Below are 57671 nucleotides of genomic sequence, written 5' to 3' on the forward strand. Positions count from 1 at the left end.
CATTTTTGCTGACAGCTGCGCGCTGTAGAGGCTGGATCCGAGTAGCCAGACCGGGATCTTCAGCCCCAGCCCCGGCACTGGCTGAACCGGCAGTTGCGCATCCGGGCCAGCATCGAACCAGTTAATCAGTTCAGCCACATCTTCGGGAAAGGTGTCCGCATGCATGCTGGACTGGTGACGGCGCAGCGCCATCATGGTGCGCTGGTCAGAACCGGGCGCGCGACCTAAACCGAGATCGATACGGCCCGGATAGAGAGAGGCCAGGGTGCCAAACTGCTCGGCGATGACCAGCGGCGCATGATTAGGCAACATAATGCCACCGGAGCCCAGCTTCAGTGTCTCGGTGTTCGCCGCCAGATAGCCGATCAGCACCGACGTCGCAGCGCTGGCAATCCCTGTCATGTTGTGATGTTCAGCCAGCCAGTAGCGTTCGAAGCCCAGTTTTTCAGCCTGACGCGCCAGCGCCAGGGAATTATGGAACGCATTCCGTGCGGTCGCACCCTGTGGAATCGGCGCAAGATCCAGCACGGACAGGCGAAGAGGTTTTTTATCAGACATGACTACTCCCGTTGTATGGCGCAGGCGTAAAAACCTGCACCATTTAGTATTACGCATCATTCCTTATATTAAAACTGCTAACCTCAGCAGGAATATAGCCGGTATGTGCTTTTACTCAGGATGCCAGCGTCATACCCGCCAGTTTGCGCCAGTAACCGTTACAATCGCAGCCTTTCGCGACCATAAGCGGAGCCTGACCGTTTTCATTGGCGCGGAAACGGTCGATCTCTGCCAGCGTCGACGTATCCTGCGGCGAGAGTCTCACGCAATCGACCTGGCCACGCATCCCCGCCAGATCGTTACCCAGGTTATAGCAGTAGCCGCTCATGGTCTGAATGCCATTGAGGACGAACACCTGTTGTCCCTCCTGAGAGTTGACGCGGCGACCTGTCGGATAGTTGATACAGCAGGTTTCGCAGTCATCTTTCGCGCGATTTTCCGAGCGGGCGGTGAAACAGCGCGCTGACAGCGCCAGCGGCAGATGACCGTAACCCATCACCTCCACCTCAAACTGTTTGCGGATACCCCGCGTCTCGCACTGCGCCAGCAGCTGTAGCAGCCAGTCACGCGACATCTCCACCGGCATACACCAGCGCGTCATGCCCTCTTTAACCAGCAGCTGCAGCGTGTCGGCATTATAGACATTCAGCGTGGGACCGGCGACAAAGGGCAAATGGCGCTCAGCGGCCATATTGACCGTGCCGATATCATTGGCTTCAATCAGGAACTCGCCGTTTTCTACGTAGCGCTGCAGCTCTTTCAGCTCAGAGGGTGATTGCAGCAGCGCCAGCGTGCTGAGTACAACCTGTTTGCCGCTGGATGCCACGTCACGCGCCAGCGCCATCCAGCGGGCATAGGGCGTAGCGCGGCGTTTACTGCACACCGCTTCGCCGAGATAAATAATATCCGCACTACTGCGGACAGCCTGCTGATAAAAATCGTCCAGCGTATCGGTCGGCCAGTACCAGAGCACCGGTCCAAGAGCATATTGCATCATGACTCCTTATTGCCATTCACGGTGATAAGCACCCAGCGTGGTTTGTGTGCCTTCAGAGAGATCGCCCAGCGTCTGCATCCACTGTGGCGCCACGTCAAACTGCTCCGGCTGCGCCTTGCAGCGATCGATTGCCTGACGCCAGACGCGCGCCACATCAGCGACGTAGGCGGGACTGCGCTGCCGGCCTTCGATTTTCACCGAGGCGATGCCTGCCCGCAGCAGCTCTGGCAGCAGTTCCAGTGTGTTGAGACTGGTCGGTTCCTCCAGGACGTGATAACGCTGATTGTTAACCTCATAGCGTCCTTTGCAGAGCGTCGGGTAACCGGCGCTCTCATCGGGGGCGTAGCGATCAATTAGCACTTCATTCAGGCGTGATTCCATGCCCTGCGGCGTCTGCTGCCAGCGTACAAATTTCGCCGGGGAGCAGGCACCTGCGCTGTTAGGTGATTCGCCGGTCATCCAGGAGGAGAGGTAGCAGCGGCCTTCTGCCATAATGCACAGACTGCCAAAGGCGAACACCTCCAGCGGCACCGGCGTGCTGCGTGCCAGTTGTTTAACCTGATGAATCGACAAGACGCGCGGGAGTACCACCCGCTGCAGATTGAAGTGGCGATGATAAAAGCGAATCGCCTCAAGATTGGTTGCCGATGCCTGTACAGAGAGATGACGTTCAACCTGTGGATAGTGCTTCGCGGCGTACTCCAGCGTAGCGATATCAGCCAGAATCAGGGCATCTGCCCCGTTTTGCGCCGCCACATCAATCGCCCGCTGCCAGCGTCCCATGCCATCGGGATGGGCAAAGGTATTGATTGCCACATGCAGTTTGCGCTGATGCTGATGGAGATAGCGCGCCGCTTCAGCCAGCTTTTTATCAGTGAAGTTCAGGCCCGCAAAGTGACGAGCATTGGTGTCATCTTTCAGTCCCACATAGACCGCATCCGCGCCATTTTCTACGGCGGTGCGCACTGCGGGTAAGTTTCCTGCCGGGCAGAGCAGTTCCATAGGTGTTCCTCTCAACATGCGATGGGCGTCGAGTCTAGGCATCTGGTCTGGTCTGTGTGTTGATTTAAGGCAGTGAAATTTCAGTTCATCTTTCCCGGCAGCGTTTTTTCCCGCTATTGCCGCGTTTTTTATTGATCCCGGATGAGGCGCGCAGAAAAGGATATGGCAATATACGTAAAATTTTCTGAAGGGAGTGACGAAAGTGTTAGAGCGGATACATGCCCATTGTGTGAAGACCGGTCCAAAAATCTTAGGGTTACCTGTAGCGCTCACCCCATTCCCGGTCAAAAAGTTGCTGCTGCAACAACTCTTAAACTGGCAATTTCGCCATGCTTTGGCTGAAGGTGAGTTAGACTTTCTGAATGGTCGCCTGCTGGGTATCGAGATTGCCGATCTTAATCTGCAATGGATAACCACGCTGCAGGATGGCCGACTGGCGGTATTGCAACAGTCCGAAGCGGATGTCTGGTTTCGGAGCAATGCCAATGATCTGTTGCTGGTGGCAGCACGTAAAGCAGACCCCGATATGCTGTTCTTTCAACGCCGTCTGGTGATTGAAGGTGACACAGAACTGGGACTTGAGGTGAAGAACGTAATGGATGCTATTGAACCCGAGGCTATGCCCACTGCGTTACGCACGGCTATTGAGCAGATGGCGGCATTTGTCGACGCCGGCATGAAACAGGACGCGAAGGCCGCACAGCCGCGCGCAGGTGCCGCATGTTGATCCGTAGCGAAATTGGTGTTGATGCCGCAGGCATCGACGTACTGCTCAGACGCTGCTTCAGTCACTCCGCCGAGGCGGAACTGACTCAGGCGCTGCGTGAAGATGGCCTGCTGACCTTAGGCGTGGTCGCCACAGATGACGAGGGACAGGTGCTGGGTTATGCCGCATTCAGTCCGGTCAGCGTTCAGGGCGACGATCGCGGCTGGGTGGCGCTGGCACCGCTGGCCGTTGATGAGACGCTGCGCGGTCAGGGCATTGCCAGCAAGCTGATTTATGAGGGGCTGGATACACTTAATGAATTTGGCTACAGCGCGGTTGTCGTGCTGGGCGATCCGGCGCTGTTCAGCCGGTTTGGTTTTGAACCGGCTGCACGTCATGGCCTGCGCAGTCGCTGGCCGGGAACAGAGGCAACGTTCCAGGTCTACCGTCTGGCGGACAATGCCTTTGACGGCGCGGAAGGGCAGATCGACTACGCCGAACCCTTTAATCGCCAGCCGTAATACGTAGCCAGCTCTCCAGGCTGATCGGCTGACCCGCCACCAGCAGTAACTTCTGCTGATGGGTCAGTTGCTTAACCTGATACTCCAGTCTGGAGGCGCTGGCGCGATCGCCCGCCTCACAGTGAAACACCAGGTCCAGCGGGCCTTTGCCGCGCAGCGCGCGGGCGCCGCGTCCGCTCTGGTGCTGAGCAACCCGGCGCACCACATCCGTGGTGATGCCGGTGTACAGGCTCCCTTTCGCCGTCCGGACGATGTAGAGTTGCCACTGCTGACCCATCGTAAACTATTCCCAAAAAAAGGTGCCGGGCAGTGTAGCGCGCTTCACGCTCCGGTGCACCACCAGGAGTTTATCTTGTCCGATCACGCCCATCTGGTTCGCTACCTCAGAAAGCAGCATGTACTTTCTCTCTGCTGTACCGCCGACGATCAACTCTGGTGCGCTAACTGCTACTACGTCTTTGATGAGACACGCATGGCCTTCTGGATTATGACCGAACCCGCTACCCGCCACGGTGAATTAATGGTACAGAATCCGCAGGTTGCAGGTACCGTCAATGGCCAGCCCAGAACTGTGTTGCTCATTAAAGGGGTACAGTATCGTGGCCGGGTCAGACGGCTGGAGGAAGCAACAGAGCAGGTCGCCAGAGCGGCTTACCAGAAACGTTTTCCGGTCTCACGCAAAGTGTCGGCCCCGCTGTGGGAGATTGAGCTGGATGAGGTGAAGATGACGGATAATGCGCTGGGATTCGGCAAGAAAATTGCCTGGCAGCGGGAAAAATAGACACGCCCCTTTCGGCTGAAAAGGGCGCGGCGGAATTACAGCGCTTCGAGGATCCGCAGGGATTCACGGTTAAAGGCCGGTAAATCGTCCGGCGTACGGCTGGTGACCAGCTTATCGCCGTCCACCACCACTTCCTTGTCATGGAAGTCAGCACCGGCATTGATCAGGTCAATGGCAACGGCTTTAACGGTGGTCATCTTGCGACCGCGCACGCTGTTCGCGCTAATCAGCAGCTGTGGACCGTGGCAGATGGCAAAGATCGGTTTGCCGCTGGCGACAAACTCTTTGGTAAAGGCAACAAAACGATCGTCGCCGCGCAGAGCGTCAGGCGAGTGACCGCCTGGCAGCAGCAGGGCATCAAATTCCGCCGGGCTGACATCATCAATGCTGCGATCGATGGTCACTTCCGCTTCGCCTTTCTTGCCTTTAACGACATTACCGGCCTGTTTCTCAATGGTCACGACCTCAAAACCCGCGCCTTTGTAGGCTTCCGCAGGTGAGGTAAATTCTGAGTCTTCAAATTCGTCGGTAATCAAAACCGCAACTTTCTTGCTCATCTTTTTTTCCTCCTTAAAGTTGTGGAGAGCGTGGCGCGCTTTCCGGATCACGCTGTAAGCCTGGTCGCTGAGCGTGAGAACGCAAGCCTGCCCGTTAAGATCAGCTATCTTTTAAGCTGTCAGCAGTGAAATAAGGACGAATCTGAGATGAATCGCGTATTACTGACCGGTGCCACTGGCTTAGTCGGGTCGCATCTGCTGCGCTTACTGATTGAGGATCCCCGCATTGACGAAATCATCGCGCCCACCCGCCGGCCACTGCCTGCGATGCATAAAGTGGTGAATCCGGTAGAAGCCGATCTGACGGATGTGCTCGGGCCGCTGGAAAGTTCGCTGGATACGGTGTTCTGCTGCCTGGGAACGACGCGCAGGCAGGCGGGCAGCAAACAGGCATTCATCCACGTCGATTACACCCTGGTCGTGGACAGCGGATTATGCGGATTACGCCTGGGCGCGAAGCAGATGCTGGTCGTCAGCGCGCACGGTGCCAGCCGTTACTCACCGTTTTTGTACAATCGCGTCAAAGGCGAAATGGAGAATGCGTTGCGCCATCAGGGCTGGCCGCGCCTGACGCTGGTGCGACCTTCACTGCTGCTGGGGGATCGCGCGCAGAAACGTCAGGGCGAAAGCCTGGCGGGACCGCTGTTTTCGCTGCTGCCGGGCAACTGGCGGGCGGTTCACGCACGCGACGTGGCGCGTTGTCTGCATCAGCAGGCGTTCGCGCCGGGTGGTGAAAGCGTCAACATCATTGAGTCGGGCGACATCCCACGTCATTCAGCGTAACTGCCAGACGATCTGATTACGGCTGCCGCGCCATTGCAGCGTGGCATCTTTCTCCTCTTCGACAAAGCGGCCATCGATCAGCACGTCGAGATAGTCCAGCACGGCGCGCTGTGCCGCATTCAGCTCCTGCATCCGGTAGCCGGTCCAGAGCCAGATGTCTTTACCGGGGCATATCTGTCGCACCCGTTTCACCAGACGGCGAATGTGCGGCACGTTATGCGGATGAAGTGGATCGCCACCGCTCAGCGACAAGCCCTGGCGCGGAATGCGTGTGTCCTGCAGATCCGCCAGTAGTTGCTCCTCCATCGCCAGCGTAAAGGGCACGCCGGAATCAATACGCCAGGTGCTCTGGTTGTAGCAGCCGCGACACTGATGTTCGCAACCAGCAACAAACAGCGTGCAGCGGGTGCCGGGTCCATTCACGATATCCACATCGTAGTAACGATGAATATGCATCATCCCAGCGGTCCTTCGGCCAGATGCTTAACGCGACGCTGCACTTCCTGCTGCTTACCGGCGTTGAAAGGTCGTGCATCCGGGCTGCCAAGATAGCCACAGACCCGCCGTGTAACAGAGACGCGCGCCGGATCGTGATTGCCACAGTTCGGACAGGTAAAGCCACGGCTGGTACAGGTGAACTCGCCGTTGAAGCCGCACTCGTAGCACTCATCAATCGGCGTATTGGTACCGTAATAGGGCACGCGGTCGTAGCTGTAATCCCAGACATCTTCCAGCGCTTTGAGATTGTGCTGCACATTCGGGTATTCGCCGTAACAGATGAATCCGCCATTCGCCAGCGGCGGATAGGGCGCTTCAAAGTCGATTTTGTCGTAAGGATTCACCTTCTTCTCAACGTCGAGATGGAAGCTGTTGGTGTAGTAGCCCTTGTCTGTGACGCCCGGCACCAGACCAAACTGCGCGGCATCAAGACGGCAGAAACGGTCACACAGATTCTCACTTGGCGTGCTGTAAAGGCTGAAGCCGTAGCCTGTTTCCGCTTTCCAGCAATCGGTGGCGGCGCGCATGTACGCAATGATCTCTACGCCTTTGGCGCGCAGCGCCGCATCATCGTAAGGATGCTGATGACCGCCGCTGAGCGCATTCAGGGTTTCATGCAGGCCGATATAGCCCAGCGACAGCGACGCACGACCATTACGGAAAATAGGTCCTACCTCATCATCGGCATTCAGCCGGACGCCGCAGGCCCCTTCCATATAGAGGATGGGCGCAACGCGCGCTTTGGTCTTCTCCAGCCGTGCCACACGCGTCATCAGCGCCCGCTTAGCCAGCAGCAGGCGGGCATCGAGCAGCGTCCAGAAACGCGCTTCATCACCGCCCGCTTCCAGTGCGATGCGTGGCAGGTTCAGGCTGATCACCCCGATATTGTTGCGACCCTCATGAATCTGCTCGCCGTTCTCTTCATAAACGCCAAGGAAACTACGGCAGCCCATTGGGGTTTTGAACGAGCCGGTGACTTTCACCACCTGGTCGTAATTGAGAATGTCGGGATACATCCGCTTGCTGGCACACTCCAGCGCCAGCTGCTTGATGTCGTAATTAACATCGCCCGCCCGGCGGTTGACGCCTTCACGAATGCTGAAGACCAGTTTAGGGAACACCGCGGTTTTGCGATTCTTGCCCAGCCCCGCCAGCCGGTTACGCAGAATCGACTGCTGGATCAGCCGTGCCGCCCAGTCAGTCCCCAGACCAAAACCAAAGGTGACAAACGGCGTCTGGCCGTTGGCGGTGTGCAGGGTATTCACCTCATACTCCAGCGACTGAAAGGCGTCATAGCACTCTTTATCTGTGCGCTGGCGCGCATACTGCTCTGCCTGCGGGATTTGCCACTGTTCGGCGATCGCCAGATGCCGGGTATAGCTCTGCTCAACAAACGGGGCCAGTACTTCATCAATGCGGTTAATGGTGGTGCCGCCGTAAATGTGGCTGGCGACCTGGGCGATAATCTGCGCCGTCACAGCAGTGGCGGTGGCGATCGATTTAGGTGGCTCGATCTCAGCATTGCCCATCTTAAAACCGTTGGTCAGCATGCCCTTCAGATCGATCAGCATGCAGTTGAACATCGGGAAGAAGGGTGAATAGTCGAGATCGTGATAGTGGATCTCGCCGCGCTCATGCGCCAGAACGATGTCGCGCGGCAGGATCTGCTGCTGTGCGTAGTGCTTTGCCACGATCCCGGCCAGCAGATCGCGCTGCGTCGGGATCACTTTGCTGTCTTTATTGGCATTTTCGTTCAGCAGCGCCGCGTTGGTCTGATCGACCAGACCGCGAATGGCGTGATGTAACTGGCTCTGACGATCGCGGGCGACATCGCGATCGTGGCGATACTCAATGTAGGCGCGCGCCAGTTGTGGATAAGGACCCGCCATCAGCGTCTCTTCTACCGCACACTGAATCTCGCGGATAGCCACTTCCGGACGATCGGCCAGCCGCAGGGCAACGCGCTCAGCGACCTGCGCGCACCAGGCCGCATCGTCGACATCTGCTGCCCGTGCCGCGGCCACAACAGCCTGCTCAATACGCTGCGCATCAAAGCCTGTCCGGCATCCATCGCGCTTGATTACCACCGTCGCCATTCCTCTCTCCGTTAACTACATATGGGGGTTGGGTGGATTCTATTCTCTACATGTAGTGATTGCTGTGAATTATTGCGCAAGGATTTGACCTGAAGCAAGGAAGACTCAACCCGGCAGAAAATTCCGACGAATGTAAAAAATCGGGTGATGGTTCAGGTTTCCTGCGGGATTCACTGGCGAATCGGCGTGCAGCAACTTTAATCAACGTTCTGCCCTGTCAAACCGTTGACGTTACAAGGATGCCCGCCAATGTGGTTACCCCGTACTCTGCTCCTGCTCGCTGTTTTTAGCCCGATCGTCATAGCCAATCCGCTGCCGCTAATGCCCTGGCCGCAACAGGTGGAGCAGCCCGCCAGTGGCGGTGCGCTTACCCTGACGCCGCAGTTGACGCTGCAAATCTCAGGCGATCATCTGGCGGGGGCCGAAGCACGCTGGCTGGCGCGCATCAGCGATCAGACCGGCTGGCCGCTATTGCCCGCCACGCAGCCGGTAGCTGCACCGACTATCCGCATCATGATTGCAAAGGCAGTCGATCCACTGCCGCTGCCCGACAGTGATGAGCGCTATCAGTTGCAGGTCAATGGCGATGGCGTGCGATTAACCGCACCCAACCGTTTTGGTGCGATGCGCGGCATGGAAACCCTGCTGCAGCTGATACAAAACGGTGAGCAGGGCACGACGATTCCTTACGTCACCATTCACGATCATCCGCGCTTTCCGTGGCGCGGTGTGCTGATCGACACGGCACGCCACTTTATGCCGGTAGAAACGCTTAAGCGTCAGATCGACGGCATCGCCGCCGCACGAATGAACGTCTTTCACTGGCATCTCACCGACGATCAGGGCTGGCGCTTCGCCTCCAGCCACTATCCCCAGCTGCAGCAGAAAGCCAGCGATGGCAACTATTACAGCCAGCAGCAGATGCGGGAAATCGTGAAATATGCCACCGACCGTGGGGTGCGTGTGGTGCCCGAGCTGGATATGCCAGGACATGCCTCCGCGCTGGCGGTGGCGATGCCGGAACTGATCAGCGCAGCGGGTCCCTTTCAGATGGAGCGCGGCTGGGGCGTCTTTAAACCGCTGCTTGATCCCGCTAATGAACAGGTTTATCAGGTGATCGATACGCTGGTGGGAGAGATGGCGGCGATCTTTCCCGATCCCTGGCTGCACATCGGCGGCGATGAAGTCGATCCCACGCAGTGGAAAAACTCACCCGTGATTCAGCAGTTTATGCGCGAGCACGATCTGAAAGACGCGCATGCGCTGCAGGCGTACTTCAATCAGCGGGTGGAGAAGATCCTCGAAGCCCATCAGCGTCAGATGGTGGGCTGGGATGAGATCGCTCATCCCGATCTGCCACGCAGCATTCTGATCCAGTCCTGGCAGGGCCAGGATGCGCTGAGTGCGCTGGCAAAAGAAAATTATCGCGGCATCCTCTCCACCGGTTTCTACCTCGATCAGCCCCAGCCTGCCAGCTATCACTATCGCAACGAGGTCACGCCACGCGGGCTGAACGGTCAGGACCGTCTGCGGCCCGACGACCAGGCGCAGAGCTGGTCATTCACGATGCCACGGCTGAAAGGCAGCCCGGTGAAGGGCAGCTTTACGCTGATTCAGGGCGCGCAGGGCTGGCGCGGTTTTATCGACTTCGACGGCAAAGCCCGGCGGATGATCAGCGACATCAACTGGCTCTCGACGCAACAGGTGCAGTTCACGGTGGATAGCTGGATGGGGCCGTTCCAGCCGGTGGTCACGCTGCAACAGCAGTCTCTCAAAGGCTATGTGCGGGTAGGCAACGTACGTTATCCCGCCAGCGGTCAGCGTCTGATGCAGCCGCCTGCGGGCATCGCACCCGTGCTGCCCACGCCAGAACAGGTACAGCAAAATCTGCTGGGTGGCGAGGCGGCGCTGTGGGCTGAAAACATCAACAGCCAGATCATTGATACTAAACTGTGGCCGCGCGCCTTTGTGGTGGCCGAGCGGTTATGGTCGGCAGAAAACGTCACGAACATGGATTCGATGTATTCACGGCTGGCGGCGATGGATCGCTGGAGCACGGTGTCCGTGGGAACGCTGCAACATGCGCAGACGGAGCAGCAGATGATGCGGCTGGCCAGCGGACACGATATCGCCCCGCTGCGAGTGCTGGCCGAAGTACTGGAACCGGCGCAGTATTACACGCGTCAGCACCTGAAGTTTCAGGCGGGGCATTACAACTATCAGGAGCCATTAAACCGGCTGGCCGATGTGCTGCCCGCAGAGAGTGAGGCAGTGCGCCAGCTGGAGCAACAGGTCGCCGTATTAATCGCCAATCGTAATAATCCGGCTGCCGCCTCCGCAGTGCGCGCGCCGCTGCAGCGCTGGCAGGCCAACACGACTGCGGTGATGCCGATCGTCAACGGCAGCGCGACGCTGAAGCCGCTGGCACACAGCGTGCAGCAGGTTGAGGTGCTGAGCGCCATGGGCCTCGCGCTGGTGAATGCTTACGTCCGTAATCAGGCGTTTGGTGCCAGTGAAGTGGCGGAGATGCAGGCGACACTGGATGCCGCCGCAGAGGTGCAGGATGAAACGGTGATAGCGCTGGTCAGGCCGCTGGAGACGCTGCTGCACGCCTTTCAGTAAGTACTGTGGCCGGCTGAACCGGCCTCCGTTGCGTCAGGCCGGGCCGCTGACCGAATGACGGCGCACCAGCGTCGGGCTGAACATGTGAGTCACTTCCGGCAGCGGCAGATCGTTGGCCAGCGCCAGGGCCAGCTGAGCGGCCTGCTGCGCCATCGTGACAATCGGATAGCGGACCGTCGTAAGGCGTGGTCGCACATAGCGCGACACCAGCACATCATCGAAGCCGATCAGCGACATCTCTTCCGGCACGCGGACGCCGTTATCGCTCAGCACCGCCAGCGCGCCCGCCGCCATCGAGTCGTTGTAGCAGGCGACGGCGGTGAAATTTCTGCCGCGTCCCAGCAGTTCTGTCATCGCCTGCTCACCGCCCACTTCGTCCGGTTCGCCCCAGGTCACCAGCCGATCGCTGCACGGCAGACCGTGCTCTTTCAGCGCATCATAGTAACCCTGCAGGCGATCTTCGGCATCGGAGATGGTGTGGGTCGAGCAGATAAAGGCGATATTCTGATGGCCGAGCTGGATCAGATGACGGGTTGCCAGCCAGGCGCCGTAGCGATCGTCGAGTGCAATACAGCGCTTTTCAAAGCCTTTGATCAGGCGGTTCAGCAGCACCATACCCGGCACCTGCTTCATCAGCACTTCCAGTTCTGCGTCGGGAATTTTCTTGGCGTGCACCACCAGCGCCGCGCAGCGGTGACGCATCAGCTGTTCAATCGCCTGCCGCTCTTTTTGCTCATTATGGTAACCGTTACCAATCAGCAAAAAGTTACCGGTGTCGCCTGCCACCTCATCCACGGCTTTCACCATTGCGCCAAAAAAGGGATCGGAGACGTCACCGACAATCAGGCCGAGCGTTTCGGTCGATTGCTGCGCCAGCGCGCGTGCGTTGGCATTCGGGTGATACTGAAGCTGCTCCATCGCCTGGCCTACGGCCTGTCGGGAGCTGTCGCTGGCTTTGGGAGAATTATTGATTACACGGGAGACTGTGGCGACAGAAACGCCCGCCAGTCGCGCAACATCCTTTATGGTAGCCATGCGTTGACCTGCTTTGGGGAAAACGTTTACACATCGCATCAGTGTTACGGAAAAGGGCGGACACATCAACCCGACAGAATGCCAGCGTCGTCGCAAAAAGGGGCAAAAACGACCGCTGCTGCACATCTTCTGCTGAGACGTTGCCCCATGTTATGCTCAGTTCCCCACCTGGCTACCGTGAAAAAAACAACGATGAAAACCAAAGTGCCACATCTGGCGCACTGGGGCGCGTTTACCGCCGTCACTGAAAACGATCGTCTGATTGGCTGCGAACCTTTCTTCGCTGATGCCGATCCGTCACCGATGATCCACACCATTCCTGAGCTGGTCTACTCAGACAAACGCATTCGCCAGCCGATGGTGCGTCGCTCGTGGCTGAAGTCACGCGAAAAGAGCGACCGCACGCTGCGGGGCCGGGAAGATTTTGTCGCCGTCGACTGGGAAACCGCGCTGGACCTGGTGGCGGAAGAGAATCGCCGCGTCCGCGAACGCTATGGTGCGTCGGGCATTTTCAACGGCTCCTACGGCTGGTCATCGGCCGGTCGCGTCAATCACGCCCGCACGCTGGTGCGTCGTTTCTACTTTCAGGGCGGCGGCGGCGTCGATCAGCAGGGTAACTACAGCTGGGGCGCGGCGCAGTTCTTCCTGCCCTATGTGATCGGCACCTATATGCCGCTGACCGGGCGCGTCACCGAGTGGCCGCAGGTAGTGGAACATGCCGAAATTTTTGTCGCCTTTGGCGGGCTGGCGCTGAAAAACGCCCAGGTCGCCTCAGGTGGCGCAGGGCAGCACAGCCTGAAACCGGCGCTGATGCAGCTGGCGGCCAAAGGCACGCCGGTCATCAACATCAGCCCGATGCGCGATGACTGCCCGGAATTTGTGAACGCCGAGTGGATCCCGATTCGCCCCAATACCGACGTGGCACTGATGCTGGCGCTGGGGCATGAGATCACCCAGCACGGCGCGGTTGACGAGGCGTTTCTCGCCAGCCACTGCACCGGCTGGCCGCAGCTGCGCGCCTATCTGCTGGGCGAAACCGACGGCGTAGCGAAAACCGCTGGCTGGGCCAGCCGTATCACCGGCATCCCGGCTGATCGCATCGTGCAGCTGGCGCAGCAACTGACCGGCAAGCGCAGCTTTATTACCTGCTCCTATTCCGTGCAACGCGCCCATCGCGGCGAGCAGCCTTACTGGATGATGATTGCGCTCTCCTCAATGCTCGGTCAGCCTGGCCTGCCGGGCGCGGGGTTCTCTTTCGGTCATGGTTCAATGAACAGCGTCGGCAATCCCCGTCAGGAGGGGCCTGCCCCGATGATGAGCACCGGCCCCAATCCGTCAGGGTTGTCGATTCCGGTGGCGCGCATCAGCGATATGCTGCTCAATCCCGGCCAGCCATATAGCTTCCAGGGCGAAACGCTGCACTATCCCGATATCCACATGGTGCACTGGGCGGGCGGCAATCCTTTCCACCATCATCAGCAGCTGAACCGGCTGGTAGAGGGCTGGCAACGGCCCGATACGGTGGTGGTGCAGGATATCGTCTGGACGCCAGCGGCGCAGATGGCGGACATCGTGCTGCCTGCGACGACCACGCTGGAGCGTAATGACATCGGCGGCTCCTCACGTGACCGCTTTGTGCTGGCCATGCATCAGGCGATTAAGCCGCAGCATCAGGCGCGCAACGACTTCGATATTTTTGCCGACTTAGCAGAGCGACTCGGCTATCGCGACACCTTTACCGAAGGGCGCAATGAGATGCAGTGGATTGCGCATCTTTATCAGCAGTGTGCGACCGCGCATCAGCGCAAAGGCATCGATTTCCCAGAGTTTGATGAATTCTGGCAGCGCGGCTTTGTGGAAATTCCGGAAGGTGGCAAGCCTTATCAGTTTATGGAGGATTTCCGTGCCGATCCGCAGGCCAATCCAATCAAAACCGCCAGCGGCAAAATCGAGCTGTTCAGTCAGACCATTGCGGACTACCAGCTGGACGACTTCGCCGGTCATCCGGAGTGGCGTGAACCACAGGAGTGGCTTGGTTCCCCAGTCAGCCGCGACTATCCGCTGCACATGATCTCCATTCAGCCTTCCGACCGGTTACACAGCCAGCTGGATGCCACCGACACGGTGCAGGACAATAAAACGGCCGGACATGAAACGCTTTACATGCATCCAGTGGATGCAGCTGCGCGCGGACTGGTGGAGGGCGATGAGATTGAGGTGAGCAACGCACGTGGTGTGATGCTGGCGGGTGTGCAGATCACCGAGGGCGTGACGCAGGGCGTGGTGATTATCGCTACCGGTGCGTGGTTTGACCCTGGCTTTGGCAGGGCGTGGCAGCCTTTTGATCGCGCCGGTAACCCCAACGTGCTGACGCTCGATATTGGTACGTCGTCGCTGACGCAGGGGCCAAACGCCATGAGTTGCCTGGTGGAAATCAAAAAACATCAGGATTGCACAATAGCGTAAGGTTCTCATGGCTGGTTACATTTTGCGGGTAACTGTTGCGTTTAGGCGATGGCAGCCGATCAATTCCCTTTGCTACATTCAGGGTCCCAGAGGTATTGATGGGTGAACATCAATAGATTTTCTTGATTACACCAACCTGCGCAGATGCGCAGGTTTTTTTTTGCCAAAAATCCGTTGCCAATAACGAACTGATACACAGTTTTCCTGTTATACGGCCAGCGCTTTCTTTATAACTGCTGGCACCAGCCCCTTTCTCTTTATTTTGCGCAGCGGAATGCCATGCCCCGGATTAAAAAACTACTGGGAAAAGACCAGATAAAAGCGCCATTCAACCCTTTTCGTTTTCGACTGATCTGTCTGGGTGTCACAACCTGTCTGGTGGTGCTGCTGGCGCGCGTCGCGGACCTGCAGTTCCTGAATCAGCCGATGCTGGAGCACGAAGCGGATCAGCGATCGCTGCGAACCGTCACGCTGCCCACCAGTCGCGGCACCCTGCTGGATCGTAACGGCGAAGCGCTGGCGCTCAGCGTGCCATCGCGCGATGTGATTGCCGATCCACTGCGCGTGCTGGAGAGCAACCCTGATTTTACCAGTGCCAAATGGGCCTATCTTGCGGCCGCGCTCAACACCCGTCCCGAAGAGCTGGCGGCGCAGATCACCGCCAACCCGAAACGTCGTTTCCTCTATCTGGGACGTAAAGTCGAACTGGGCATCGCCAAAGACATTAAAGAGCTGAAGCTGAAAGGCATCAGTGAAGTTTATGACGACAGCCGTTTCTATCCGATGAGCGAAGCCTCTGCGCCGCTGATCGGTATCGTTGGCGCGGATAATGTCGGCCTGAACGGGCTGGAAAAAGGCTTCGATAAAGTCTTGCAGGGCGAGCCGGGCAAAGAGGTCTATCGTCAGGATGCGGCGGGCAATATCATCGCGATGATCAACTACCAGCCGCCGACGCAGCCGCCCACGGTGCAGCTCAGCATCGACAAATATGACCAGTACACGCTCTACAGCAAACTGCGCGACGGCGTACTGATCAACAAAGCGGACTCGGGTGCGGCCGTGCTGGTGAAAATCGACACCGGCGAGATTCTGGCGATGGCCTCCTATCCGTCGTTCAACCCCAACAACTATGAAGGGGCCACCCCGGCGCAGATGCGTAACTCGGCCATCAATGACAGCTACGAACCGGGATCGACCGTTAAGCCGTTAGTCGTAATGGAAGCGCTGGAGCGCCATCTGGTGCGTCCGGACTCGGTGATCGACACCACGCCTTACAGCGTTAACGGCCACCTGATCCGCGACGTCGGCCACTGGCCGCGCCTGACCATGACCGGCATTCTGCAAAAATCGAGCGACATCGGCGTCTCTCATCTGGCGCTGGCGATGCCCGCGGAGGCGCTGGTGAATACCTATCATGCGTTTGGCCTGGGCAAACCGACCGGATTAGGGTTGACCGGCGAAAGCGTCGGCTACTTCCCGCTGCACCGCGCCCGCTGGGCGGATATCGAGCGGGCTACCTTCTCCTTTGGCTATGGTCTGCGCGTCACGCCGCTGCAGATTGCCCGCGAATACGCCACGCTCGGCTCTTATGGCGTTTACCGTCCGCTGTCGATCACCCGCGTCACGCCGCCGGTCATGGGACGCCAGGTCGCCAATCCGGAAACGGTGAAAGAGGTGGTGCATATGCTGGAGAGCGACGTCCTGCCGGGCGGAACCGGACTGAAAGCTGCGGTACCGGGCTACCGTCTGGCAACCAAAACCGGTACGGCGGAAAAGATGGGTACCAGCGGCAAGTATGATGGCGGCTACGTCAACTACACCGCCGGTATTGCGCCCGCCAGTCATCCTGAAGTGGCGCTGGTGGTGATGATCAACCATCCGACGGCGGGCGATCACTTCGGTGGTTCGGTTGCTGCGCCGGTGTTCGGCAATATCATGGGGCCGGTACTGAAACACATGAACGTTGCACCGGATGCCATCTACACTAAACCCACGGCCAGCCCTTCGGATAAATCTTAGTTAAATCAGAGTGTAAGCGAGGCGTGAGGAATATTCACACCTCGTTGCACTTCCCCGAATTCGGTTGCGTTTTCCCGCTGTCTCCGCGCGGTCAATCAGTGCGAGGATAGCAGTCCCAGAGGTATTAATGGGTGTGAAAACAACACTGCTTCGGCAGTGAGACCCTGTTATTACACCGACCCACGCAGATGCGTGGGTTTTTTTTGTCTGCTTGCCTGAGCCTGCCGTTACCGCTGTAAAAACTCCCGCTAAATCAACATCGTTCTTAACGAAACCCTGACAGTTTGCCAATAGAAAGGCGCGTCGCCTTTCACTGATAATGGCCGCCGTGAAGCCTGGCGGTTTTTTGCTCGCTGCCGCTCACTGCCGCATTCCGCACGTTCCGGGATTTCTTTTTCTGCTTATCTGAAGAGTTCGACGATGACTCACCTTTCTCGCCCCGCGCGTTCCTTTGGGCTTAAATGGCTGCTTCTGTTGCTGGTGGCGGCGATTGTCGCGGGCGTTATCTGGCGTCTGCTCTCTTCGGGGCACGGGCCGGGTGACGGAATGCCGCCGGGCAGACCGGGTTTGCCTGGCATGATGGGCGGCAGTGCAACGCTGGTTCACAGCGGGGTTGCCAGCACGGCGGATGTGCCAGTATGGCTTAATGCGCTCGGCACGGTGATCCCCAACGCCAGCGTGACGGTGACCAGCCGCGTTGACGGCCAGCTGGAGCAGGTTTTCTTCACCGAAGGACAGAAGGTCAGTGCCGGTCAACTGCTGGCGCAAATCGATCCGCGCAGCTATCAGGCGACGCTGAACCAGTATCAGGCTGAACTCAGCGAGAACCAGGCGCTGCTGAAAAGTGCCGAGCTGACGCTGGCGCGCTACCGCAAACTGGCGGCGCAGGATGCGCTGGCGCGCCAGGATCTGGACACGCAGATTGCCACCGTCGGGCAGTATCGCGGCGCGGTCGCCGCCGATCAGGCGCAGATCGCCAGTGCAAAGCTGAGCATTGAATATGCCCGGATCACCGCCCCGATCAGTGGGCGCGTCGGTCTGCGTCAGGTCGATCCCGGCAACATGGTGCAGAGCTCCAGCAGCACCGGTCTGGTGACCATCACGCAGATGCAGCCCGCCGCCGTGACCTTTAGCGTGCCACAAAGCGACATCCCCGCGCTGGTCAGCGTGCTGCATCAGGGGCAGAGCCTGCCCGCCACGCTGTTTGATCAGGACAACCAGCATCCGCTCGCCAGCGGCGAAGTGAAGTTCATCAGCAACCAGATCGACACCGCCACCGGCACCGTGGCGCTGAAAGCGGTGTTTGCCAACCAGGATGAGTCGCTGTTTGCTAACCAGTTTGTGAATCTGCGGCTGCAGACCCGGGTGCTGAAAGGCGCGACGGTGATCCCGGCGCAGGCGCTGCAGCTGAGCAGCGACGGCAGCTTTGTCTTTGTGATCAACAAAGATCATACCGTCACGCGTAAAGCGGTCACCACCGGCCCGGCTTTCGGCGACGATCAGCAGGCGATCCTCAGCGGCGTTGCACCGGGCGATCGGCTGGTAACGGAAGGGATCGAACGTCTGACCAGCGGCAGCAAAGTCACGCTGGCGGATGAGACGCCCGCTGCCGGTGCTGTGTCGAAATGAACCCGTCTCGCCTGTTTATTCTGCGTCCTGTCGCCACCATCCTGCTGATGGCCGGCGTGCTGATCTCCGGGATTTTTGCCTGGAAATTCCTGTCGACCTCGGCGCTGCCGCAGGTCGACTATCCGACCATTCAGGTCACCACGCTCTATCCGGGTGCCAGCCCGGATGTGATGGCGTCGTCGGTCACCTCACCGCTGGAGCGCCAGTTAGGGCAGATGGCGGGGCTGAGCCAGATGAGCTCCACCAGCGCCAGCGGCTCGTCGATCATAACCCTGAAGTTCAGCCTCGATCTGTCGCTGGATGTCGCCGAGCAGGAGGTGCAGGCGGCGATCAATGCGGCAAATAACCTGCTGCCCGACGATCTGCCTAATCCGCCGACGTACAAAAAGGTCAATCCGGCGGACAGCGCGGTGGTGACGCTGGCGGCCAGCTCCGGCACGCTGCCGCTGACCGAGGTGCAGGATCTGGTTAACACCCAGGTGGCGCTGAAGCTGTCGCAGATCTCCGGCGTCGGCATGGTGACGCTGGCGGGCGGGCATCAGCCGGCGATTCGGGTGCAGATGAATCCTCTGGCGCTGGCGGCGCATCACCTGACGCTGGAGGCGGTAAATACGCTGATTGGCAACAGCAACGTCAATGGCGCCAAAGGCGGCTTTGACGGTAAATATCATTCGGTGACCATCGACGCCAACGACCAGCTGCGCACCGCAACCGAGTACGGCAACCTGATCCTCAGCTATGAGAATGGCGCGGCGCTGCGCCTGAAAGATATCGCCCACATCGAACAGGGCCCGGAGAACAGCTTCCAGTCCGCATGGGCCAATAACCAGCCCGCGATTGTCATCAGCGTGCAGCGTCAGCCCGGCGCAAACGTGATTCAGGTGGTGGACAACATCAAGGCGCAGCTTCCTGCACTGCAGGCGGCGCTGCCGGACGGGGTGAAGATGACGATTCTCTCCGACCGCACCCAGACCATTCGCGCCTCAATCAGCGACGTGCAATTTGAGCTGATGCTGTCGATTGCGCTGGTGGTGATGGTAACCTTTCTGTTCCTGCGCAACGTGGCCGCCACGCTGATCCCGAGTGTGGCGGTGCCGCTGTCGCTGGTTGGCACCTTTGGCGTGATGTATTTGGCGGGCTTCAGCCTGAATAACCTGTCGCTGATGGCGCTGACCATCGCCACCGGTTTTGTTATCGATGACGCTATCGTGGTGGTGGAGAACATTTCCCGGCGGCTGGAGCAGGGCGAGACACCGATGGAGGCGGCGCTGAAAGGCTCCCGGCAGATTGGCTTCACCATTATCTCGCTGACCTTTTCGCTGATTGCGGTGCTGATTCCGCTGCTGTTTATGGGCGATGTGGTCGGGCGACTCTTCCGGGAGTTCGCGATTACGCTGGCGGTGGCGATCCTGGTGTCGATGGGGGTGTCGCTGACGCTGACCCCGATGCTGTGCGCGTATCTGCTGCGGCACATTCCGCCAGAGCAGCAGTCAACCTTTGCCCGCAAGGGCGGCGAGATGTTCGACCGGCTGGTGCGCGGCTATGACCGGCTGCTGACCGTGGTGCTGAACCATCAGAAACTGACGCTGCTGGTGGCGCTGGCAACCTTCGGACTGACGGCGCTGCTCTACATGATGGTGCCGAAAGGCTTCTTCCCGACCCAGGATACCGGGCTGATTCAGGGCATTACCGTCGCCTCCCAGGATGTCTCGTTTAAAACAATGGCGACGCGGCAGCAGGCGCTCTCCGCGCTGATCCTGAAAAATCCGGCGGTGGAGAGCGTCTCATCGACCATCGGCATCGACGGCACTAACAGCAGCCTCAACAGCGGACGGCTGCAGATCAACCTCAAGCCGTCTGGCACCCGCGATCTCAGCGCCAGCGAGGTGATCAGCCAGCTGAACCAGGCGACCAGCGATGTGCCGGGTATCCGGCTCTATCTGCAACTGGCGCAGGATCTCACCGTCAACGACCAGGTGTCGCCGAGTCAGTATCAGTTCACCCTTGACGACGCCGACAGTGAAAATCTGGTCCGCACGTCGCCGAAACTGGTGGCGGCATTGCAGCAGCGGCCCGAGTTTAATGGCGTGGTGAGTAACCTGCAGGATCAGGGGCGCGTCTCTTACGTGGAGCTGAACCGGGACAAAGCGGCGCGCTTCGGCATTACCGCATCGGACGTGGACACCGCGCTCTATAACGCCTTTGGTCAGCGGCTGGTCTCGACGATTTTTACCCAGTCGAATCAGTATCGGGTGGTGCTGGAAGTGGCGCCGGCCTTCCGGCAGGGTCCGGCGTCGTTTGATGATGTCTGGCTGCAATCGTCCGGTAGCAGCAGTTCGGCGTCATCATCCACCAGCACGACTTCATCAGCGTCAACGTCTTCGTCAACATCTTCGTCTTCATCGACGTCCACTTCAGCCTCTGACACCCGCTCTGCCAGCAGCGGCATGGTCAAACTTACCTCTATCGCCACTATCCACCAGCGCACCGGTTCGCTGATGCACATGCGGCTGAATCAGTTCCCGGCGGTGATGATCTCCTTCAACCTGAATCCAGGCTACTCGCTGGAGGATGGACAGCGGGCAATTGCCGACGTGCGGCAGCAGCTGCAGCTGCCGGAGAGCACCACGCTGCGCTATCAGGGCGAAACGTCGGCATTCCAGAGCGCCACCGGCAACACGCTGTGGCTGATTCTGGCGGCGCTGATCACCATGTATGTGGTGCTCGGCATTCTCTACGAAAGCTTTATCCATCCGGTCACGATTCTCTCTACGCTGCCGTCGGCGGCGGTGGGTGCGCTACTGACGCTGTTGCTGGCGGGCACGGAGTTCAGCCTGATTGCGCTGATTGGCGTCATCCTGCTGATCGGCATCGTGAAAAAGAACGCCATTATGATGATCGACTTCGCGCTGGAGGCGGAACATCAGCAGCACCTCAGCGCACGTGAGGCGATTCATCAGGCCTGCCTGCTGCGCTTCCGCCCGATTCTGATGACGACGATGGCGGCACTGCTCGGCGCACTGCCGCTGATGCTCGCCTCCGGCTCGGGTGCCGAGCTGCGACAGCCGCTGGGGCTGGTAATTGTCGGCGGGCTGATTGTCAGTCAGGTGCTGACGCTCTTCTCCACGCCGGTCATCTACCTCTGGTTTGACGGGCTGGCGCAGCGCGGCAGTGCCTGGGTGAAACGCCGTCAGCAGCAGGCGCGGAGCGGGCAATGAATCTGACCCGGCTGTTTATCTTTCGTCCGGTGGCGACGCTGCTGCTGACGCTGGCGATCCTGCTGCCCGGCGCGCTGGGTTACCGGCTGCTGCCGGTGGCACCGCTGCCGCAGGTCGATTTTCCGACCATCATGGTCAGCGCCAGCCTGGCGGGGGCCAGCCCGGAGACCATGGCGGCTACCGTCGCGACCCCGCTGGAGCGTTCGCTCGGGCAGATTGCCGGTATCAGCGAGATGACTTCCAGCAGTTCGCAGGGCTCCAGCAGTATTATTCTGCAGTTTGAGCTGGACCGCGATATCAACGGCGCGGCGCGCGACGTGCAGGCGGCGATTAACGCGGCGCGCAGCCTGCTGCCCAGCGCAATGGCCTCGCTGCCGACTTATCGCAAAGCCAACCCGTCAGATGCGCCGATTGTGATGCTGGCGCTGACCTCTGCTACCCGCACGCCCGGCGAGCTTTACGATCTGGCGGAGAGCAAAATCGAACAGGCGATGGGGCAGGTACAGGGCGTCGGTGAAGTGTCGCTGATGGGCAGCGCCTTACCCGCGGTGCGGATTGATCTGCAGCCGCTGAAGCTGACCCACTACGGCATCTCGCTGGAGACGGTGCGTGCCGCCGTCGCCGACAGCACCACCAATCTGCCCAAAGGGATCTTACAGGGCAGTGACCAGTCGTGGCTGGTGGACAGCAACGGCCAGCTTGAGAAGGCCGCCAGCTACCGCGATCTGATCATCACTTATCAGCAGGGCAAGGCGGTGCGGCTGCGCGACGTCGCCACGGTCTATGACTCGGTGGAAGATCGCTATCAGGCGGGATTCCTGAATGCTACGCCTGCGGTAATGATCGGCATTAAACGTCAGGCGGGCGCCAATATGCTCGAAACCATCGACGCAATAAAAGCGCAGTTGCCGCTGCTGGAAAAGAGTCTGCCCGCTGACAGCCAGCTGAAGGTGGTGGTTGACCGCTCACCGGGCGTGCGCGCCTCGCTGTATGACACCGAAGAGACGCTGCTGATCGCGGTGCTGCTGGTCATTGCGGTGGTGTTTGTTTTCCTGCGCAATCTGCAGGCGGTGATCATTCCGGCCCTGGCGCTGCCGGTGTCGCTGATCGGGACCTGTGCGGTGATGTACCTGCTGGGTTACAGTCTGGATAACCTGTCGCTGATGGCGCTGATTATCTCTACCGGCTTCGTGGTGGATGATGCGATTGTGGTGCTGGAGAACATCACCCGTCACATTGAGCGCGGACTCAGCCCGCTGCGGGCAGCGCTGCGCGGGGCGCAGGAGGTGAGCTTCACCGTGCTGTCGATGACCGTATCGCTGATCGCGGTGTTCATCCCGATCCTGCTGATGGGCAGCATTGTCGGGCGGCTGTTCCGCGAATTTGCTGTCACGCTCACCGTGTCGCTGCTGATCTCGCTGTTTGTCTCACTCAGCCTGACGCCAATGCTCTGCGCGCGCCTGCTGAAACCAAAGCCGCCCGTCAGTCAGCGGCCGCATCCGCTTTATCAGTTGATTGAAAACCAGCTGAACCGCCTGCTGGCCGCCTACGGGCGCGGGCTGGCCTGGGTGATGCGCCATCAGAAACTGACGCTGCTCAGCCTGCTGCTGACCGTGCTGCTGAATGTTTTTCTGTTCACCGTGGTGCAGAAGGGCTTTTTCCCGAATCAGGACACCGGGCTGCTGATGGGCGCGCTGCGTGCCGATCAGAACATTTCGTTTCAGGCGATGAAGCCGAAAATGCTGATGTTCACGAAGATCATTCAGGAAGACCCGGCGGTCGATAGCGTAATGTCGTCGATGGGCAGCGGGATGTTTGGCTCCCGCAACAGCGCCAACTTCTTTGTGCGACTTAAAGATTTTGACCAGCGCGATGCCACGGCTACCGAAGTCGCCAACCGGCTGACGCGTAAAACCAGCCACATCGCCGGGGCGCAGATGTTCCTGATGGCGGCGCAGGATCTGCACATTGGCGGACGCAGCGCTAACGCCACGTATCAGTACAGCCTGCAGGCAGACGATCTTGATCTGCTGCGGATCTGGACGCCGAAAGTGCAGGCGGCGCTGGCGGCGATCCCCGGGCTCAACAGCGTAGACTCCGACTCGCAGACCGGCGGGCAGGAGGTGGCGCTGACCATCGACCGCGACCGCGCGACCCGGCTGGGCGTCAATGTGAAGATGCTCGATACGCTGCTGAACAATGCGTTCAGTCAGCGGCAGATCGCCACGCTCTATCACACCCTGAATCAGTATCATGTGGTGATGTCGCTGCAGGACAGTGACACCGCGAATCCGGAGACGCTGCAGCAGCTCTATGTGATTAACGACAGCGGTGACCGCGTGCCGCTTTCCGCCTTTGCCCGCTTCAGCGGCGGCAATGCACCGCTGTCGGTGGCGCATCAGGGCCAGTCGGCGACCAGTACCGTAGCATTCAACCTCAATGAGGGCGTTTCGCTGGAGCAGGCGCAGTTGCTGATTAAACAGGCGATGGCGAAGCTGGGCCTGCCGTCGACCCTTCATGCCGGTTTTGCCGGTACTGCCGCCGCCTTTTCCCAGTTGACCGCCACCATGCCGTGGCTGATTCTGGCGGCGCTGGCGGCGGTCTATCTCGTGCTCGGCGTGCTCTACGAGAGCTACATCCATCCGCTGACCATTCTCTCAACGCTGCCGTCTGCGGGCGTCGGCGCGCTGTTACTGCTGCTGCTGACCAACACGCAGCTCACGGTGATCGCGCTGATTGGCATCATCCTGCTGATTGGTATCGTGAAAAAGAACGCCATCATGATGATCGATTTCGCCATCGACGCGGAACGGCAGCAGGGCATGTCGCCACAGCAGGCGATCACCCAGGCGTGCCTGATGCGCTTCCGGCCCATCATGATGACCACGCTGGCCGCCTTTTTCGGCGCGTTGCCGCTGGCGCTGGGCAGCGGCGGTGATGCCGATCTGCGCAGCCCGCTGGGCATCGCTATTGCGGGCGGACTGGCGCTCAGCCAGCTGCTGACACTGTTTACCACACCGGTTGTTTATCTTTGGCTCGATCGTCTGGGCCGTGCCACTCAACGTCAATGGCGTCGTCTGCGCCCTACGGAATCCTGATCCATGAAACCGCTTATCCCCTTTGTTGTGATGCTGCTGCTGGGCGGCTGTAGCGTCGGTCCCGACTATCAGCGTCCCGCGATGGTGATGCCGGTCCACTATAAAGAGGCCAGAGGCTGGCAGCAGGCGACGCCGCTTGATGCGCAAAGCAAAGGCGAATGGTGGGCGGTTTATCACGATGCCACCCTGAGCGGGCTGCTGAACCAGGTGAGCATCTCGAACCTGAACGTGGCGAATTATGCCGCGCAGTACCGGCAGGCACAGGCGCTGGCGAGTGAGTCACGCGCGGCGCTGTTTCCCTCGCTGGGCTATGACGGCAGCGCGACACGCAGCGGCAGCCACGCGACTGACAGCAGCGTTCGCACCACCAGCAGCAGCCATCAGGCGGAGCTGAGTGCCAGCTGGGAGCCTGATCTGTGGGGAAAACTGCGACGCACGCTGGAGGAGAACCGCGCCAGCGCCTCGGCCAGCGCGGCGGAACTGGCCAATATCACCCTGAGCGCCCAGTCTGAACTGGCGCAGGACTATTTCCAGCTGCGCATCATGGATCAGAAAATCGCGCGCTATCAGCAGAGCGTTGACGCTTATCAGCGCTACCTGAACGTCATTAACAGCCAGTATCAGGCGGGGACCGCGTCGCGTGCCACGCTGGCTCAGGCGCAGCTGCAGCTGGAGAGTGCCAGCGCCTCGGCGCAGGATTACCAGTGGCAGCGCGCGCAGATGGAACATGCCATTGCGCTGCTGGTCGGCAAAGCCCCCGCCGACTTCAGTCTCGCCGCCGCGCCGCTGACCGCCACGCTGCCCGCCATTCCGGCGGCCCTGCCGGGCGAGCTATTGCAGCGCCGTCCCGACATTGCGTACGCCGAACGTAACATGGCTGCGGCCAATGCTGCGGTGGGCGTGGCGGTGGCCGGTTACTATCCCGACCTGACCCTCAGCGCCAGCGGGGGCGTCAGCGCTTCCGTGCTGCATTCGCTGTTCTCGCTGCCGAATCGCGTCTGGTCGCTGGGGCCGGAGCTGAGCGGCACGCTGCTTGACGCGGGCGCGACCTCTGCCAAAGTCGATCAGGCGCGGGCAGGCTGGGATGCCAGCGTCGCAACCTATCGTCAGACGGTGCTGTCCGCGATGCAGGAAGTGGAAGATAAGCTGGTGGAGCTGAACACGCTGCAGGGCGAAATCGCCGCACAGCAGCGCGCCACCGATGCAGCACAGACCTCGGCGCGGGTGACGCGTCTGCAGTATGAGGCGGGCATGATTAACTACCTGGATGTCGCGACCACGGAGAACAGCAGCCTGAGTGCGCAGCAGAGTTTGCTGACGCTGCAGAGCACGCAGTGGGTCAGCAGCGTGGCACTGATTGCCGCGCTCGGCGGTAGCTGGCAGGCCCCCTGAAGCCGCGTCAGATTGCCGATAATTCGGTTGTCGAACCGCGTCAAATCCTGCATCGTGAGGGGCTAATTTTCACGATGCTAAGGAACCGGCATGGCTTTCAAAATTTTACGTTTGATATTTCGCCTGTTATGGCGGGTCGAACTGCGTGGCGACGTCGCCGAACTGCATAAGCAGAAGGTATTAATCACGCCGAACCATATGTCGTTTCTCGACGGCATGTTGCTGGCGCTCTTTTTACCGATTAAACCGGTATTCGCCGTCTACTCGACCATCAGCGAAAGCTGGTTTATGCGTCTGATTAAACCCTTTATCGACTTTGTGCCGCTGGATCCGACCCGGCCTATGGCGCTGAAGCAGCTGGTAAGGCTGATTGATACGGGCCGTCCGGTGGTCATCTTCCCGGAAGGACGCATTACCGTCACCGGCTCGCTGATGAAAATCTACAGCGGGGCCGGCTTTGTCGCCGCGCGCTCAGGCGCGAATGTGGTGCCAATGCGCATTGAAGGCGCAGAATACACGCCGTTTGGTCGTCTGGCTGGCGTGTTTAAACGTCGCCTGTTCCCGCGCATCACCCTGACCGTGCTGCCCGCGACCCGCATTCCGATGCCGGAGGCGAAACGGGCGCGCGACCGTCGCGTGCTGGCCGGTGAGCATCTGCATCACGTGATGATGGAAGCGCGCATGGCGGTGCGTCCGCGTGAAACCCTGTTTGAGGCGTTTCTGGCGGCGCGTACCCGTTATGGCGCGTTTAAGCGCTGCATCGAAGATGTCAATTTCAAGCCTGACAGCTACACCGGACTGCTGAAAAAGTCGCTGGGCGTGGGCCGTATTCTTGAACGCTACAGCCAGCCGCGAGAAGTGGTGGGGCTGCTGCTGCCGAATACCACCGTGACAGCGGCAGCGATTTTCGGGGCCACCCTGCGCGGGCGCGTTCCGGCCATGCTCAACTACAGTGCGGGCGTTAATGGCATGCGGGCGGCACTGACCGCCGCACAGATCAAAACCGTCTTCACGTCGCGGCAGTTCCTGGAAAAAGGCAACCTGTGGCATCTGCCGCAGGGGCTGGACGATGTGCAGTGGATCTACCTGGAAGATCTGAAAGATACCGTCACCGGCAAAGACAAGCTATGGATCCTCGCGCATCTGCTGATGCCGCATCGCGCCCAGTTGCCTCAGCAGCCGGAAGACGCCGCCATGGTGCTGTTTACCTCCGGCTCTGAAGGCAACCCTAAGGGCGTGGTGCATTCGCATAAAAGCCTGCTGGCGAACGTCGAGCAGATCCGCACCATCGCCGACTTCACGCCGCGCGACCGCTTTATGTCTGCGCTGCCACTGTTTCATGCGTTTGGTCTCACCGTCGGGCTGTTCACGCCGCTGATGACCGGCGCCCAGGTGTTCCTCTATCCCAGCCCGCTGCACTATCGCATCGTGCCAGAGCTGGTCTATGACCGTAACTGCACCGTGCTGTTTGGCACCTCAACCTTCCTGGGTAACTACGCGCGCTTTGCCGCACCCTATGATTTTGCCCGCCTGCGCTATGTGGTAGCGGGTGCGGAAAAGCTGCAGGAGAACACGCGTCAGCTCTACATTGAGAAGTATGGCATTCGTATCCTTGAAGGCTACGGCGTCACCGAGTGCGCGCCGGTCGTGGCGATTAACGTGCCGATGGCGGCGAAGACGCACACCGTGGGACGCATTCTGCCGGGCATGGATTCACGACTGATGTCGGTGCCAGGCATTGAGCACGGCGGACGTCTGCAACTGCGCGGGCCGAACGTGATGAAAGGCTATCTGCGGGTCGAAAATCCTGGCGTGCTGGAAGCACCGGTCGCTGACGATGGCGAAGGCAACATGGAAGCGGGCTGGTACGACACCGGTGATATCGTCAGCTTCGATGAAGGCGGTTTTTGCCAGATTCAGGGTCGTGCCAAACGCTTTGCGAAGATTGCCGGTGAGATGGTATCACTGGAAATCGTCGAGCAGATCGCTCTGAAAGCGTCACCGGACAAACAGCACGCCGCCTCGCTGCGCCCGGATGGTCAGCGTGGTGAGGCACTGGTGCTATTTACCACCGATGCGGAGCTGGCGCGCGACAGGCTGCAGAAAGCCGCCCGCGAGCTGGGTGCGCCAGAGCTGGCACTGCCGCGTGATATCCGTGTCATGAAGCAGTTGCCGCAGCTGGGCAGCGGTAAACCCGACTACGTTACCCTGAAAAAAATGGCGGAAGAGGAGCAGGCATGAGCCTTGATCGTAATGCGCCGCTGATGTCGCGTGGCATGATCGCCGTGATTATCGCCCAGTTCTTTTCGGCCTTCGGCGATAACGCGCTGCTGTTTGCCACGCTGGCTGTGCTGAAAAGTCAGTTCTATCCCGAGTGGAGCCAACCGGTATTACAAATGCTGTTTGTCGCAGCCTACATTCTGCTGGCGCCGTTTGTCGGTCAGGTGGCGGACAGCATGGCGAAAGGGCGGGTGATGATGCTCGCCAACAGCCTTAAGCTGCTGGGCGCGCTGGTGATCTGCTTCGGCTTCAATCCCTTTGTCGGCTACACCCTGGTGGGCGCGGGCGCAGCGGCCTACTCGCCGGCCAAATATGGCATCCTCGGTGAGATCACCCACGGCGAGAAGCTGGTGAAAGCCAACGGGCTGATGGAGGCCTCGACCATCGCCGCCATTCTGCTTGGCTCGGTGGCGGGCGGGATGCTGGCTGACTGGCATATTCTGGCGGCGCTGGGGATCTGTGCACTGACTTACGGCATCGCCGTAGTCGCGAACCTGTTTATCCCGAAACTGCAGGCGGCACGTCCGGGGCAGAGCTGGCAGTTCGGCGTGATGACGCGCAGTTTCTTCAGTGCCGCTGCGCTGCTGTGGCGTGACGCAGAGACGCGCTTCTCGCTGCTCGGCACCAGTCTGTTCTGGGGCGCTGGCGTGACGCTGCGTTTCCTGCTGGTGCTCTGGGTGCCGGTGGCGCTGGGCATCAATGACAACACCACGCCAACCACCCTGAATGCCATGGTGGCGATCGGCATTGTGATTGGCGCGGCAGCGGCGGCGAAGCTGGTCACGCTGGAGACCGTGCGTCGCTGCATGCCGGCCGGTGTGCTGATTGGCGTGATGGTGGTGGTCTTCGCGCTGCAGCACTCCCTGATGAATGCTTATTTAGTGCTGATGCTGATTGGTGCGCTGGGCGGTTTCTTTGTGGTCCCCCTGAATGCGCTGCTGCAGGCGCGCGGCAAAGAGAGCGTCGGGTCAGGCAATGCGATTGCGGTTCAGAACCTGGGTGAGAACAGCGCCATGCTGATCATGCTGGGGCTCTATACGCTGGCGATAAAAGCGGGTGCACCTGCGGTGGCGACGGGCGTCGGTTTTGGCGTGCTGTTTGCGCTGGCGATTACGGTGCTGTGGCTGTGGCGACCGGCTAAGCGGTAACGAATTCGCCGCCTCTCTCCGGCTTACGCGGGCAGAGGCGGCGTGAGGCTTAGCGACGGACGGCAATCGCTTCGATTTCGATCTTCACATCTTTTGGCAGACGCGCCACCTCGACACAGGAACGCGCCGGGAAGTGAGCCTCATGCTCGGTGAAAAACGCTTCATACGTCGCGTTGACCGTGGCGAAATCATTCAGGTCCTTCACGAACACCGTGGTCTTCACGATGTCACCCACCTTCAGACCCGCGGCTTCAACAATCGCCTTCACATTTTCCAGTGACTGACGTGCCTGTGCGGCAATGTCATCTGCCACCTGGCCGGTCGCCGGATCCACCGGGATCTGGCCAGAGGTAATGATCATGCTGCCCAGATCGACACCCTGAACATAGGGACCGATAGCGGCAGGGGCTTTTTCAGTACTGATTTCACGAGACATCATGGCTCCTTTGATTATGTCGTCAGGCGGCGATGCCGCCGGTATTGCCCATTATAAGGTCGGGCAGGGCGATTACCAGTGACCCAGCACCACATGGCGGGCGAACTCTTTCTCGCAATATTTGCACTTCAGATACACATCGTCGGCGCGCTGCTTCACGGCAAAGCTGGAGAAGACCGGCTCGCTGCGGCTGATGCAGTTGCTGTTCGGGCAGGTCAGCACCCGTTCAACGTGATCCGGCAGCGTCGGGGCGATCTTCGCCACCACTTCGTAGTCGTCGATGCGGTTAACCGTGGCGTGCGGCGCATAGACCGCCAGCTGATTCACCTGATCGTCGGTGAGAAAGGTGTTCTCAATCTTGATCAGATCTTTGCGGCCCATCTCGCCCGACGGCAGATTCAGACCGATGGTAATGCGCTGATCGGTTTCGGTCAGCCGGAACAGGGAGAGCAGTTTAAAGCCGATCTGCGCCGGAATATGGTCGATGACCGTGCCGCGCTTGATCGCTTCGACCTGCAATTTGTTGTCCTGCGTCATGGGGGGTCTCCTTACAGGGCGAGTTCGCTGTTTAAAACCAGTGCCAGCAGAGCCTGGCGCGCATAGATGCCATTACCCGCCTGCTGGAAATACCAGGCATACGGGGTTTTATCGACATCGGTGGTGATTTCATCGATGCGTGGCAGCGGGTGCAGCACCTTCATATTGTCGCGCGCTGTGCTGAGGTCGGCAGCGCGCAGAATGAACTGTGCTTTGACGTTGGCATATTCGGACGGGTCGAGCCGCTCTTTCTGCACCCGCGTCATGTAAAGGATATCAAGCTGCGGCATCACCTCTTCAAAGCTGTCATGCCGTGACCAGGCGATGTTCTTCTCATCCAGCATATCGGTGATATAGGCTGGCATCGCCAGCGCATCGGGCGCGATGAAGAAGAAGCGGTTGCCGTCAAACTTTGCCAGTGCCTGCGTCAGGGAGTGGACGGTACGGCCATATTTCAGGTCGCCGACCATCGCCACATTCAGCTGATTAAGACGGCTCTGCGTCTCCTGAATGGTGAAGAGATCGAGCAGCGTCTGGGTCGGATGCTGGTTCGCGCCGTCACCGGCGTTGAGAATCGGGATGCCGCCGGAGAATTCGGTCGCCAGTCGCGCCGCGCCCTCCTGCGGATGACGCATCACGATCGCATCAACGTAGGTACTGATTACTGAAATAGTGTCGGCCAGCGTTTCGCCTTTCTTGCCCAGCGACGTATTACTGCCGTCGGCAAAGCCCACCGCTGACGCGCCGAGGCGATGAATGGCGGTTTCAAACGACAGGCGGGTACGGGTCGACGCCTCAAAGAAGCAGCTGGCGATCACCTTGTGCTTCAGCAGTTCCGGCTGCGGATGGGCTTTAAGCTTTGCGGCGGTGTCCAGTGCCAGTTCCAGCTCTTCACGACTGAGGTCGTTGATTGAAATAATGTGCTTGCGATATAGCGGGTTAGCCATAGCTCTCTCCTCTGCGCGGCCGGATTGCGGACAAAAAAAAGCCCCTGCTTAAGGGGCTTTTTTAAGATCGGGTCGATGACCGAAAGAAACAGCAGCGCCGCCTGCGGTCAGGCGTGATTGAGCGTCAAATTGTCCGCTGTGCTGTCGCATATTTCCTCCGGCAAATTGGGCCGCATTATACCCGTTCGCGGTGGGTCAGCAAGAGGAAAACGTTTGCGCCTCTGGAGTGGATCGGTCAGCGCTGGCCCAGCGTGGCCACCATTACCGCTTTAATCGTGTGCATCCGGTTCTCAGCCTGGTCGAACACAATGCTGTGTGGTGATTCGAACACCTCGTTGCTCACTTCCATGCCGTTGGGCAGATCGTACTGTTCCGCCATCTGCTGGCCCAGCGTGGTCTGATCGTCGTGGAAGGCGGGCAGACAGTGCAGGAATTTAACCTGCGGGTTGCCGGTCAGATCGAGCATCGCCCGGTTAACCTGATAGTCACGCAGCAGCGCAATACGCTCGGCCCACACCGCTTTGGCTTCGCCCATCGACACCCAGACATCGGTGTAGATAAAGTCAGCGCCTTTCACACCGTCGGCAATATTGTCGGTGAGGATAATTTTCCCACCGGTCTGCTGTGCGGCTTTCCGGCACTGCGCCACCAGTTCGTCCTCTGGCCAGCAGCTCTTCGGTGCCACCAGACGCAGATCCAGACCGACCTGTGCGGCGGCTTCCAGCATGGTGTTACCCATGTTGTTGCGCGCATCGCCCACATAAACCAGTGTCATTTCGCTGAGTTTTTTGCCTGGCAGATGTTCCTGCATGGTCAGCAGGTCAGCCAGCAGCTGGGTTGGGTGAAACTCGGTGGTCAGACCGTTCCACACCGGCACACCGGCGTGTTCTGCCAGCGTCTCCACCAGCTCCTGACCGTAACCGCGATACTGAATGCCATCGTACATGCGGCCCAGCACCCGCGCGGTGTCGCGCATTGACTCTTTATGGCCGATCTGACTGCCACTCGGGCCAAGATAAGTCACGTTTGCACCCTGATCGTAAGCGGCAACTTCGAAAGAGCATCGGGTACGGGTCGAGTCTTTTTCGAAGATGAGCGCGATGTTTTTGCCTTTCAGATACTGCACTTCGCTGGCGCTTTTTTTCGCCTGTTTCAACTCAGCGGACAGGGAAAGCAGGTGATCAATTTCGGCGGGAGTAAAATCCAGAAGCCTGAGGAAATGGCGCTGATACAGCTGACTCATACAACACTCCGGTAATCATTAAAATGAATTAAAATTCAATTTAACCGTATGAATATTCATTTTCAAGTCTGGAGCTAATAAACTTTTCGTTTTGTGTAGTGGCGCGACAGGCAGTGTGGGAAAATAATTGATTATTGCCGAACTCAGAGAGGACATTGTCATGGCATATGAAGCATTACTGGAAGAGCAGCAGGAAGAGACGCGGCAGATTATCGAAGAGCTGCTGGAGGATGGCAGCGATCCTGATGCGCTCTATACCATCGAGCATCATCTCTCATGCAATAATTTTGATTCGCTGGAAAAAGCGGCCGTTGATGCGTTCAAGCTGGGTTATGAAGTGACCGAGCCGGAAGAGCTGGAGCTGGAAGATGGCACCACCGTGATGTGCGTCGACATCATCAGCGAATCTGCGCTGAAGCCTGAACTGATCGATGTGCAGGTTGAGCAGCTGGTGAACCTGATTGGTAAGTACAACGTCGACTACGACGGCTGGGGCACCTATTTTGAAGACCCTGATGCTGAAGATGAAGACGAAGATGACGACGCCATCGAAGATGAAGATGATGATGGTATTCGCCACTAAGTAGCCGGGGCGGAGAGTTCTCCGCCTGTCACTTCTGCCACCCCTTTTCTGACATCATGAATTACGCACCCTTACTCGAACCGATCTATCAGTTTCTGCACTGCCGCACGCCACAGGCCTGGATTGATGAGGCGCGCAAGCCGGAAAACCTGACCCTGCTGTTAACCGACCATCTGGTGTGTGAGCTGAAAGCCGCCCAGACTGCGGTGTGGCTGATCCGCAAATATGTGGCCGACAAACCCAGCGGCGACGCTATTCTGGCGTGGCTGAAACCCTATGAAGATTTTATCTTCCGGGAAGATGGCGACAGCGACTTTATCAACGCCCATAAGAACCTGACGAAACGCATCATTGTGCGCAATGCGCTGCCGTGGGCGGATGAGCTGGTGGAGAAGATGGTGCTACTGATTAAAGAGGAGCTGCATCACTTCTATCAGGTCTGGGAAATTATGCAGTCGCGCGGGCTGGTCTATCAGAAGATCACCTCCAGCCGCTATGCTAAATCGCTGTTGCGCGAAGTGACCACCCATGAGCCGGAGACGCTGGTGGATAAGCTGATTTGTGGTGCTTACATTGAGGCGCGATCCTGCGAGCGTTTCGCCAGTCTGGCGCCGTATCTTGATGATGAACTGGCGAAGTTCTATATTTCGCTGCTGCGCTCAGAGGCGCGGCATTATCAGGACTATTTAACGCTGGCGGCGCAGATTGCCGGTAAGGATATTGCGCCGCGGGTGCAGGCGATTGGCCGGGTCGAAGCAAAGCTGATTAGCGAGCCGGACACGGAGTTGCGTTTTCACAGCGGCGTACCTGCGTGGTAAACCCCTGAGGACGCCCTGGCCAGGGTGTCTCTTTTTCCGGATGCCTGACCGCGTTTATTTCTCTTCCGTGCAGCGTGGTCTCATATAATGTGCTGTGTAACGCTTTAATTTAAGTAACACTGACGTACAAAGATATTTTGTGCCACCTATCACATAACGGTTTTTTTACGCTGACTTTCTGAAGTTAAATAAATATAGTCCCGGAGTCAGTGCGGGATTGTTATTTTTTTAAGCAAAACCCGACTCGCTACCCTTTTTAACAGAGGGCAGCGAGTCGGGTTTTTTTATGGGTTAACGGAACCGGGTCACCCTTATTGTCATGGCGTGACGGATTTTTACTATCGCCAGGGGAAGGATTTAAAAATGAAAGAAAAATACTATTTTCATTTATTTTTTTCACTATTGCTGCTTTTTTTGGGGGGGAGTGTTAAGGCGTCTGACATTCACGCCCCCTCCGCGCAGAATAAATTATGGGGTGACGCGGCGCTCGATTTCAAACTGCGCAACCATTGGAAGTATCTCAAGGAGGACGAAGCACAGCCCACCGCGGTTCACAATGCCTGGGGCCAGGCCGCGACAGTCGATTTTCGTTCCGGTTATCAGTGGGACCTGCTTGGATTTGATACGACTTATACCCGCGCCGTACGCCTGGGGTCAAGCGACTACTTCTCCACGCGCGGTCTGCTCTATGACAGCGGTGGTAACATGGAGAAGCGGGATGCCCACGGCTTTAGCAAGTTCAGTCAGCGCTATCTTAAGCTAAAGCTCGGCAATCGCAGGCTACGGTTCGATGGAAAGGCAGGCTGGCAGGAACTGAAAAATATCGGCGTGCTGACGACCACGGATCGCCTGTCGCGCAACAGCTATGCTGGCTATAGCGGAGCACTGACGTGGCAGAATGCCCGGCTGGATCTTGCTTTCGTTAACAAAACCATACGGCATGATTCAGGAAAAACGCTGGCGTTGCAAACCCAGGCCAGACAAAAAATTGACGCCATTTACACCGCTGCGCTGCGCTACAAAGATGAACGTCACGCGGTTGCCTACGCATTCGGCGAGGCTGAGCGCTATCAGCGCCGCCATGTGATTGAGGCGGGCTACACCCTCTCGCCATACTGGTCACTAGGCGCGCAAATCTATGGCAGCCAGGCGCTGGAGAAATATAGAAGGATGCCCGCCAGCAAGAGAACCTTTGATAAACAGGCGTGGCACTATGTCGGGGAAACGACCTGGAAGCATGGCGCCTGGACGCAGAGACTGGCTGCTGGCTGGACATCGGCTCCAAAGGAGAGGGCGGTGGGATATTATGCCCGGCCCCTGACTAAAAATACCCGGGGACGTTTCACGTCACTAACTTCGGCGGGCAAAGACTATATGCGCGATAGAGAGCTGGCACTGGTTTCTCTGAGTCAGTATGAAATTACAAAGGGGATCAGTACCGGAATACAGCTTAATTATGGCCAGTTCCATTATCGTAATAATCTTGTGCGAACCGGCGAGGTTTCATTAATTAATCAATTCAGTAATCAACATCCCACCTTCAAAAATCTGACGCTATTCACGCTGACCGGTTATGGCTGGTCATATAAAAACAGTAAAGAGACCCCGCATCTGAATAATCAGGGGAAAACTCAGCGTTCCCGCAGTTTGTCCGCTGAAGTGGTTGTTCAATATAAATTCAATCTTTTTTGATCCGGAGAATAAAAATGAAGATAAAATTTAAAACGCTCATGTTAATAGCTGTCATCTCCGTCAGCAGTGCCGGCTCCGCCTGGGCCGCAGATGTGATGCTCTATGTTACCCGGCATGGAAAGACCATGTTTAATACGGTACATCGCGCGCAGGGATGGGCCGATACGCCGCTGACGGCTTCCGGTGCAGCTGTTGCAGAGCAACTGGGAAGGGGATTGCAGCCGTTACCCTTCGTCGCGGCCTGGTCCAGCGATTCGGGACGGGCGAGAGAAACCGCGCAGCTGGTAATGAAGAACTGGAAACACCCGCCTGTGCTGAAAGAGCTGAAAGGGCTGCGCGAGGTGGGATTTGGCCTTTATGAAGGCGATCTGAATAAAAATCTGATTAACGCTGCCGCGCATCAGGCGGGCTATGCTTCTGATACCGCACTTCTGGAAGCGTTTAGCGCCGGTAAAATTCGTATGGATGGGATGATCGACGCGATTCATGAGGCGGAAGCCGCAGGCACGCCATCGCTGGCAGGTATTAAATCCTCCGGCCAGGCCGAAACCTATCAGCAGGTAGCTAAGCGCATGATGAAGAGTATCACCACAATCGCGAAGCAGGCGCAGCAGCAGGGCGGAGGCAATGTGCTGGTGGTCAGCCACGGTATGGCTATCACCACTCTGCTGCAGGCGCTGGGCGATACTTCATTACGGGAGCAGCTTAAGAATGCCAGCGTGACGCTGCTGCGCTACACCGATAACGGGCAGTTCAAAATCGAGTCCATCAACGATATGCGTTACGTGGAGCGCGGTTTATAAGGTCTTCAGCATCCGTACTTCGCAGTCGACATGGCCGGTGCAGCCCATTGCACTGTCGATGTGCTCAAAGCCCAGCGACTCATACAGTTTAATCGCCCGCGTCAGGCTGGCGGTGGTTTCCAGATAGCAGCGCCGGAAGCCGTGGTTGCGCGCATGCTCCATCGCCCGCAATGCCAGTTCGCGCGCCAGACCCCGACCGCGCACCTCTGGCAGAAAGTACATCTTTTGCAGTTCGCAGATATCGGGCGCGCTGCAGGCGAGCGGCGCAACACCGCCACCGCCGACCACCTTGCCCTGATACTCAACAATCCAGTAGGCGCTCTGTTCGGCACTGTAGAGCTCAAACAGCTGGTCGAGCTGCGGATCGGAAACGGTGTAGCCCTTGTCAGCCGTCAGGCCGAACTCGGCGGAAACATCACGGATCACCTGGGCGATATGCGGATTATCGGCGGCCGTAATTGGCCGCACCTGGAGGTCAAAATGCGGGATGGTACTGGTCGTCATCATCTCTTCCGGATTTGTACGAGGTCAATAAAAAAGCCGGGCAAGCCCGGCTTTATGAATAAGCTGTCAGCTACGACGCTTACAATGCCGCAATGACCGCCTGCTGTTCAATCAGTTTTGCTTTTGATTGTTGCAGGTCTGCCACGCGTTCACGCTCTTTCGCCACCACCGCTTCCGGGGCACGCGAAACAAAGCCTTCGTTCGCCAGCTTGGTCTCGATCTTTTCGATTTCCACATCCAGCTTAACCAGCTCTTTCGCCAGACGCTCCAGCTCGGCGGTTTTATCCACCAGATCCGCCATCGGGATCAGCAGCTCTGCGCCTTCAACCAGTTTGGTCACCGACACCGGACCTTTCTCGCCCGCAGGCAGAATGGTCAGGCTTTCCAGACGCGCCAGGCGCGACAGGAAGTTGCGGTTAGCTTCAACGCGACGCAGCGCCGCAGGCGAGCAGTCACGCAGCAGCACATCCAGCGGCTTGCTCAGCGCGATGTTCATCTCGGCACGGATATTACGCACCGCGACGATCGCCTGCTTCATCCACTCAATATCCGCTTTCGCTTCGGCATCTTCTTTCGCCGCATCGTACTGCGGGAAAGGCTGCAGCATGATGGTGTCGTCGCTGATATTTTTCAGCCCCTTCACGCGCTGCCAGATGGTTTCAGTGATAAATGGGATAATCGGGTGTGCCAGACGCAGCAGCGCTTCCAGCACGTGAACCAGCGTATGACGGGTGCCACGCAGTTCAGCTTCACTGCCGCTGTTCATGACCGGCTTGGTCAGCTCCAGATACCAGTCGCAGAACTGGTTCCAGGTGAAGTCATACAGCAGGTTAGCCGCGATGTCGAAACGATAGCTATCCAGGGCTTCACGGTACGCTTTCACCGTGTTGTTGAACTCGGTCAGGATCCAGCGATCCGCCAGCGACAGCGTCATTTCGCCGCCATTCTGTCCGCAATCCTGCTCTTCGGTGTTCATCAGCACAAAGCGGCTGGCGTTCCACAGCTTGTTACAGAAGTTGCGATAGCCTTCCAGGCGCTTCATATCCCAGTTGATGTCGCGACCGGTAGAGGCCAGCGCCGCCAGGGTAAAGCGCAGTGCATCGGTGCCTGATGGCTCGATGCCGTCAGGGAACTGCTTCTCGGTACGTTTGCGAATCTTCTCAGCCAGCTGTGGCTGCATCATATTGCCGGTGCGTTTTTCCAGCAGCGCTTCCAGCGAAATGCCGTCGACCATATCCAGCGGATCAATCACGTTACCCTTGGATTTCGACATCTTCTGACCTTCTTCATCACGGATCAGACCGGTCATATAGACGGTTTTGAACGGCACCTGCGGTTTGCCGTTTTCATCTTTGATGAAGTGCATGGTCAGCATGATCATGCGGGCAATCCAGAAGAAGATGATGTCGAAGCCGCTGACCAGCACGCTGGTCGGATGGAAAGTACGCAGCGCTTCGGTGTTTTCCGGCCAGCCCAGAGTGGAGAAGGTCCACAGACCTGAGGAGAACCAGGTATCCAGCACGTCATCATCCTGACGCAGCGCCACATCGGCGGCCAGGTTATTCTCGGCGCGCACTTCGTCTTCGGTGCGGCCGACGTAGACGTTACCGTTGTCGTCATACCACGCCGGGATGCGGTGACCCCACCAGAGCTGACGGGAGATACACCAGTCCTGAATATCGCGCATCCAGGAGAAGTACATGTTTTCGTACTGCTTCGGTACAAACTGGATGTCGCCATTCTCAACGGCTTCAACCGCGACTTTCGCCAGCGGTGCGGTACGCACATACCACTGGTCAGTCAGCATCGGTTCGATAACCACGCCACCCCGGTCGCCGTAAGGCACGGTCAGATCGTGAGGTTTGATCTCTTCAAGCAGGCCGAGTTCATCGACAGCGGCAACAATCGCTTTACGCGCCGCGAAGCGTTCCATGTTCTGGAAAGCCGCCGGGATCTCATCGGAACAGGCATCGCTGGCTTCGCCGTTGGTGTCATACACCTGAGCACGGTCGCGGATATCACCGTCGAAGGTCAGGATGTTGATCATCGGAAGCTTATGACGACGGCCAACTTCATAGTCGTTGAAGTCATGCGCCGGGGTGATCTTGACGCAGCCGGTGCCTTTTTCCATGTCGGCATGTTCGTCGCCAACGATAGGGATCAGGCGGCCAACCAGCGGCAGCATCACAAATTTGCCGATCAGATCTTTGTAACGTGGATCTTCCGGGTTAACGGCGACGCCGGTATCACCCAGCAGGGTTTCCGGACGGGTGGTGGCGACCACCAGATAATCTTTGCCGTCGGCGGTTTTTGCGCCGTCAGCCAGTGGATAGCGGATATGCCACATGGAGCCTTTGCTCTCGCGGTTTTCCACTTCCAGATCGGAGATCGCAGTGCGCAGCTTAGGATCCCAGTTCACCAGGCGTTTGCCACGGTAGATCAGGTTCTCTTTGTAGAGGCGAACAAACACCTCTTTCACGGCGTTGGAAAGGCCATCGTCCATGGTGAAGCGCTCGCGCTCCCAGTCGACGGAGTTGCCCAGACGGCGCATCTGGCGGGTAATGGTGCCGCCGGACTCTGCTTTCCACTGCCAGATTTTCTCGATAAACGCATCGCGGCCATAGTCCTGGCGCGTTTTACCCTCTTCAGCCGCAATTTTGCGCTCAACCACCATCTGCGTGGCGATGCCCGCGTGGTCAGTACCGGCCTGCCACAGGGTATTTTTCCCCTGCATGCGCTGGTAACGGATCATGGTGTCCATGATGGTTTGCTGGAAGGCGTGACCCATGTGCAAGCTACCGGTGACGTTCGGCGGCGGGATCATGATGCAAAAGCTTTCCTGGCTGGTATCGCCATTCGGTTTGAAGTAGCCCTGCTTTTCCCAATGCTCGTAAAGCGGCTGCTCGATATCTTGCGGGTTATATGTCTTTTCCATTTCTGCTATGTCGTTTGCGGCTGTGGTGGCGCTGCCGTATTCAATTGGAATCCAACGCTGCGATACGCTTTGTAGCGGTCGCGCGCCAGTTGTTTGAGAGCGTCCTCGTAAGGAACGAAGTCTATCACTTCATGGAAAGCAGTAGCAAAATCTGCGAAGTGGGGCAGCAGGCTAATCAGCAGGTCGCGCGGTGAACTGCCGCGACGCTGTGGCCAGGCCAGCTCGACCGGCGCACCGTAGCGCGGGCCTTCACCCGCCAGGTTGTGCGGCACGAAGGCGTTTGCCGGTCGTTGCCACAGCGCTTCGTCAAGACGAATGGCCTGCTGTTCATCTTCGCAGGCGATCAACACCCGCTTTCCGGCCCGCCAGCGTGTTTCCGCCAGATTGCACACCAGCGCTTCAACGGCGCTCAGGCCATCGCTCGGGGCATCGGTTTCCAGCACGTAGAAGGTTGCGTTTTTCATCGGTTAGCTCATCAGAAGATCAAGGGCGGAATCAGATCCGCCCCTGCTGTCAGAAAAGAGGGCGCTTAGTCGTCGCCGTTCAATCCTGCCCGATTCAACAGAAACTGCGACAGCATCGGCACCGGACGTCCAGTAGCGCCTTTAGCCTTGCCGGAGCGCCAGGCCGTGCCGGCGATATCCAGGTGCGCCCAGTTATATTTGCGGGCAAAGCGTGCCAGGAAGCAGGCAGCGGTAATCGCGCCGCCAGGACGGCCACCGATGTTGCCCATATCGGCAAAGTTGGACTCCAGCTGCTCCTGGAACTCATCCGCCATCGGCAGACGCCAGGCGCGGTCGCCTGACTGCTCCGAGGCGCTGATCAGCTCATGCGCCAGCGGGTTGTGATTCGACAGCAAACCGCTGATGTGATGTCCCAGCGCAATCACGCAGGCTCCGGTCAGCGTTGCCACGTCAATGACGACTTCCGGGTCGAAACGTTCCACGTAGGTCAGCGCATCGCACAGCACCAGACGGCCTTCGGCGTCGGTGTTCAGTACTTCAACCGTCTGGCCAGACATGGTGGTCAGCACGTCGCCCGGACGCATCGAGCGGCCATCCGGCATGTTTTCACAGCCCGCCAGCACACCCACCACGTTCAGCGGCAGATTCAGCTCGGCCACCATCCGCATCACGCCATAGACGGCGGCCGCGCCGCACATGTCATATTTCATTTCGTCCATGCTGTCGGCAGGCTTGATAGAGATGCCGCCTGAGTCAAAGGTCAGCCCTTTACCCACCAGCACAATCGGGCGCGCTTCAGCATCCGGATTGCCTTTGTATTCAATCACCGACATCAGCGATTCGTTCTGCGAACCGGCCCCGACAGCGAGATAGGCGTTCATGCCCAGCTCTTTCATCTGCTGTTCGCCGATCACGCGTGTGGTGACATTTTTGCTGAAGGCGTCGGCCAGCTGGCGCGCCTGCGACGCCAGATAGGCAGCGTTACAGATGTTTGGCGGCATATTGCCGAGATCTTTAGCGGCTTTCATGCCTGCAGCAACCGCTAATCCATGCTGAATAGCGCGTTCGCCGCTGGTCAGTTCACGGCGGGTCGGCACGTTAAACACCAGTTTGCGCAGCGGACGACGCGGCTCTGCTTTGTTGCTTTTCAGCTGATCAAAGTTGTAGAGCGCCTCTTTTGAGGTCTCCACGGCCTGACGCACTTTCCAGTAGGTATTGCGGCCTTTGACATGCAGTTCGGTCAGGAAGCAGACCGCTTCCATGGAGCCGGTGTCGTTCAGCGTGTTGATGGTTTTCTGAATGACCTGCTTGTACTGGCGTTCATCCAGCTCACGCTCTTTACCGCAGCCAATCAGCAGAATACGCTCGGACAGGATATTTGGCACATGATGCAGCAGCAGTGTCTGGCCCACTTTTCCTTCCAGCTCGCCACGGCGCAGCAGGGCGCTGATGTAGCCGTCGCTGATTTTATCCAGCTGCTCGGCAATCGGTGACAGACGACGCGGTTCGAAAACGCCAACGACAATGCAGGCACTGCGCTGTTTTTCCGGGCTTCCGCTTTTTACACTGAACTCCATGCACTCTCCTGAATCTTAAAGACAACGGCCGCTGCTGCCGCTAGAATGTAGCGCGCTCATGACCCATTTATTCATCGTCGCAGCATGACATTCTGCCGCTGGAGGTCATAATGAATCAGGGTGACAAGATGTTGTTTTTTCACCACCCGGACGCGTTTTTCATACAAATTTAGCTACGGCGACGGCCATTGATGAAGAAAAATGGCTGATAAGCGTTGAAACTAGCGATTTTCCTGCAAAAAGACAAGTTTTCACAGGCGTACTAAGCGTGATCATCATTAGATATCTGGTTCGGGAAACGCTCAAAAGCCAGCTGGCTATCCTGTTTATCCTGCTACTCATCTTCTTTTGCCAGAAGTTAGTCAGGATCCTGGGAGCCGCGGTGGATGGCGAAGTGCCGACAAACCTCGTTCTGACCTTGTTAGGACTCGGTGTGCCTCAAATGGCACAACTTATACTGCCCTTAAGTCTGTTTCTGGCGATCCTGATGACGCTGGGGCGTCTCTACACGGAAAGTGAAATTACCGTGATGCACGCCTGCGGCCTGAGTAAGGCCGTCCTGGTGAAAGCGGCGATGGTACTGATGCTGTTTACCTCGATAGTGGCTGCGGTGAACGTCATCTGGCTGGGGCCGTGGTCATCCCGTTATCAGGACGAGGTGACGCAGAACGCCAAAGCAAACCCAGGTGCGGCAGCGATGGCTGCCGGGCAGTTCCAGACCTCCAGCGACGGCAGCGCCGTGCTGTTTGTCGAGGATGTGAAGGGCAACAACTTTGGTAACGTGTTCCTGGCGCAGTTACGGCCAAAAGGCAACGCGCGTCCTTCGGTGGTGCTGGCTGACAGCGGTCACATGGAGCAGCACAAAGATGGCTCGCAGGTGGTAACGCTGGACAAAGGCACCCGCTTTGAGGGCACCGCACTGCTGCGTGATTTCCGTATCACCGACTTCACCAACTATCAGGCCACCGTGGGATATAAAGCGGCAACGCTCGATCCTAACGATGCAGAGCAGGCCAGCATGACCGACCTGTTCGCGAATAAGACACCGGATTTTCAGGCCGAGCTGCACTGGCGTCTGACGCTGGTGTTCGCGGTGCTGGTGATGGCGCTGATGGTAGTGCCGCTCAGCGTGGTGAACCCGCGTCAGGGTCGCGTGCTGTCGATGCTGCCCGCCATGCTGCTCTATCTGATCTTCTTCCTGTTGCAGAGCTCGCTGAAGTCGAGCGGGGCGAAAGGGCGGCTTGATCCGGCGCTCTGGATGTGGGTGGTGAATATCAGCTATCTGTTGCTGGCGGTGCTCCTTAACCTGTGGGATACGGTGCCGATGCGTCGGATTCGCGCCCGCTTTACCCGCGGAGGGTCGGTCTGATGTTTCGCGTACTTGACCGCTATATCGGTAAAACTATCTTCAATACCATCATGCTGACGCTGTTCATGCTGGTGTCGCTTTCCGGCATCATCAAGTTCGTCGATCAGCTGCGCAAGACCGGTCAGGGCAGCTACAACGCGCTGAGCGCCGGTTACTACACCCTGCTGAGCGTGCCGAAAGATATTGAGATTTTCTTCCCGATGGCGGCCCTGCTGGGTGCGCTGCTGGGACTGGGCGCGCTGGCGCAGCGCAGTGAGCTGGTGGTGATGCAGGCGGCGGGCTTTACCCGCATGCAGGTGGCGCTGTCCGTGATGAAAACGGCAATTCCGCTGGTGCTGCTGACCATGGCGATTGGTGAGTTTGTTGCGCCATCGGGCGAGCAGATGGCGCGTAATTACCGGGCGCAGCAGCTTTATGGCGGCGCACTGGTCTCGACGCAGAATGGTCTGTGGGCGAAAGATGGCAATAACTTCATCTATATTGAGCGCATCAAAGGCGACAATGAAATTGATGGTGTGAGCATCTATAACTTTAACGATCAGCGTCGTCTGCAGAGCGTGCGTTACGCGGCGACGGCGATCTGGGATGCGGCTAAGAAGCGCTGGATGCTGTCTCAGGTCGATGAGTCAAACCTGACCGATCCGAAGCAGATTACCGGTTCACAGAGTCTGAGTGGCGAATGGAAAACCAATCTGACGCCGGACAAGCTGGGCGTGGTAGCGCTGGATCCGGACGCGTTGTCGATTCGCGGTCTGCATAGCTACAGTAAATATCTGAAGCAGAGCGGCCAGGAAGCGGGACGTTATCAGCTGAATATGTGGAGCAAGATTTTCCAGCCGCTGTCGGTGGCGGTGATGATGCTGATGGCGCTGTCGTTTATCTTCGGTCCGCTGCGTAGCGTGTCGATGGGTGTGCGTGTGGTGACCGGTATCAGCTTTGGCTTCCTGTTCTACGTGCTGGACCAGATTTTCGGTCCACTGAGTCTGGTTTATGGCTTACCGCCGATTCTGGGGGCGATTCTGCCGAGCTTTGCGTTCTTCGCGATCAGTCTGTTTATGCTGATTAAGCGGCGCTAAGCGCAATGAATGCAGTAAAAGAAAAGGCCGCGCAAGCGGCCTTTTTTATTGGCTAACAGTGCAGGCTCAGGGATTATACGCTTTCCACAAAGACGCTATCCATGACCCGCAATGCTTTACGACAGGCGTATACGCCCATCGCTTTATGTCTGCCAGCCGGAGGAGTGACTGCAGTGGCCTGAAACGGCGTTACGCCACGCTATTTATCCAGCCTGACAGTGCGGGCAGGGCAGCGGGCAGCTGCGACAGCAGATAGAGAATCAGCCCGATGGTGCCGCCTACCAGCGTGCCGTTGATGCGGATAAACTGCAGGTCCTTGCCGATATTGAGTTCAATCTGCTGCGACATGTCGCGCGCATCCCAGCTTTTCACAGTATCGCTGATGTGACGCGTCAGGAAGCCAGCAAACTCTGGTGCAACACTGCGTGCAGCCTGTTCCAGATGCTGGTTCATGGAGTCACGCAGCGCCGGGTCGGCGGCCAGGGTTTCGCCAAGCCACAGGGCCGCACCGCGCACTTTCTCCTGCACCCGCGAATCCTCACTGCTGAGATCCGCTTTGAGCCAGTTGCGCATATCATTCCACAGCTCGCCGATGTAGCGGTTAAACGAGGCATCCTCTTTCAGCCAGCCCTTAATCTCTTCGGCGCGCTCCGCCATTTCCGGGTCGGTCTGCAGTTTAACGATCAGTTTATCAACCGCCCGGTTGAAGCCGAGGCGCAGCTCATGGCCCTGATCCAGCGCCACATCATCCAGCAGGGAATCGACCGCGTTTGCCACCAGCTCGGCGCTGTGTTCGCCCAGCCATTCGGTCGGCAACATTTTGGCTTTGATCGGATGTTCGCGTTTGAGCCAGCGTACCAGCTGCATGGCGATAAACTCGCGGGTACTGGGCTTATGCAATAACTTCAGCAACTGGTCGATGGCCGCGTCCAGCAATGCCTGATGGCGGTTATTTTTGGTCAGGCTTTCCAGCACCATGGCGCTGGTCTGGCTGAGATCGACCTTGTCGATGGCACGATGCACCGCGCGGCGCATAAAGGTCTGAATCCGCGCGTCATCGGTGAGATCCAGGAAGCCGCGCATCACCTGCAGCAGATGGCGGCCAACGCGGTCGGCATTGCCCGGTGCATTCAGCCACTGTGCCAGCAGGTTTGAAGGATCGTGACGGCGAATCAGGTTCAGCAGGGAGTCGGTATCAAGAAACTTTTCCTGCACAAAGCGCCCGAGGTTTTCACCAATACGATCTTTGTTGCGCGGAATGATGGCGGTATGGCGCGAGATAAAAGGCACCGGCACGCGCCGGAACAGCGCCACCACGGCAAACCAGTCCGCCAGTGCGCCGACCATCGCGGCCTCCGCAATCGCTTTGACGCCGCTGACCCAGAAGCCAGGCGGCAGGAAAAGGGTGACAACAAAGGTGGCGACGGCGAGCAGCAGCAGCAGCAGCGCCAGGCGTTTCATCCGGTTCAGTTCGTAGTGTTTATCCATAACCTGATCTTAGCAGAGAGCGGGGTTCATCGGCGACGGCCACCCAGCAGGCTGCCCAGCACCCCACGGATGATCTGATTGGTGATCTGGCGGGTAGCGCTTTTCGCCATGGTCTGCACCACGCCGTCGTGTTTGCCGCCGCGCGGGCCGGTGTGACCAAACAGGATCTCTTTCAGACCACCGAGAATCCCATTGTCGACAGCCACAGCGTCGCCTTTGGCCGGGGGGGCACTCGCCTCATCGCTGGCGGCCTGGAAGCCTTTTTGCAGCTTTTCAAACGCCGATTCGCGATCGATTTCGGTGTCATATTTGCCATAGAGCGGCGAATGGTTGATCAGGCCGTTACGCTCATCGCCGGTGACCGGACCCATGCGCGAGCCTGGCGCAATGACCATGGCGCGCTCCACCACCGACGGACTGCCTTTGGCATCCAGAAAGGAGATCAGCGCTTCGCCAGTGCCCAGCGCCTGAATCGCTTCCACGCTGTCAAACGCCGGGTTGGCGCGCAGCGTATCGGCGGCCGTTTTCACCGCTTTCTGATCTTTGGGCGTGAAAGCGCGCAGGGCGTGCTGAACGCGGTTGCCGAGCTGGCCCAGCACCCGATCGGGAATATCCGCCGGGTTCTGGGTGACGAACCAGACGCCGACCCCTTTGGAGCGGATCAGCCGCATGACCTGTTCTATTTTCTCCAGCAGCACCGGCGGTGCATCGGTAAACAGCAGGTGCGCCTCATCAAAGAAGAACACCAGCTTTGGCTGATCGAGATCGCCCGCTTCCGGCAGATGTTCATAAAGCTCCGACAGCAGCCACAGCAGGCTGGTGGCGTAGAGTTTCGGCATCTGGTAGAGCTTCTCAGCAGAGAGGATGTTGATGACGCCTTTGCCGTTGCTGTCGACGCGCATCCAGTCAGCGATATCCAGCATCGGCTCACCAAAGAAGTGTTCCGCCCCCTGTTGCTCCAGCGTCAGCAATCCGCGCTGAATCGCGCCGACCGAGGCGCTGTTGATATTGCCGTAGTGGGTCTGGAAGTTTTTGGCGTTGTCACCAATGTACTGGGTCATGGCGCGCAGATCTTTGAAGTCCAGCAGCAGCAGGCCCTGGTCATCGGCGATGCGGAAAATAATCTGCAGCACGCCGCTCTGGACTTCATTCAGATTCAGCAGCCGCGCCAGCAGTAATGGACCGAGATCGGAAACGGTGGCGCGTACCGGATGGCCTTTCTCGCCAAAAATATCCCACAGCACCACCGGATTGCTCTGCGGCTGCCAGTCGGTGACGCCGATTTTCGCCAGCCTCTCCTGCAGCTTTTCGCTGGACTGGCCCGCCATCGCCACGCCGGTTAAATCGCCTTTGACGTCAGCCATAAAGACCGGTACGCCGCTGGCGGAGAACGATTCGGCCAGCTTCTGCAACGTAACGGTTTTCCCGGTGCCGGTCGCACCGGTAATGAGGCCGTGGCGGTTGGCCATTTGCGGCAACAGATGAAGTTCGACGTCTGGCGTACGGGCAATCAGTAGCGGGGAAGTCATGGTTTTCCACTCTCAGTCAAAGGATTATGCCTGAAGGATAGCAAGCGGAGCATAGACAGGAGGAGAACAATTCGTCAAAAACGCGGCCGCTGCCCGCAGAGCAGCGGCCTGAAACGCGGGATTACTTCTGCACCTCTTCGAAATTGAGCAGGCTGACGCCGATGCCCTGCTGCAGGTGACTGAGGTTGCTGCGCACCGCCACCTGGGTCGCGCCCTGTAAGAGTACGATAAACGGCGAATCCTGCTGGATGCGGGTTTGCAGCCCGGTATAGAGGCTACGGCGTTTAGCCGCATCGCTCTCTCCGGCGGCGGCGCGGGTCTGTGTACTCAGCGCCGGAATGGTCCAGCCGACACGCCATGCCAGGGTTTTGCCGCCACCTGGCACGTTAGAAGCAAAGGTGCTGGCATTGGTGTTAGGGTCGATGTAGTCCGCGCCCCAGTAAGTGAAGATGGCCTGGAAGTCGCGGCTGCGCATTTTGCTCCACAGCTCCGATTCCGCCACCGGCTGGATATCAAGCTGCACATCCGCTTTGGCAAAGCTCGCCTGCAGCGCCTGCGCCACGTCTATATAAGGCGGCTGGTTCACCACCGTCAGCGCGATGTGGGTGCCCGGTTTGATGCCGCCTTTCTGCAGGATTTCCTGCGCCTTTTTCAGATCGTAATGGAACGGCGTGGTGTTCAGTGCACCATCGAAGCCATCCGGCAGGAAGCTCTGATGGATGCGATACTGACCTTTCAGCAGCTGGTTCGCCAGGCTGTCATAGTCAACCAGCCAGCGTGCCGCCTGCCACAGGGCCGGATTGCCCAGCGCCGGTTGCTGCGCGCTCTGAGTATTAAAGCCAACGTAATAAACCAGGCTGGACGGGAAGGCGTCAACCCGCACATTAGCCTGTGTTTTCAGCGCGGCAATCTGGTCCGGACCAAGCTGATAGGCGACATCCACGTCACCCTGCTGGAGCAGCAGTCGGCGGCTGCCGGCATCGGCTACGCCCTTGAGCAATACCCGCTTCAGATGCGGCTTCTGCGTGCTGTAAGAGTTAGCTTCCAGCACCAGCGCCTGCAGCGGGACAAACTGTTTGATGGCATAGGCGGCGCTGCCAGCCGAGTGCGTTTTCAGCCAGGCATTGCCGTAATCGTTATTGCTGACGTGTTCCCGGGCCAGTTTACTGTCAACGATGGAGGCGACCGGCGCGGTCAGCAGGCGCAGCGCCAGATCGCTGCCGATCTCAGCGGGCCAGCGCAGTTCAAGCTGGTGGTCGTTGATCACCGTGAACTGTTGATCGATATTTTCCGGCGTCCAGCCAAACTCACCCAGGATAAAAGAGGGGGCTTTGTTGAGTTTTACCGCGCGGGTTAATGAGAAGACCACATCCTGCGCGGTCAGCGGATGACCGCTGGCGAAACGGGCCTGCGGGTTGAGGTCAAATACCAGGCTGTGCGGCATTTTTCCGGCCTGCCAGCGAGTGGCGGCGAGTGGCGAGAGCTGCTGTGGGTTCTGATGATTCGGTTCCAGTAGCGTCTGGTAGATATTGCGCAGGCTGCTGTTACTGACGGTTTCAAAACTTTCCGCCGGATCGAAACTGATGATGCCATCGAGTGGCACGGCGACTACCAGCGTGTCCGCTGGCGTCGCGGCGTATGCCGGGTGAACCAGTGTCAGTGCAGTCAATAAAGAGAGTGAGAGTAGCGTTTTGCGCATTGAGGGTTATCCTGAGTCGTTGATCGCTCTACTCTATCGGGCGCCGGATAATCTCAAAATGCCGGTTTGTTATGAGCTTTGCACAATTACATGCTTAGTTATTCAGGCAAGAGGACAAATTAAGGTCATGTCCGTCAGTAATTATTTCAGCGTCATTTAACAACAGGCGGAATAAAGCAGGATTTACTCAGGCGATCACACTTTGCGCACTGTCTGATTGTATGACCATCAAAGTCACTATAGTGTTAACGATGAGAATGATTCTCTTGTATGGAAGTATGATATTTTTTTATCGGTTATTCTGCGTGATGATGACAGGGCGAAAATAATATCCGTCGCTCCTGCGTTAAAACGGCTAAATACCCGATGTTTATGCGGTTTTAGACGCAATTTCCTCGCTGTAAATCTTTTACCTATCCGCAACCCTTCCGCAACACCATGATAAACTTTCACTACGACACATTTTAAATTCAATTTTTACATTCAGACATATCTATATCCCTAATATTGCCAGGTTATTAACCGATATGTTCCGTTAGTCACCGAACCATAATTCTACCTGCCTTCTCTGTTCTGCCGTTGTCTGTGCTGTGTGCGTTCATCTCTGCGGGGAGTTTCCTGCCTGCACCCGGCCTTTCAGCGTCATAACACAGTAAGCGGGTATTTAGCAGATGAGAGTCGTGCGGATATGCTTTTAGAAAAACCCACCACCAGGCGTAAATTTTTGCTCGGTTCACTGCTGGCGTTGCCATTAAGTGAACTGGTCCTGAAAGGCATGACTGCGGCACAGGCTGCAGAGATGGCCGCACCGGAGTTAGCCGATTACAAACCGATCTTTTTTAGTGCCGATGAGTGGCAGTTTATTCTGGCCGCCACCGACCGCCTGATTCCGGCGGGCGGCAAAGGCAAAGCACCGGGCGCGCTGGAAACTAACGTGCCGATCTTTATCGATCAGCAGCTGCACAGCGAAGCGTTTGGCAGCGAAATCTATATGCAGGGGCCGTTCAACACGAAAGCACCCGCTACGATGGGTTATCAGATCCCGTTCCGTCCCCAGCAGATGTATCAGACCGGTATCCGGCTGATCAATCAGTGGTCGCAGAACACGCACCAGAAAGCGTTTCATGCGCTGACGCTGGAAGAGAAAGATGCGGTGCTGACCCAGGTCAACAAAAACGAGATCGACTTTGCCGCGCTGGGCGAAGCCGATCTTAAGCCTTCCCATTTCTTCAGCCAGCTGCTTTCCGATACCAAGCATGGCTACCTGGCCGACCCGATGTACGGCGGTAATAAAGGCATGAAAGCCTGGATCGCTATCGGCTTCCCCGGCGCGCGTGCCAGCTTCACCGAATGGGTGAAACAGCACAACGTTCCTTATCCGCTCGGCCCGGTCAGCATTAAAGGTGAACGCGCATAAGCGCTTCCACATCAGGTAAACAGGATTATCATGGCACAGGTTACTAAAAAAGAAGTCGACGTCGTGGTCTGCGGCCTCGGCTGGGCAGGCTCGCTGATGAGCATCGAGCTGGCACTGGCAGGTCTGGACGTGCGCGCCCTGGAGCGCGGCGGCGATCGCGATTACGACGAGTTCGCCTACCCGAAACCGGCGGATGAATACGCCTATGCGGTGCGCAACAAAGTGTTTGCGACACCCGCCGAAGTGGCGGTCACCGTGCGCTACAACAGCAGCCAGACGGCATTACCAACCCGTAAATGGGGCGCGTTTGCACCGGGCACCGGTGTGGGCGGTTCCGGTCTGCACTGGACGGCGGTACTGATCCGTCCGACGCCGACCGATATCAAACTTAAAACCTACGTTGACGAGGCTTACAAGCCCGGCATTCTGCAGGATGATATGCGGGTGATGGACTTCCCGTTCAGTTGGGAAGAGATCGAGCCCTATTACTATAAATTCGAACTGATTTGCGGCCAGTCGGGCAACACCGGCAACCTGCGCGGCAAAATTCTGGAAGGCGGCGATCCGTTTGAAGGCCCGCGCTCTGAACCTTACCCACTGCCCGCGCTGGATGACACGCTGAACAACGTGATGTTCAAAGAGGTGGCGACGAAACTCGGTTACCACCCGTTCCCGAATCCGTCAGCCTGTGTGTCGCGTGCGTGGAAAAACCCGTACGGCAACCAGATCGCCCCGTGTAACTACTGTGGCTACTGCAGCAAGTATCCGTGCCTGAACTACTCCAAAGCGTCGCCGCAGACGGCGGTGATGGATTCGCTGAAGCGTATGCCGAACTTCTCCTATGAAGTGAATGCGGAAGTGATCAAGGTCGTGCTGAACGATGATAAGAAAACCGCCAAAGGCGTGATCTACATCGATGCGCAGGGCAACGAGTGCTTCCAGCCCGCAAAAATCGTGGTGCTGAGCAGCTTCCAGCTCTACAACGTGCGTCTGATGCTGCTTTCCGGCATCGGCAAACCTTACAACCCGATTACCGAAGAGGGCGTGGTAGGCCGTAACTACGCGTTCCTGTCGAACGGCGGCGCAACGCTGTTCTTCAAAGATAAAAACTTCAATCCGTATGCGACGGCGGGCGCGACCGGCCAGATGTTTAACGATATCTCGCCAGGCAACTTCGACGGCCCTTCACTTGGCTTCCTGGGCGGTGCGAAGATCCACAGCTCACAGGCGACCGGCACGCCAATCAGCACCGCGCTGCCAAAAGGCACCCCGACCTGGGGCATGGGCTACAAGGAAGGTCTGGAAGAGTGGTACGGTCATTCGATGAAGATCAGCATCACCACCACCTGCCAGTCTTACCGCGACATCTATCTGGATCTCGATCCGAACTACAACGATCACCGTGGCCTGCCACTGCTGCGCATGACGTTTAACTGGAAAGAGAATGAGCTGAAGCTGCAGCAGCATCTGAAAGGCATCGTCGGCAACATCGCCAAAGAGCTGAACCCGGACAGTATGAGCATGAGCTTCCTGCCGATGGGCGCGGATTTCGATATCACCAAATATGTCTCTACGCACAACGTGGGCGGCGCGGTGATGGGCGATAACCCGAAAACCTCGGCGCTGAACAAGTATCTGCAGAGCTGGGATGTGCATAACGTCTTTGTGCCCGGCGGCAACGCCTTCCCGCAGAACTTCCAGGCGAACCCGACCGATACCATCGGTGCGATTACCCTGATGGCGGCGCAGGCGATCAAAGATCACTACCTGAAAAATCCCGGCCCACTGGTACAGGCATAAGCGCATGAATAAGCTGAAACTGAAGTCTTTTATTTTTGCCAACGCGGTGCTGCTGGCCAGCGGATTTGCGCTGCCGGTTCACGCCGAAGATGAAGCGCAACTGATTAAGCAGGGCGAGTATCTCTCCCGCCTGGGCGACTGTATGGCGTGCCACTCGCTGCCCGGCAAACCGGCCTATTCGGGTGGACTGGCGATTGAGTCGAACCTCGGCACCATCTTCTCCACCAACATTACGCCGGATAAGCAGCATGGCATCGGTAACTACAGCGAGCAGCAGTTCTCTGACGCGGTGCGCAAGGGCGTATTACCGGATGGCTCGCATCTCTATCCGGCCATGCCGTATCCTGACTACGCCAAAATCAGCGATGCCGATATGCACGCGCTCTACGTTTACTTTATGAAAGGCGTGCAGCCGAGTGCGGAACAGCCACCGGAAACCGATCTGAGCTTCCCGTTCAGCCAGCGCTGGGGCATGCGGTTCTGGAACTGGGCGTTCACGTCCGATAAGCCGTTCCAGCCGATTGGTGGTGCGTCAGCCGAGGTTAACCGCGGTGCCTATATCGTGGAGAGTCTGGGTCACTGCGGCAGCTGCCATACGCCGCGCGGTCTGGGCATGAACGAGAAAGCGCTGGATAGCGGTGATGATAAATTCCTGGCAGGCGGCAGCCTGAACAACTGGGATGTGCCGTCACTGCGTGGCCTGCCGCACTGGAGCGAGCAGGAAGTGGTGGATTACCTGCAGACCGGCCGTAACGATAAAGCGGCAGTAGGCGGCGAGATGACCTCGGTGGTCGAGCACAGCAGCTCACACATGACCGATGCCGATCTCAAAGCCATTGCGGCCTACCTGAAGTTCCTGGGCGGCAATCCGCCATTGCAGGCGTTCAGCGTGCAGGCGCAGCAGGCAACGGAAGCGAAACTCACCGCCGCGAAGAACCTCAGCGAAGGCGAGCGTCTCTATCTGGATAACTGCGGGGCCTGTCACTTCGTGACCGGCAAAGGCGCACCCGGGATCTTCCCGGAGCTGGATGGCGCAACCATCGTGAATGCTAAGGATCCAACCGGCTTGATCCACACCATTCTGGCCGGTGCGCAGCAGCCTTCGACCGCCAAAGCGCCGTCTAAACTGGCGATGCCAGGCTTTGCCCAGCGGCTGAATGATGATGAAGTCGCGCAGCTGGCGACCTTTGTTCGTCAGGGCTGGAGCAACACCGCGCCTGCGGTGAGCAAAGATCAGGTTGCTGAAGTGCGTAAAACGCTGAAGTAATCGCGCTTTCCCCTCTGCCTGTCCGGGGAGGGGAAAACCCGCATTAATGGAAGGTGCGTACCACTTCCAGCACGCCGTTAATGATGAACTGCACGCCCATACAGACCAGTAAAAATCCCATCAGGCGCGATATCGCCTCAATACCGCTTTTACCCACCAGCTTCATGATGGCACCCGAACTGCGCAGCGAGATCCACAGAATCAGGCTCACCAGCAGGAAGGTCAGCACCGGTGCCACGCTGATTACCCAGGCGGGAAAATCGACGCCACTTCTCACCGTTGAGGCAGAAGAGATGATCATCGCAATGGTTCCCGGCCCGGCCGTACTTGGCATCGCCAGCGGCACAAAGGCGATATTCACCGGCTCTTTAGCCCCATCCAGCTCATCCAGTTTCTGCTTAGCTTCAACTGAATGCCCGGCAGGTTTAGCCGGGAACAGCATCCGGAAGCCGATAAAGGCGACAATCAGACCGCCCGCCATGCGCAGACCCGGTATAGAGATACCGAAGGTATTCAGCACCGCACTGCCCGCGTACCATGCCACCATCATGATGGCGAAGACATAGATGGAAGCCTGGCGCGCCTGGCGGTTGCGCTCCTCGAAATTCATGTCACCCGCCAGCCCTAAAAACAGCGCCACGGTGGTGAGCGGATTGGCGAGCGGCAGGATCACCACCAGCCCCAGGCTGACCGCTTTAATCAGTTCCAGCATAGCCGATCTCCCTGATTAGTGTTTCGGGCGCTCCAGCGCCTCTAACAGCTCCGGGAAGAAGTCCTGCAGGATTTCCGGCGTCATCAGTTCGGGGTACTGCATCAGATGCTCGCGGATACGTTCGTTGACGTCCGGTAGCAGACGCTGGGCCGCGGCGCTGGCGGTGATGTTGTGCTTCTTCATGGCGCGCAGCAGATCGCCTGGCAGCGCGTCTTCGTCATCGCCGTCATCGACCATCTCCAGCGCATCCAGCTCGTCGAACATCTCCATCAGCGCTTCGGTCTGCGGCGTGCGCGACTCATATTCACGCGGATGTTCATCTTCCAGGAAGCGCAGCATGGCGCGCATCGGCGTGCCGTCTGGCGTGGATGGCGGTTCAGCGGCGAACCAGCTCAGCAGCTGATGCATGGTGACCTGATGGACGCGGAATCCGCTGTCGACCAGCTCATCGGCCAGCAGCTCGGCGGTTTCGTTTTCAATCAGGCAGATGTGGGTGCGATTAGGTTCGTACTGCTCCAGCCACTGGTAGATCTCTTCAATCACGCCATCGTCATACTCGAATTTTTTGCTGAGATAGCTGCCGTCCTGTTCATGAACGCAGGCCTGAATCTGATCGGGGTCGAAGTAAAGTGCGATGTTGATGCCTTTCATGCGTGCTGTCCTGTAGAAACCAAAACAACACTATAGCGCTCAACCCCAGGTTAAGGGAATGTCAGGCATCACAGCAAAGCGGGGTTTAACGCTCCCCTCAGAGCAGAGAGGGGAGAGAAGAGGAGCGGGATCAGGAGATAAAGTTTTTGCCCTGCTTCAGGACCACGTCACAGGCTTTGGTTTTCAGCTTCTCACCCATTGGTGAGTTGCTCAGGCTTTGCAGATTGAGCTGCTGGCCGTTCCCGGTGTTCAGCAGTCCTGCCACGCCCTGGGTGTAGTCGGTTTTCTGTTCCTGCGCGGTAGTGGTATTCAGACCGAGCTTGCTCAGCACCTGATCTTTCACCGACTGCACATTGTTTTTCACCACGTTGTGTTCGACGCAATACTGCATCACACCGGCCGCATTGGTCATGCTATTGGCGCTGACCGCTTTGTCGCCGCCGCCCAGCATGCTGGTAATAGAAGAGAGCGACATGCCGCCATTCTGCTGCGTGGTGCTGGTGGTGGCGCCGTTATTCTGCTGGCTGAGCTGCGATGCTGCACTGCTCAGCTGATCCTGCCAGCTTGCCGCTGATGCACTGCCTGCCACCAGAAGTGCCGCCATGCCCAACATCCATGCACTGCGTTGTGCCTGTTTCATCTTAACCTCAGTATCTGCTTATTCAGTTTTGCTAAGAGAGTCTGACGACCAGAAAGTTCCTGAACTTTCTTCATAAATAACGCTTTGGGAATCTTCTGTAATAGAGGCAATAAAATATCCGGATGAGCACGGGTGTTATTATTTCGTGAGATGACTTTCCCTGGTGCGTTAATTAGCGCTTCTGCTGAAACATTCTTTAATATTCTCACGGTGTTTATCAGGAATTGTCCTGGTTTAAATTAAAGTTACCGCTTTGCTTATAGCGTATTTTCTAAGCTCTTGCGTCTGGTCTGGTAATATTTACCTGAGGAATTGTTTTTACATAGTATCATGTATTTTAAGTTATTTTTATTTTTAGCGTAGCGGTGATTTAAGCCGGCTTGCTGTTTTTTGATGCAGATTTCTGTGCCGTAATTAAATTAAGTTGGTGGGGATTTTTATTATCCCGGCTTGCGAAATCAGCGAGAGTGTTCATGCTTAATCACTGTGTCAGGCAGTTGTGGTCGATATTTAATTTAACGGGAGTGATATTATGGCTGGACAGCCAGAGCACAATAATAATGCAGAGGTCACGCTTAAACTCGCTGAAGAGCAAATAGCCCTGACGAAGCAAAAGATTGTGGATGGACATGTCCGCGTTACCCGTTCCACAACTGAACATGACGAGGTCATCAGTACACTGCTTACCCAGGAGAAGGTTGAGGTTGAGCATGTAGCGAAAGCGCAGCCCGTTGAAACGATGCCCGAAATCAGGGAAGAGAACGGTGTACTGATTGTCCCGGTAGTAGAGGAAGAAATCCAAATCGTCAGAAAGCTGGTGCTTAAAGAGGAAATCCACATCCGAAAAGTGCAGGAGAATGTTCCTTTTCAGGAGGTGGTGACCCGACGTGAGCAGCAGGTGAACGTTGAGAGAGATGACGATCAAATCAGCTAACAGAGAGGAACCTATCATGGCACAGGAAAAAATCGTAACACTGTTCGATTCTGCAATTCAGGCAGAGGCCGCGAAAAGAAATCTCGTGAAAGCAGGCTTTTCTGATCGGGACATCAGTCTTATCAGTGGAGAACGTTTGCAGCAGGAAGGGCAGTCTGTCCGCCATCCGAGCCTGTGGCAGCGTCTGTTTGGGCACGACGTCGATAAAGATGAGGCGGATGTCTACACCCGGGCAATGGACAAGGGCGGCGTCGTGCTGACCATCCGTACTGAGGAGGAGAAGCTGGCCCGCGCCATGACGATTCTCCATTCTCATGACTCGGTAGATGTGCCGTCACGTATGCAAAGCTCAGTCGGGAACGGCACCACCGCACCGGGCATTAACCCGACCGCAGGCAAGCAGTTTGCCGGTGAGACCAACGACCGCCCGGCTGAGCCGCTACGCACCTCGCTGACCGGTGATGAGAGCGAAGCTGACATTCTGCGTCTGGCCGAAGAGCAGGTGGAAGTGGGTAAACGTCTGGTGAGCGAAGGCTCCACCCGCGTACGACGCTATACCGTGACCGATACCGTCTCTGAAGATATCTCGCTGCATGAGCAGCATGCTGACATCTTCCGCCGCTCGGTGAATGAACCCGCGCTGGCCGGTGAAGTGGACTGGTCCGAGAAAACCGTCGAAGTCGCTGAGACGCATGAGCAGCCGGTAATCAACAAAACGACCCACGTGAAAGAAGAAGTGGTGGTGCGTACCGACGGCAGCGATCGTACCGAGACCATTAACGACACGGTGCGTCGTCAGGAAGTGGAGATCGACCATGCACGCGGTGGTCTGGAGAGCGAGCTTCCGGGTACGACAGCAGGGGTAAAACCTGCTGCAGCGGGTGCAGCGACACAGTCACCCGGCGCGCACAACCATGACCACAAAGAGAGCCTGACTGAGAAAGTGAAGGATAAAGCTGGCGAAGTGAAGGATAAGGTCGAAAACAAGCTGCATCATGACCATACGCATTGAGGCGCCTTGCCTGACAACAACAGGCGCTGATGGGCAGATTTGATGCCCGATGCTGAGCATGTGATATGCAAGGAAGAGCCAACCGTGAGGTTGGCTCTTTTGCGTTGTGGGGGGAACAGGATGGTGTTTAGG

At 57.9% G+C, this 57671-nt stretch carries 46 protein-coding genes (1 of these 46 cut by a window edge); 24 read left to right on the plus strand and 22 right to left on the minus strand.

Annotation, left to right across the window (positions count from 1 at the left end):
• The 3 genes from AC6I8J_RS02295 to ubiU all read right to left on the minus strand — a co-directional run.
• Nucleotides 1–558, minus strand: the 5' portion of a protein-coding gene (locus tag AC6I8J_RS02295; protein WP_253420874.1) for a luciferase-like monooxygenase. The gene continues 453 nt to the left of window position 1, outside the view; the window shows 558 of its 1011 coding nt (coding positions 1–558); the start codon lies at nucleotides 556–558; its stop codon lies beyond the left edge, outside the window.
• 115 nt (nucleotides 559–673) lie between these two features.
• Entirely contained in the window at nucleotides 674–1552 is an 879-nt protein-coding gene (locus tag AC6I8J_RS02300) for a U32 family peptidase (RefSeq protein ID WP_161731938.1), read from the minus strand.
• Nucleotides 1553–1561: 9 nt separating this feature from the next.
• Nucleotides 1562–2557 carry a ubiquinone anaerobic biosynthesis protein UbiU gene (ubiU, locus tag AC6I8J_RS02305; protein WP_161731852.1) on the minus strand — a complete coding sequence of 332 codons (996 nt, stop codon included), beginning with the start codon at nucleotides 2555–2557 and terminating at the stop codon, nucleotides 1562–1564.
• A gap of 202 nt (nucleotides 2558–2759) precedes the next feature.
• Between ubiU and ubiT the strand changes: the two genes are divergently transcribed.
• The gene (ubiT, locus tag AC6I8J_RS02310; RefSeq protein ID WP_161731854.1) at nucleotides 2760–3284 is read left to right on the plus strand and encodes a ubiquinone anaerobic biosynthesis accessory factor UbiT; all 525 of its coding nucleotides are present in this window, start codon (nucleotides 2760–2762) and stop codon (nucleotides 3282–3284) included.
• Nucleotides 3278–3784: a GNAT family N-acetyltransferase gene (locus AC6I8J_RS02315; protein ID WP_161731856.1), complete on the plus strand. Its 507-nt coding sequence runs from the start codon at nucleotides 3278–3280 to the stop codon at nucleotides 3782–3784. The genes ubiT and AC6I8J_RS02315 overlap by 7 nt, the downstream gene beginning before the upstream one ends.
• Here AC6I8J_RS02315 and AC6I8J_RS02320 read toward each other — a convergent pair.
• Nucleotides 3768–4061, minus strand: coding sequence for a GIY-YIG nuclease family protein (locus AC6I8J_RS02320; protein WP_161731858.1), 294 nt, complete (start codon nucleotides 4059–4061; stop codon nucleotides 3768–3770). The genes AC6I8J_RS02315 and AC6I8J_RS02320 overlap by 17 nt on opposite strands.
• A 75-nt stretch (nucleotides 4062–4136) precedes the next feature.
• Between AC6I8J_RS02320 and AC6I8J_RS02325 the strand changes: the two genes are divergently transcribed.
• The gene (locus AC6I8J_RS02325; RefSeq protein WP_285086586.1) at nucleotides 4137–4565 is read left to right on the plus strand and encodes a YhbP family protein; all 429 of its coding nucleotides are present in this window, start codon (nucleotides 4137–4139) and stop codon (nucleotides 4563–4565) included.
• Between the two features lie 35 nt (nucleotides 4566–4600).
• On the opposite strand, the gene AC6I8J_RS02330 is transcribed toward AC6I8J_RS02325, so the two are convergent.
• The gene (locus AC6I8J_RS02330) at nucleotides 4601–5122 is read right to left on the minus strand and encodes a type 1 glutamine amidotransferase domain-containing protein (RefSeq protein WP_497825039.1); all 522 of its coding nucleotides are present in this window, start codon (nucleotides 5120–5122) and stop codon (nucleotides 4601–4603) included.
• Nucleotides 5123–5269: 147 nt separating this feature from the next.
• Here AC6I8J_RS02330 and AC6I8J_RS02335 point away from each other — a divergent pair, with 147 nt between their 5' ends.
• Nucleotides 5270–5905, plus strand: coding sequence for an NAD-dependent epimerase/dehydratase family protein (locus tag AC6I8J_RS02335; protein ID WP_161731862.1), 636 nt, complete (start codon nucleotides 5270–5272; stop codon nucleotides 5903–5905).
• Here the strand turns inward: AC6I8J_RS02335 and nrdG are convergent.
• Together nrdG and nrdD are read right to left on the minus strand one after the other, a co-directional pair.
• A complete protein-coding gene (gene nrdG / locus AC6I8J_RS02340) occupies nucleotides 5897–6364 on the minus strand; it encodes an anaerobic ribonucleoside-triphosphate reductase-activating protein (RefSeq protein ID WP_161731864.1) in 468 nt (155 codons plus the stop codon). The genes AC6I8J_RS02335 and nrdG overlap by 9 nt on opposite strands.
• A complete protein-coding gene (gene nrdD / locus AC6I8J_RS02345; RefSeq protein WP_497825040.1) occupies nucleotides 6361–8499 on the minus strand; it encodes an anaerobic ribonucleoside-triphosphate reductase in 2139 nt (712 codons plus the stop codon). The genes nrdG and nrdD overlap by 4 nt, the downstream gene beginning before the upstream one ends.
• 249 nt (nucleotides 8500–8748) lie before the next feature.
• Here nrdD and AC6I8J_RS02350 point away from each other — a divergent pair, with 249 nt between their 5' ends.
• Nucleotides 8749–11121, plus strand: a complete 2373-nt coding sequence (locus tag AC6I8J_RS02350; RefSeq protein WP_222924677.1) for a beta-N-acetylhexosaminidase — start codon at nucleotides 8749–8751, stop codon at nucleotides 11119–11121.
• Between the two features lie 33 nt (nucleotides 11122–11154).
• On the opposite strand, the gene galR is transcribed toward AC6I8J_RS02350, so the two are convergent.
• The gene (galR, locus tag AC6I8J_RS02355; protein WP_003851033.1) at nucleotides 11155–12156 is read right to left on the minus strand and encodes an HTH-type transcriptional regulator GalR; all 1002 of its coding nucleotides are present in this window, start codon (nucleotides 12154–12156) and stop codon (nucleotides 11155–11157) included.
• Between the two features lie 192 nt (nucleotides 12157–12348).
• Here galR and AC6I8J_RS02360 point away from each other — a divergent pair, with 192 nt between their 5' ends.
• From AC6I8J_RS02360 to lplT, 8 genes are all read left to right on the plus strand, one after another.
• Entirely contained in the window at nucleotides 12349–14622 is a 2274-nt protein-coding gene (locus tag AC6I8J_RS02360; RefSeq protein WP_161731870.1) for a molybdopterin guanine dinucleotide-containing S/N-oxide reductase, read from the plus strand.
• Between the two features lie 279 nt (nucleotides 14623–14901).
• Nucleotides 14902–16641: a penicillin-binding transpeptidase domain-containing protein gene (locus AC6I8J_RS02365; protein ID WP_161731872.1), complete on the plus strand. Its 1740-nt coding sequence runs from the start codon at nucleotides 14902–14904 to the stop codon at nucleotides 16639–16641.
• A 420-nt stretch (nucleotides 16642–17061) separates the two neighbouring features.
• Nucleotides 17062–18270, plus strand: a complete 1209-nt coding sequence (locus tag AC6I8J_RS02370) for an efflux RND transporter periplasmic adaptor subunit (RefSeq protein WP_497825041.1) — start codon at nucleotides 17062–17064, stop codon at nucleotides 18268–18270.
• Nucleotides 18267–21488: an efflux RND transporter permease subunit gene (locus AC6I8J_RS02375; protein WP_497825042.1), complete on the plus strand. Its 3222-nt coding sequence runs from the start codon at nucleotides 18267–18269 to the stop codon at nucleotides 21486–21488. The genes AC6I8J_RS02370 and AC6I8J_RS02375 overlap by 4 nt, the downstream gene beginning before the upstream one ends.
• Nucleotides 21485–24586: an efflux RND transporter permease subunit gene (locus AC6I8J_RS02380; protein WP_497825043.1), complete on the plus strand. Its 3102-nt coding sequence runs from the start codon at nucleotides 21485–21487 to the stop codon at nucleotides 24584–24586. Before AC6I8J_RS02375 ends, AC6I8J_RS02380 begins: the two co-directional genes overlap by 4 nt.
• A 3-nt stretch (nucleotides 24587–24589) precedes the next feature.
• Nucleotides 24590–25978: an efflux transporter outer membrane subunit gene (locus AC6I8J_RS02385; protein WP_497825044.1), complete on the plus strand. Its 1389-nt coding sequence runs from the start codon at nucleotides 24590–24592 to the stop codon at nucleotides 25976–25978.
• Nucleotides 25979–26068: 90 nt separating this feature from the next.
• Entirely contained in the window at nucleotides 26069–28219 is a 2151-nt protein-coding gene (gene aas / locus AC6I8J_RS02390; RefSeq protein WP_222924669.1) for a bifunctional acyl-ACP--phospholipid O-acyltransferase/long-chain-fatty-acid--ACP ligase, read from the plus strand.
• The gene (lplT, locus tag AC6I8J_RS02395) at nucleotides 28216–29406 is read left to right on the plus strand and encodes a lysophospholipid transporter LplT (protein WP_161731884.1); all 1191 of its coding nucleotides are present in this window, start codon (nucleotides 28216–28218) and stop codon (nucleotides 29404–29406) included. Before aas ends, lplT begins: the two co-directional genes overlap by 4 nt.
• Nucleotides 29407–29455: 49 nt before the next feature.
• Here lplT and ridA read toward each other — a convergent pair whose 3' ends face one another.
• The 4 genes from ridA to argF all read right to left on the minus strand — a co-directional run bounded on the left by ridA (nucleotide 29456) and on the right by argF (nucleotide 32569).
• The gene (gene ridA, locus AC6I8J_RS02400) at nucleotides 29456–29842 is read right to left on the minus strand and encodes a 2-iminobutanoate/2-iminopropanoate deaminase (protein WP_161731940.1); all 387 of its coding nucleotides are present in this window, start codon (nucleotides 29840–29842) and stop codon (nucleotides 29456–29458) included.
• A gap of 72 nt (nucleotides 29843–29914) precedes the next feature.
• On the minus strand, nucleotides 29915–30379 hold the full coding sequence (gene pyrI / locus AC6I8J_RS02405) for an aspartate carbamoyltransferase regulatory subunit (protein WP_161731886.1): 465 nt from the start codon (nucleotides 30377–30379) through the stop codon (nucleotides 29915–29917).
• Between the two features lie 11 nt (nucleotides 30380–30390).
• On the minus strand, nucleotides 30391–31326 hold the full coding sequence (gene pyrB, locus AC6I8J_RS02410; protein WP_222924667.1) for an aspartate carbamoyltransferase: 936 nt from the start codon (nucleotides 31324–31326) through the stop codon (nucleotides 30391–30393).
• 235 nt (nucleotides 31327–31561) lie between these two features.
• Nucleotides 31562–32569 carry an ornithine carbamoyltransferase gene (gene argF, locus AC6I8J_RS02415; RefSeq protein WP_497825045.1) on the minus strand — a complete coding sequence of 336 codons (1008 nt, stop codon included), beginning with the start codon at nucleotides 32567–32569 and terminating at the stop codon, nucleotides 31562–31564.
• Between the two features lie 160 nt (nucleotides 32570–32729).
• On the opposite strand from argF, the gene rraB reads away from it, so the two are divergent.
• From rraB to AC6I8J_RS02435, 4 genes are all read left to right on the plus strand, one after another.
• Complete coding sequence (gene rraB, locus AC6I8J_RS02420; RefSeq protein ID WP_013359940.1) at nucleotides 32730–33152, plus strand: ribonuclease E inhibitor RraB; 423 nt, start codon at nucleotides 32730–32732, stop codon at nucleotides 33150–33152.
• A gap of 56 nt (nucleotides 33153–33208) precedes the next feature.
• On the plus strand, nucleotides 33209–33970 hold the full coding sequence (gene miaE, locus AC6I8J_RS02425; RefSeq protein ID WP_161731892.1) for a tRNA isopentenyl-2-thiomethyl-A-37 hydroxylase MiaE: 762 nt from the start codon (nucleotides 33209–33211) through the stop codon (nucleotides 33968–33970).
• Nucleotides 33971–34294: 324 nt separating this feature from the next.
• Nucleotides 34295–35662 carry an OprD family porin gene (locus tag AC6I8J_RS02430; RefSeq protein ID WP_497825046.1) on the plus strand — a complete coding sequence of 456 codons (1368 nt, stop codon included), beginning with the start codon at nucleotides 34295–34297 and terminating at the stop codon, nucleotides 35660–35662.
• 14 nt (nucleotides 35663–35676) lie between these two features.
• Entirely contained in the window at nucleotides 35677–36465 is a 789-nt protein-coding gene (locus AC6I8J_RS02435) for a histidine phosphatase family protein (protein WP_497825047.1), read from the plus strand.
• Here the strand turns inward: AC6I8J_RS02435 and AC6I8J_RS02440 are convergent.
• The 4 genes from AC6I8J_RS02440 to pepA form a co-directional block, all read right to left on the minus strand.
• A complete protein-coding gene (locus AC6I8J_RS02440) occupies nucleotides 36460–36969 on the minus strand; it encodes a GNAT family N-acetyltransferase (RefSeq protein ID WP_374206938.1) in 510 nt (169 codons plus the stop codon). The genes AC6I8J_RS02435 and AC6I8J_RS02440 overlap by 6 nt on opposite strands.
• A gap of 79 nt (nucleotides 36970–37048) precedes the next feature.
• Nucleotides 37049–39904, minus strand: a complete 2856-nt coding sequence (locus AC6I8J_RS02445) for a valine--tRNA ligase (RefSeq protein WP_161731898.1) — start codon at nucleotides 39902–39904, stop codon at nucleotides 37049–37051.
• Nucleotides 39905–39909: 5 nt separating this feature from the next.
• Nucleotides 39910–40368, minus strand: a complete 459-nt coding sequence (locus AC6I8J_RS02450) for a DNA polymerase III subunit chi (RefSeq protein ID WP_161731900.1) — start codon at nucleotides 40366–40368, stop codon at nucleotides 39910–39912.
• Nucleotides 40369–40433: 65 nt separating this feature from the next.
• Complete coding sequence (pepA, locus tag AC6I8J_RS02455) at nucleotides 40434–41945, minus strand: leucyl aminopeptidase (protein WP_009092357.1); 1512 nt, start codon at nucleotides 41943–41945, stop codon at nucleotides 40434–40436.
• 268 nt (nucleotides 41946–42213) lie between these two features.
• Between pepA and lptF the strand changes: the two genes are divergently transcribed.
• Nucleotides 42214–43314, plus strand: a complete 1101-nt coding sequence (lptF, locus tag AC6I8J_RS02460) for an LPS export ABC transporter permease LptF (RefSeq protein ID WP_161731904.1) — start codon at nucleotides 42214–42216, stop codon at nucleotides 43312–43314.
• Entirely contained in the window at nucleotides 43314–44390 is a 1077-nt protein-coding gene (lptG, locus tag AC6I8J_RS02465; RefSeq protein ID WP_161731906.1) for an LPS export ABC transporter permease LptG, read from the plus strand. Before lptF ends, lptG begins: the two co-directional genes overlap by 1 nt.
• A 189-nt stretch (nucleotides 44391–44579) precedes the next feature.
• Here lptG and AC6I8J_RS02470 read toward each other — a convergent pair whose 3' ends face one another.
• From AC6I8J_RS02470 to AC6I8J_RS02480, 3 genes are all read right to left on the minus strand, one after another.
• Nucleotides 44580–45878 carry a DUF445 domain-containing protein gene (locus AC6I8J_RS02470; RefSeq protein ID WP_497825048.1) on the minus strand — a complete coding sequence of 433 codons (1299 nt, stop codon included), beginning with the start codon at nucleotides 45876–45878 and terminating at the stop codon, nucleotides 44580–44582.
• Nucleotides 45879–45904: 26 nt separating this feature from the next.
• Nucleotides 45905–47407: a helicase HerA-like C-terminal domain-containing protein gene (locus AC6I8J_RS02475; protein WP_161731910.1), complete on the minus strand. Its 1503-nt coding sequence runs from the start codon at nucleotides 47405–47407 to the stop codon at nucleotides 45905–45907.
• Nucleotides 47408–47528: 121 nt separating this feature from the next.
• Nucleotides 47529–49106, minus strand: a complete 1578-nt coding sequence (locus AC6I8J_RS02480) for an ABC transporter substrate-binding protein (protein ID WP_497825049.1) — start codon at nucleotides 49104–49106, stop codon at nucleotides 47529–47531.
• Nucleotides 49107–49794: 688 nt separating this feature from the next.
• Between AC6I8J_RS02480 and AC6I8J_RS02485 the strand changes: the two genes are divergently transcribed.
• The 3 genes from AC6I8J_RS02485 to AC6I8J_RS02495 are packed head-to-tail and all read left to right on the plus strand — an operon-like array spanning nucleotide 49795 to nucleotide 53590.
• Nucleotides 49795–50523, plus strand: coding sequence for a gluconate 2-dehydrogenase subunit 3 family protein (locus AC6I8J_RS02485; RefSeq protein WP_095706284.1), 729 nt, complete (start codon nucleotides 49795–49797; stop codon nucleotides 50521–50523).
• Nucleotides 50524–50553: 30 nt separating this feature from the next.
• Complete coding sequence (locus AC6I8J_RS02490) at nucleotides 50554–52323, plus strand: GMC family oxidoreductase (RefSeq protein WP_033731366.1); 1770 nt, start codon at nucleotides 50554–50556, stop codon at nucleotides 52321–52323.
• A 4-nt stretch (nucleotides 52324–52327) separates the two neighbouring features.
• The gene (locus tag AC6I8J_RS02495; protein ID WP_285086561.1) at nucleotides 52328–53590 is read left to right on the plus strand and encodes a c-type cytochrome; all 1263 of its coding nucleotides are present in this window, start codon (nucleotides 52328–52330) and stop codon (nucleotides 53588–53590) included.
• A 43-nt stretch (nucleotides 53591–53633) separates the two neighbouring features.
• On the opposite strand, the gene AC6I8J_RS02500 is transcribed toward AC6I8J_RS02495, so the two are convergent.
• The 3 genes from AC6I8J_RS02500 to AC6I8J_RS02510 all read right to left on the minus strand — a co-directional run bounded on the left by AC6I8J_RS02500 (nucleotide 53634) and on the right by AC6I8J_RS02510 (nucleotide 55593).
• Nucleotides 53634–54302 carry a MarC family NAAT transporter gene (locus tag AC6I8J_RS02500; protein ID WP_161731916.1) on the minus strand — a complete coding sequence of 223 codons (669 nt, stop codon included), beginning with the start codon at nucleotides 54300–54302 and terminating at the stop codon, nucleotides 53634–53636.
• Between the two features lie 15 nt (nucleotides 54303–54317).
• The gene (locus tag AC6I8J_RS02505) at nucleotides 54318–54953 is read right to left on the minus strand and encodes a hypothetical protein (protein WP_285086559.1); all 636 of its coding nucleotides are present in this window, start codon (nucleotides 54951–54953) and stop codon (nucleotides 54318–54320) included.
• 130 nt (nucleotides 54954–55083) lie between these two features.
• Entirely contained in the window at nucleotides 55084–55593 is a 510-nt protein-coding gene (locus tag AC6I8J_RS02510; protein ID WP_480343457.1) for a YjjA family protein, read from the minus strand.
• 532 nt (nucleotides 55594–56125) lie between these two features.
• Here AC6I8J_RS02510 and AC6I8J_RS02515 point away from each other — a divergent pair.
• Together AC6I8J_RS02515 and AC6I8J_RS02520 are read left to right on the plus strand one after the other, a co-directional pair.
• A complete protein-coding gene (locus AC6I8J_RS02515; RefSeq protein ID WP_161731920.1) occupies nucleotides 56126–56527 on the plus strand; it encodes a DUF2382 domain-containing protein in 402 nt (133 codons plus the stop codon).
• A 16-nt stretch (nucleotides 56528–56543) separates the two neighbouring features.
• A complete protein-coding gene (locus AC6I8J_RS02520; RefSeq protein WP_161731922.1) occupies nucleotides 56544–57539 on the plus strand; it encodes a YsnF/AvaK domain-containing protein in 996 nt (331 codons plus the stop codon).
• Nucleotides 57540–57671: the final 132 nt, after the last annotated feature.

Source organism: Pantoea sp. X-Soil-ISGK-355 (genome assembly GCF_059730805.1).

What these genes read in the sequence shown, in the direction of transcription:
- AC6I8J_RS02300 (WP_161731938.1), bottom strand. Translation starts at nt 1,552, where the DNA reads ATGCAATATGCTCTTGGACCGGTGCTCTGGTACTGGCCGACCGATACG.
- ubiU (WP_161731852.1), bottom strand. Translation starts at nt 2,557, where the DNA reads ATGGAACTGCTCTGCCCGGCAGGAAACTTACCCGCAGTGCGCACCGCC.
- AC6I8J_RS02315 (WP_161731856.1), top strand. Translation starts at nt 3,278, where the DNA reads ATGTTGATCCGTAGCGAAATTGGTGTTGATGCCGCAGGCATCGACGTA.
- AC6I8J_RS02320 (WP_161731858.1), bottom strand. Translation starts at nt 4,061, where the DNA reads ATGGGTCAGCAGTGGCAACTCTACATCGTCCGGACGGCGAAAGGGAGC.
- AC6I8J_RS02330 (WP_497825039.1), bottom strand. Translation starts at nt 5,122, where the DNA reads ATGAGCAAGAAAGTTGCGGTTTTGATTACCGACGAATTTGAAGACTCA.
- AC6I8J_RS02335 (WP_161731862.1), top strand. Translation starts at nt 5,270, where the DNA reads ATGAATCGCGTATTACTGACCGGTGCCACTGGCTTAGTCGGGTCGCAT.
- nrdG (WP_161731864.1), bottom strand. Translation starts at nt 6,364, where the DNA reads ATGATGCATATTCATCGTTACTACGATGTGGATATCGTGAATGGACCC.
- nrdD (WP_497825040.1), bottom strand. Translation starts at nt 8,499, where the DNA reads ATGGCGACGGTGGTAATCAAGCGCGATGGATGCCGGACAGGCTTTGAT.
- AC6I8J_RS02350 (WP_222924677.1), top strand. Translation starts at nt 8,749, where the DNA reads ATGTGGTTACCCCGTACTCTGCTCCTGCTCGCTGTTTTTAGCCCGATC.
- galR (WP_003851033.1), bottom strand. Translation starts at nt 12,156, where the DNA reads ATGGCTACCATAAAGGATGTTGCGCGACTGGCGGGCGTTTCTGTCGCC.
- AC6I8J_RS02360 (WP_161731870.1), top strand. Translation starts at nt 12,349, where the DNA reads ATGAAAACCAAAGTGCCACATCTGGCGCACTGGGGCGCGTTTACCGCC.
- AC6I8J_RS02365 (WP_161731872.1), top strand. Translation starts at nt 14,902, where the DNA reads ATGCCCCGGATTAAAAAACTACTGGGAAAAGACCAGATAAAAGCGCCA.
- AC6I8J_RS02370 (WP_497825041.1), top strand. Translation starts at nt 17,062, where the DNA reads ATGACTCACCTTTCTCGCCCCGCGCGTTCCTTTGGGCTTAAATGGCTG.
- AC6I8J_RS02375 (WP_497825042.1), top strand. Translation starts at nt 18,267, where the DNA reads ATGAACCCGTCTCGCCTGTTTATTCTGCGTCCTGTCGCCACCATCCTG.
- AC6I8J_RS02380 (WP_497825043.1), top strand. Translation starts at nt 21,485, where the DNA reads ATGAATCTGACCCGGCTGTTTATCTTTCGTCCGGTGGCGACGCTGCTG.
- AC6I8J_RS02385 (WP_497825044.1), top strand. Translation starts at nt 24,590, where the DNA reads ATGAAACCGCTTATCCCCTTTGTTGTGATGCTGCTGCTGGGCGGCTGT.
- aas (WP_222924669.1), top strand. Translation starts at nt 26,069, where the DNA reads ATGGCTTTCAAAATTTTACGTTTGATATTTCGCCTGTTATGGCGGGTC.
- lplT (WP_161731884.1), top strand. Translation starts at nt 28,216, where the DNA reads ATGAGCCTTGATCGTAATGCGCCGCTGATGTCGCGTGGCATGATCGCC.
- ridA (WP_161731940.1), bottom strand. Translation starts at nt 29,842, where the DNA reads ATGTCTCGTGAAATCAGTACTGAAAAAGCCCCTGCCGCTATCGGTCCC.
- pyrI (WP_161731886.1), bottom strand. Translation starts at nt 30,379, where the DNA reads ATGACGCAGGACAACAAATTGCAGGTCGAAGCGATCAAGCGCGGCACG.
- pyrB (WP_222924667.1), bottom strand. Translation starts at nt 31,326, where the DNA reads ATGGCTAACCCGCTATATCGCAAGCACATTATTTCAATCAACGACCTC.
- argF (WP_497825045.1), bottom strand. Translation starts at nt 32,569, where the DNA reads ATGAGTCAGCTGTATCAGCGCCATTTCCTCAGGCTTCTGGATTTTACT.
- rraB (WP_013359940.1), top strand. Translation starts at nt 32,730, where the DNA reads ATGGCATATGAAGCATTACTGGAAGAGCAGCAGGAAGAGACGCGGCAG.
- miaE (WP_161731892.1), top strand. Translation starts at nt 33,209, where the DNA reads ATGAATTACGCACCCTTACTCGAACCGATCTATCAGTTTCTGCACTGC.
- AC6I8J_RS02435 (WP_497825047.1), top strand. Translation starts at nt 35,677, where the DNA reads ATGAAGATAAAATTTAAAACGCTCATGTTAATAGCTGTCATCTCCGTC.
- AC6I8J_RS02440 (WP_374206938.1), bottom strand. Translation starts at nt 36,969, where the DNA reads ATGACGACCAGTACCATCCCGCATTTTGACCTCCAGGTGCGGCCAATT.
- AC6I8J_RS02445 (WP_161731898.1), bottom strand. Translation starts at nt 39,904, where the DNA reads ATGGAAAAGACATATAACCCGCAAGATATCGAGCAGCCGCTTTACGAG.
- AC6I8J_RS02450 (WP_161731900.1), bottom strand. Translation starts at nt 40,368, where the DNA reads ATGAAAAACGCAACCTTCTACGTGCTGGAAACCGATGCCCCGAGCGAT.
- pepA (WP_009092357.1), bottom strand. Translation starts at nt 41,945, where the DNA reads ATGGAGTTCAGTGTAAAAAGCGGAAGCCCGGAAAAACAGCGCAGTGCC.
- lptG (WP_161731906.1), top strand. Translation starts at nt 43,314, where the DNA reads ATGTTTCGCGTACTTGACCGCTATATCGGTAAAACTATCTTCAATACC.
- AC6I8J_RS02470 (WP_497825048.1), bottom strand. Translation starts at nt 45,878, where the DNA reads ATGGATAAACACTACGAACTGAACCGGATGAAACGCCTGGCGCTGCTG.
- AC6I8J_RS02475 (WP_161731910.1), bottom strand. Translation starts at nt 47,407, where the DNA reads ATGACTTCCCCGCTACTGATTGCCCGTACGCCAGACGTCGAACTTCAT.
- AC6I8J_RS02480 (WP_497825049.1), bottom strand. Translation starts at nt 49,106, where the DNA reads ATGCGCAAAACGCTACTCTCACTCTCTTTATTGACTGCACTGACACTG.
- AC6I8J_RS02485 (WP_095706284.1), top strand. Translation starts at nt 49,795, where the DNA reads ATGCTTTTAGAAAAACCCACCACCAGGCGTAAATTTTTGCTCGGTTCA.
- AC6I8J_RS02490 (WP_033731366.1), top strand. Translation starts at nt 50,554, where the DNA reads ATGGCACAGGTTACTAAAAAAGAAGTCGACGTCGTGGTCTGCGGCCTC.
- AC6I8J_RS02495 (WP_285086561.1), top strand. Translation starts at nt 52,328, where the DNA reads ATGAATAAGCTGAAACTGAAGTCTTTTATTTTTGCCAACGCGGTGCTG.
- AC6I8J_RS02500 (WP_161731916.1), bottom strand. Translation starts at nt 54,302, where the DNA reads ATGCTGGAACTGATTAAAGCGGTCAGCCTGGGGCTGGTGGTGATCCTG.
- AC6I8J_RS02505 (WP_285086559.1), bottom strand. Translation starts at nt 54,953, where the DNA reads ATGAAAGGCATCAACATCGCACTTTACTTCGACCCCGATCAGATTCAG.
- AC6I8J_RS02510 (WP_480343457.1), bottom strand. Translation starts at nt 55,593, where the DNA reads ATGAAACAGGCACAACGCAGTGCATGGATGTTGGGCATGGCGGCACTT.
- AC6I8J_RS02515 (WP_161731920.1), top strand. Translation starts at nt 56,126, where the DNA reads ATGGCTGGACAGCCAGAGCACAATAATAATGCAGAGGTCACGCTTAAA.
- AC6I8J_RS02520 (WP_161731922.1), top strand. Translation starts at nt 56,544, where the DNA reads ATGGCACAGGAAAAAATCGTAACACTGTTCGATTCTGCAATTCAGGCA.